The following is a 44,010-nucleotide window of genomic DNA, read 5'->3' on the forward strand; positions in this document are numbered from 1 at the left end:
TTGTTGACGTCGCCATGCTTGAATTCTGTATTCGTCAATCTTTAGAAAATACGGCAAGTCGTGGTATGGCGGTATTAAATCCTCTTAAAGTCACTTTAACCAACTTGCCAGAAGCGCTTGATTTGGTGCATGCACGTCATCCTAACGTGGATATGGGTGAACGTATCATTCCATTGACACAAGACATCTTTATTGATCGTAAAGACTTTGAAGAAATTGCACCCAAAGGCTTTAAACGTTTAATTCCGGGTGGTGAAGTGCGTTTACGTCATGCTTACGTGATTAAATGCGATGACGTGATTAAAGATGAAAATGGCGAAGTGGTTGAGCTAAAATGTTCAATTGACCCTGCAACTTTAGGTAAAAACCCTGAAGGTCGTAAGGTAAAAGGCGTGATTCATTGGGTATCTGCAAGCAAAGGTGTACCTGCTGAAGTGCGTATTTATGATCGTTTATTTAATGAAGCCGATCCAGAGGTCGGAGATGATTTCTTAGCGAACTTAAATCCAGATTCATTGCAAGTACTTCAAGCGATTGTAGAGCCTGCATTAGCACAAGCTCAACCAGAAGATCGTTTCCAATTTGAACGTGAAGGTTATTTCGTTGCAGATCAACATGATTACACTGCTGAAAAGCCCGTGTTTAACCGTATCTTAGATTTAAAAGACAGCTTTAAACCAAAGTGAGGATAAAACCAAGCATAGTTTTGTCCCAATGCAATTGCTCAAATGTCACTTGAGCAATCAGTTTAAAAGCTCAACTTTGGTTGGGCTTTTTTTTAAGGCTAGTGTTTATCTTTAACCATGAGTAGGTGAGGGCAATTGGTATCTTTTTACAGCTTATGAGTCTTGATGGAGCTTGAATCCAATCACTTTATCTACGTCCTATTTATCAATTGGCTTGCTGACCAAGGTTATTAAATCAAACATGTACGACTTTGGTCGCTAAATGAGCAATACAATTGACTTGAGGTTAAAAATCACGCATATTTTAGATGAAATATTATTGTAAGTTTCTCGTAACCCCACCACGGTGGGGCTTTTTTTTATTTTAGATGGTGTAATTGCTTGGCTTTATCACGTAATTTCTTCTTAATATAAAACACCAAAGCAAAACAAGTGGTGGTAATGGTCAGCAGCATCCCATTCATATAACTTAAAATAGAGCTGATATAACCAATCGTGGTTAAACGATGCATCATGGCAAAGACTTGCGGACTACTTTCAACTCCAGTAATGGCCCAAGTACATAAATGCTCGCAATTATTAACAATTAAATGGTAGTTATTTTCGTGCATACGCGAGCGCATACGACGTACCACTTTACGACCTTGGTATTTAGGCTGTAAGTACGTGTGTACATCAATGGTTTTACCACGGCTAAATTTTTGCAAGCTGGTAACTTCAATCGGATGCTTTTTGAAAAGATGCGCAAAACCTGAATAATGAATGACGCGACCGCGACCAGCATAAATACCATGGTGCGAATAGCCTAAGTGTTTGACCACTAAATGTGCACCTAGAGGAAAACGAATTTTAACGCGTTGCTGCATGCTCAACTAAAGAAAAAGCCAAATAACCCATTAAGTTTAAGCCAATGCTTAGAATTAAACGACACAAATTGTAAATATTGTGAAATCAGCCAAACCTGTGCTTGGCTGATGTTAATTACAAACAATTGGCAGGTTTTGGCACACCGGCTAAACGACTTAAATGACGTGCAACCAAACCTGTATTAAAACGTGCTTGTAACACAGCGTTATCAATATCTGCACTGACTGTTTTCATCAAAAATTTGATTAAAGGTCGCGTTGCAGGGGAGTGCCCAAATTGCTGGTAAAAAGCACGTACTGCATGTAATACTGCAAAGTGCCATTCGGTTAACTCAAGCTCAAGGCTTTGCGCCAATTGTTGGGCCACCTCTTCATTCCAAAGGGTATAGTCGACTAAATGACCATCTTGATCTAACGCTAAACTCATAATATCCTCTTTATTGCAACCGCATACAACGTGAATAGCTTAAAGTTAAATCGGCAAAATCTGCATAAGACAACACCTGTATGTGGCTTGGAACACTGACTAACATGCCTGTATCTGCGTCTAAGATCGCACAGCGATAATCCTGACAGTATAAATCTGCATGCAGCACCGCATCTCCCATCAACACGACACAATCACCATGTTGATACACTTGATTAATGTATTGCATCATGTGAGGGGTTGCGTGATAAGAAGATTGTACTAAATAAAGACAATTTGACATTTCCTATCCCTTTCCCTTACCAATATAAGACATGATTAAATTTAGATAAAAAATCAGAATTAAAATCAATCATTTCAATATCTTGATTGCTCTTTTCTACAAAAGCATGATGAGCATGCTTGCGTTCAATCAAAATCGGGGTGAGATCATAAAATTCAAAGCTATCGACCATATTTGATGCCACTTTAAAAGCATGTTTGAGCGTATCAAACGCTACATCACTTTGTAATAAACTTAACGCCGCATCTTGCAATAAAACCTTTACTTCACAACCAAAGGTGGCCAATACCATGGTGGCCGATAAGCTTTCATGGACTTGCAAGCTGCTTAAATTGGCATGGCTTAAAATAACCAATACAGATTTCACACAATTTACCTTTTTAAACGCAACAATGTTGCAAATATAACCACTTAGAATTGAATAATACGTACAGCTTCTTGAACAGCATCGGCAAGCTCACCTAAGCCCACCAGCTCAAATTGTGCTGCAAGATTGTGATGATCAAGTTGATGACGCTTGGCATTTTCAGCATCAGTAATGCCACGCGCTAAAGCTGCACTGACACATACCGGCAAACGAATGCCAAGCCTTTGCCATGCATGGCTTAAATTGCGTTGATCATCCGGTTGCCATTGTAGGCGATTGGCCACATAGACACCATCTTGATAAAAAAAGACGCGAAATGGCTGTTTTTTCGCCTGTAACGCTTCGGCAAGACCCAAAGCGTGCCAAGCATGAATGCTGCTTGGTGCGGAGGTAATCAGTAATAGAGTAGACATGGTATTTCATGGTCCTCAACAGGACCTTAGACTTCATAATGATAAGGGTAGTATACAATGATTCTCGTCACGGGTGGTTTAGGCTTTATTGGCTCTCACATTGCGTTAAGCCTCATGGCACAAGGCCAAGAAGTGGTCATTGTGGATAATCTTTCCAACGCCAATGTACAAATTTTACAACGCCTTGAGTATAGCTCAGGCATGTTTGTGCCTTTTGTAAAGTTAGATATTCGAAATACGCCGGCCTTAAATAAAGTTTTTGAACAGTACTCGATTGATGCTGTTGTGCATTGTGCAGGGTTTAAATCTATTCACGAATCGGCGCTCAAACCACTAGAATATTACAACGACAATATTAGTGGCATTATGAGTTTATTACGTTCTATGCAACGCACAGGTGTGCGTCATTTGGTGCATCTGTCGAGTCTTGCTGTATATGGTCTGTCAAGTTTAGAACTTAATGAACAACAAGCCATACAGTATAACTATCCAAACCCGTATATTAAATCACAGCAAATGATGGAACAGATCATTCAGGACACCTTTGCGACCGATAACGAATGGAAGATCGCGATCTTGCGGCTTGCCAACATTGGCGGTGCATTTGGTAATGGGATTTTAGGTGAGATGATAGCACCACTGCCAAAAAATATTTTGCCGCTTGCTTTACAGGTCGCAGCACAACAGCGTGATGTAGTGGAGTTGCGCCAAGATGCAGCAACGCCAGATCATACCGCACAGCGTAGTTTTTTACATGTGATGGATGCATCTCGTGCCGTGATTGCCAGTTTAACGTGGTTGTTTCAACAGCAGAATGTATGTGAGGCTTTTGATATTGCAGGTGAGGTGATTTCTATGCAGCAATTGGTGGCAAAAATTGCACAGGTCACCGAAAAACCCATTGCAACGCAAGCTGCCATCGCCATGGATACGCTAGAGCCTGCTCAATTGGGCAGTCAATCCAATAAAGCCCAACAAATGTTACATTGGCAGCCACAGCATGATCTAGACAAAATGATTTTAGACCAATGGTTGTTTTATCAAAATGTCCTACAGGGACAATAATGTAAATAGTTATCATTTACTTATTGCTACGAGTGAATTAAGCTACTGAGCTCCAGCCATAGCATGTCGATGTGTGCTAAAGCCAATAACTGTATAAAAATAGAGGTGAGACATGTCAACACGTATTGAACATGACACAATGGGTGAAGTGGCAGTACCAGGTGAAGCATTGTGGGGTGCACAGACCCAACGCAGTCTACAAAACTTTAAAATCGGTCATGAACGCTTACCTCGTGCCATGATTCGTGCCATGGGCTTGGTTAAAAAGGCAGCAGCAACAACCAATGCCAATTTGCAACAACTTCCTCAGCATTTGGCAAATTACATTGTCGAAGCAGCTGATGAAGTGATTGAGGGGCAATGGGACAGTCAATTTCCTTTGGTGGTGTGGCAAACAGGTTCTGGTACACAAAGCAATATGAATTGTAATGAAGTGATTGCCAATATTGCCAACCAAAAACTCGGGCATGCTTTAGGTGCTCAACAGCCGGTGCATCCGAATGACCATGTGAATCGTGCTCAATCTACCAATGATTCTTTTCCAACAGCAATTCATGTAGCAGCCAGTCTACAAATACATGAACTTTTGATTCCTGCCGTTAACGCACTACGTACAACTTTACATAGCAAAGCGCAACAGTTTAATCAGATTGTGAAAATTGGTCGTACCCATTTGCAAGATGCCACCCCATTAACTTTGGGGTAAGAATTTAGTGGTTATGTATCGCAACTTGATCATGCTTTAAAACGTTTGGATCATGCTTTAGAAGGTCTATATGAATTGCCATTGGGTGGAACTGCTGTAGGGACAGGCTTAAATGCCCATCCTGATTATGCCCATCAAGCAGCAACGCAATTGGCACAGTTAACTGGTTTGCCATTTGTGACTGCTGCAAACAAATTTGAAGCTTTAGCTGCGCGTGATGCTGCGGTGTTTGCCTCAGGTGCTTTAAAAACGCTAGCGGTAAGTTTAAATAAAATTGCCAATGATATTCGTTGGTTAGCAAGTGGGCCGCGCTGTGGTTTTGGGGAAATTTCGATTCCTGAAAATGAGCCGGGTTCAAGTATTATGCCGGGTAAAGTGAATCCTACGCAAAGTGAAGCCATGACTATGGTGGTGGCACAGGTACTGGGTAATGACACCACGATTAACGTGGCAGGTGCATCGGGTAATTTTGAACTCAATGTGTTTATGCCGGTCATTGCTTATAACCTTTTACAATCCATTCAGTTATTAGGTGATGCCTGTAATAGTTTTAATCAGCATTGCGCCGTGGGGATTGAACCCAATCGTGAAAAAATTGATTATTTCTTGCATAATTCATTAATGTTGGTCACTGCATTAAATCCAGTCATTGGTTATGAAAATGCTGCAAAAGTGGCAAAAACGGCTTATAAAGAGGGGAAAACCTTAAAACAAGTCGCAGTTGAGCTAAACTTGGTGACAGAAGCACAGTTTGATGCAGTGGTTAAACCTGAACAGATGATTGCACCTAAGGTTAAATAATGAAGTAAGTTTAAAAAAAAGCCTGTAAACATGTAGGCTTTTTTTATTGAATCTTGGGGTTGGGTTTAGATGTGCTAAACAAGGTTAAGAAAATTGCACTTAAACCAAAAACAGAGTATTAAATTGTGATTTTTTAAACCAATTGAAACTGCCTGAGTTAAAACGATTGAATAAGCTCTGATACTTGCTAAAATACCTGTTGATTTTTATGGCTGTGAACTTTCAACTTCAATATCTATATTAAGTTTATGAAAAACAGCATCTTACTTACAGGTTCTCTCAATGCTTTCTATTTATTTAACAGATGTTCGAAAACAGGTGCAATTTAAGGATTATCCGGGTGAACATCCTGTTAAATTTATTCTTAATTTTAAAAAAATATTTCCAAGCGTCATGGAATTGATTTTGCCTGTATTGCCAGAGAGTGAAGACTTAGAAGAAATGACTTGGGAATCTACAACGCAAGACTTTGAAATCTTTAAGTTATTACTGACGGGGTGGGGTGTGGTTGAATTACGTTTAAGTGCTATTGCACAGTTTAAAAATAAAAATTTTGCTGATCAATTGGTAAAAAACGCGCAACAACAACGTAAACAATGGTCACACAAAAATCAGAAGCTTTCGAACATGCAACTTGATTATTTATTGCTGCATCATATTCATACTTTGATTGATGCAGAGTTGGTTGAATTGGGTGAAAAATTCTATTTACCTACTTTACGTGATCTTTGGAAGAATTATCTGCCCCAACCAGTACTGAATGCCCAATTTTAAATCAAAAAAGATCCTCCCAAGTGGAGGATTTTTTAGCATAAAAATTGCATTGTTTGTCATTTAAAACCACAAAACTTTAACGGTTGAGCTTAACGATTTTGTTACAATTGAGCCTTAAAATACTTTATGCCCATCTATGTGAGGAAATTTAGATGTCAAATCAGTTTTTACAACTTATTGAAAAACGTCGTAGTATTTATGCCATTGGTAAAAATGTTGAGCAAACGCCAACTTATTTAACTGATTTGATTCAAAATGCCATTAAACAAAGTCCATCATCATTTAACTCGCAATCTTCACGTGCGGTGATTTTATTTAACGCAGAACATGAAAAATTTTGGGATTTGGTGAAAGCGCAGTTAAAAGCTTATGCCAAAGATGCTGAAAGTGCAGCAAAAACTGATGCCAAAATAGATAGTTTTGCAGCAGGTCTGGGCACGGTTTTATTTTTTGAAGATCAAGAGGTGGTGGCAGGTTTACAAGCCAATTTCCCATCTTATGCAGATAATTTTCCTATTTGGTCAGAGCACTCTACGGCAATTGCGCAATTTGCCACATGGACAGCACTATCGATTGAAGGTCTAGGTGCATCTTTACAGCATTATAATCCGATTGTCGACCAACAAGTTCATGCACAGTGGAATATCCCTGCCACATGGACACTGCGTGCTCAATTGGTCTTTGGTTCTGTTGAAGGCGAGCCTAAAGATAAAACCTATATGGACGACGCTGAGCGCTTTAAAGTATTTGGTGCTTAAGCTAAAAAGCCTCGCGATCGCGAGGCTTTTTTAATGAGTTAAAAGCCATAGCGATTTGGTTGAAATATAACTAGTACAATCATTGTATAAACAGGCATTTAAGTTAAAGAAATAAAATAAGATTAAAAATAAGACAATCAATTTGTAGGTTTATTGGTGAATAAAAAAGCAAAAAAAGCTTTTAAAATATGTTTTTATAATCTATATTAGGGTTATGTAAACTTTTGTATATTCGATATATCAAGAGTTTAGCAATCTTCTTATCCGTTTGTGGTGGGATGCAGAAATGCTAAGATGTGGTGGTTTACTCGTGGCGTTTGCCGCAGTGTTATTACAGTTAGCGGTACATTTACAACCGCTATTGCCAGAGCAGTATCGTGTTGCTCCGGCATGCCATGCTTTGACACATCGTCTGCTTACCCCAATCAACACGTATCCTCATACTGATCAATCTGATGAGTTTGATTTTCAGCAGCTTCTGGCTTATCACCATGAACATGTTCATGATCTCAATAATCATCATTGCCAATATTGTACGGTGCACGCAGATACAGTATTGCCGTTAGACTTAAATGTCGATGAAGTAATTGATCGGATTCAAGTTCGTTATTTGGCATTTATTCAAAATAACAAGCAGATCTATTTTGCGCTGCAACGTCTTTTCCTCATGCCACAAGGTCGTGCGCCCCCACTTGCTCTGTAACTTGAATTTTTTCTTTTAAGTTTTTACTGAGTAATTTACATGTCATTTTTTCAATTGTCCTGCATGTTGTGGGATGGGCAAAGCATTGCCAAAAATCAGCCAATGGGTGAGGTAGCAGCATGAATTTAGGTCTAACTGCATTAGAGTTGGCGCGTATTCAGTTTGCATTTACTGTGTCGTTCCATATTATTTTTCCAGCGATTTCGATTGGTTTAGCCAGTTTTTTGGCCGTATTGGAATACCGTTGGCTGAAAACCAAAGATCCGGTTTATCAAGATTTATTTAAATTCTGGGTCAAAATCTTTGCTGTGGCTTTTGGGATGGGCGTGGTATCCGGCGTGGTGATGAGTTACCAGTTTGGCACCAACTGGAGTGAATTTTCCCGTGTGGCAGGCAGCGTCACTGGTCCTTTACTGACCTATGAAGTGTTAAGTGCTTTCTTCTTAGAGGCTGGCTTTTTAGGCATTATGTTGTTTGGTTGGGGACGTGTTGGACCACGGGCACATTTTTTTGCCACACTGATGGTTGCCATTGGTACATGTATTTCTATGTTTTGGATTTTATCATCCAACAGTTGGATGCAAACACCGCAAGGCTTTAGTATTCAAAATGGTTTGATTGTGCCTGAGGATTGGTTTGCGATTGTATTTAATCCATCGTTTCCGTATCGCTTTTTACATATGGCAGCCGCTGCATTTTTAGTGTCTGCATTATTGGTTGCAGCCACCGCTGCTTGGCATTTATTAAAAGGTCGCCGTGACCGTTTAGTTAAAACCTCTTTTTCGATGGCACTTTGGTTAATTTTAATACTTGCACCGTTGCAAGCAGTGATTGGTGACTTTCATGGTTTAAATACCCTAAAACATCAACCTGCTAAATTAGCAGCCATTGAGGGACATTGGGAAACCAACCATGATCATGGTATGCCACTGTATTTATTTGGTATGCCAGATATGCAAGCGGAAGAAACCAAATATGCCATTGGTATTCCAAACTTGGGTAGCTTGATTATGACCCACACCTTAGACGGTAAAGTGACAGGCTTAAAAGAGTTTGCACCTGAAGATCGTCCAAATTCACTGGTGGTGTTTTGGAGTTTCCGTATTATGGTGGGCTTAGGTGTCTTGATGATTATATTGGCACTGTGGGGTTTATGGTCACGCCGTAAAGATGCTTTATACGAAAATAAGCACTTGCAACGCTTTGCTTTAATCATGGGTCCATCGGGTTTTATTGCTGTGCTTGCCGGTTGGTTTACCACAGAAGTGGGCCGTCAGCCTTGGGTAATTTATGGGGTTATGCGTACTAAAGATGCCTTATCTGCGGTATCCGCTGAGCAAGTCGGCTTTACCTTAATTTTATTTGTACTGGTGTACTGTGTGGTGTTTGGAATTGGGATTTATTATATGTTGCGTCTGCTGCATAAGGGGCCTGAATTTATCCATTCACAACCCGCCAACGAACAAGACGTTATCCTGGCATCTAAACGTCCATTGAGCAGCGTTAAAGAAGACTTAGCTGACGAGGAGCACAAACAATGATTGATTTATCTTTGATTTGGGTGGTCATCATCGCCATTGGGGTCTTTATTTATGTGATGCTAGATGGTTTTGATTTAGGGATTGGGATTTTATTTCCCTTTATTAAAGACAAACAAGAACGCGATGTGATGATGAATACCGTCGCGCCTGTTTGGGATGGTAATGAAACATGGATGGTGTTGGGCGGTGCAGCCTTGTTTGCCGCGTTTCCAGTGGTGTATGCCACAGTGCTGTCAGCTTTATATTTACCTATTACTTTTATGGTGATTGCACTGATCTTTCGTGGGGTGGCTTTTGAATTTCGCTTTAAATCACAGCGTTCACAACATTGGTGGGATCGCGCCTTTATTTGGGGCTCTGTTTTTGCAAGTTTCTGTCAAGGGGTGATTTTAGGAGCATATATTCAAGGTATTCCAACCAATGCTTTAGGGGTCTACACAGGTAATGGTTGGGACTGGTTGACGCCATTTTCGTTATTCACGGGTGTAGGGGTCGTGGTACTGTATGCCGCATTGGGTTGTGGTTGGTTAATTTTTAAAACTGTAGATCGTTTGCAAAAAGACATGTATGCCTTAATGCCAAAATTACTCATGGCGTTGTTTGTCATTTTTGCAGCGGTCAGTATTTACACGCCAATGGCACATCCTGATATTGCTGCACGTTGGTTTAATCCTGATTTAGTCATGTATTTAAGTCCTGTACCGCTGTTGGTGGTGTTATTTACCTTCTTGGCGATTCGTGCTTGTCATCATGGCTATGAGTTACGTCCATTTATCTATACTTTGGCCCTGATGTTTTTAGCCTATACAGGTTTTATTATTAGTTTATGGCCTTACATCATTCCGCCATCGCTTAGCATTTGGCAGGCAGCAGCACCTGAGAGTAGTCAGTTGTTTGCCTTAATTGGTGCTTTAGTCCTGATTCCAATCATCTTAATGTATACCATCGCGTCGTATTGGGTATTTCGTGACAAAGTACGTATAGGCGATGACGGTTATCACTAGGAGGTAACTATGAAACTATCGCAAACACAGTGGTTTATTGTGCTGTGGCTGGCTGGTTTTATTGCATTGGCGTTGATTGCAGGGGCATTTCGGATGTTGGTGCAATTGGCTTATTAAGTGAAATGTGTTCTAAAATGGCTCGTTAAACGAGCCATTTTTATGATAAAAAGTACAGAAAATCAGCAGATTTTTTGCTAAAATGTTGCGCTTTATTGGCGATCAGTTGAGTGCTATGTCCTTAGAATTGCAAAACCTCTTTCATGCCTTCGCGCTGAGTGAACAACAGCTTAAACATATTTTGCTGTATTTGGACTGTAAAGATGTAGAGACATTGCAACGAGGTTTAAACCAAGCTGCTGAAAAGCGTGCCTTACAATCTGTAACCCAGTTGTATGTACTGCAACAAAGTGAACAAACTCCCTCCATTAGCTACGCCATTGCGCCACTGTTGTGCAGTGTGTTAGATCACAGCACACATTATGTGGCGCAAGCTGAAGCTTGGTTAACTGACTTTTATCAGCATTATTTCCGTATTGATGCTTTAGCTTCAGCCAAAGCACAATCATTAAACAATATGCAGCTTTGTTTGGCGCTCAGCGAAACTCAGCTTAGTCCAACTGAGTTTTATGTGGCCAGTCTGTTACAAGCCTTACTGGATCCAAATGCCAAAAAAATTGTGACTTTAGGTCAGCAACAATTAATTGCTGAGCTTAAACAGCAATTGATGGCATATTACGCCGTAGAAATTCTTGAGATTTGTTCAAGCTTTAGTACGATTGAATTAACTGAAACACAAACCAAAAAACTATTTTGGAAACGTAAAGATGAAACTTTGGCACAGGTCAGTCAACAGATTGCCTATGACAATTCGCCTTTGATTGCCAAATTATGCGATTTATCCCGTACGGATGCAGAGCGCTTTATTGATGATTTGATGTATGGCGAACATGTATTTGAAAAAGTTTCGGTACTGGGTGAGTTTAGTGACACGGTATATAAGCATCAGCAGGAAATACTGCACAAAATGAGTGCCTAAACCTAACATCAGCAGCTTCGGCTGCTTTTTTTATTCAAAATCTAACGCTTATCAAAGATGCTATACCTGTGTATTTAAATCGCCTAAACTTTGCAGATTCGCTATAAACAATAACAAGGTCGTTGACGATGACAAAAATTTATTTGGTGCGCCACGGACAAGCGTCTTTTGGTGCAGCCAACTATGATCAGCTATCTGAACGTGGTCAGATGCAGGCCAAAGCTTTGGGGCGATACTTTAAACGCGTGCTTCAACAGCAACCTTATGTCGTAGCAGGTGCTTTACAGCGTCATCAGCACACTGCGCAATTGGCCTTAGCTGCCTCATTTGCGCAGGCCAATATTCATACCTCTACACTGTGGAATGAGTTTGACCACCAACATGTATTGGCGCAATATGATCCACGCTTTGCCGAGCCGCAGTGGTTACAACAACAATTAAAAGACCTAAAACAGCCGCGCGATTATTTAGCCCAACTGTTTTATCCTGCCATGCAGCGGTGGAGTGAGGCAAATGCTGAGCATCAGTATCAAGAAACATGGCTAGATTTTCAGCATCGGGTCAAACAAGCCTTAGATGCACTCTGCCATGAGATAGCAATCCATGCGCCACCTGTCGCTGTGGTGTTTAGCTCCGGTGGGGTGATTTCAGTGGCCGTGGCTCAAGTGCTGGGTTTATCTGCACAACAAACTTTTGCACTCAATTGGCAAATCAGCAATGCCAGTTTTACAACATTAACTTATGTAGATGGTCAGCTTCATTTATGTAGTTTAAATGAACATCATTATTTGCTTGAGCAACAGCCTGATTTACTCACTTGGCTTTAATGATGAAACAGCGGAATTCACATGAAAATCTACATAAATAGAATGATTCTTATTTTTAACTGTTTGTGTAAAATGCGCGAAAATGTACAGAAAATGGCATTAAAAAAGTAAAAATTGATCAAATTTTAATCAAACCCACTTAAAAAAGCACATTAGCCGATTCTTTTTTTGCAAATTTGATTTAATGTACAACTGTCCATAAATTAAAGGTTTTGCATATGTCAATTTCCTCAGAGATGACAGACCAACAACGGATTCAAAAGGTCCGAACTGTGGTTACTCAAGCAGGAGAGGAGCTACGTGAACGTCATCCCATTTTAAAGCATCAAGACTTTATTGGTGCGAGCATTTTGGTCTTTGCGTTATCAGGTATGCTTGGCTGTGCTGCATTGTACGCATATGGAGTTTTTCCTGCGTGGGCATGTATTCCGCTAATTGCGATCTTTGCATCTTTGACCCATGAATTAGAGCACGATCTGATTCATTATATGTATTTTAAAAAGAATAAAGTCGCGCATCATATCATGATGAGCTTGGTGTGGTTAGCGCGTCCGAACACCATTAGCCCATGGACACGTCGACGCATGCATTTGCATCACCATAAGTTTTCAGGCACAGAACATGACCTAGAAGAACGTGGTATTGGCAATGGTATGCCATGGGGTCTGCGCCGTATTTTAATCACTAGCGATCAGTTGATGACAGTATATTTACGTCCTATACAAATGTTGAAGATGCTGAAACTGTTTGTGTCAAAACAGCCTGAAAATGAGCGTCGTCGTACCGTGATTTCACAAATTCTGGGCTTTATTCCGTTGGGTTTAATGTACTACGGTTTATGGTACTGTTTTGTGATTTTCCACGTGGTCGATCATATGGCTGTTTGGTTTGGCTCAGCAGTAGAATGGTCAAGCAATACTTTAGCTGCGATGAAAGTAGTCAACTTCTTGGCTGTGGTCTGGGTGATTCCAAACTTTATTCGCTCATTTAGCTTACAGTTTATTAGCTCAAATATGCATTATTATGGCGATATTGACCCACGTGATGTGATTAAGCAAACCCAAGTGTTGACGCCGTGGTGGTTGTTACCGTTCCAAATTTTCTGCTGTAATTTTGGTTCAACCCATGCTATTCATCACTTTGTGGTAAAAGAACCGTTCTATATTCGTCAAATGACCTCAAAAACTGCACATAAGGTTATGCGTGAGGTGGGTGTGCGCTTTAATGATTATGGTACCTTTAAGCGTGTCAATCGTTGGAATAAAGCTTAATATTCAATTGGATCATCAAAAGCTAGACTGAGGTCTGGCTTTTTTTATGCCCAAATACTTGCCTGCAACAGGCTTTGTTTTTAAGCTAAAGTGACCATAAAAGCGAAATAATTTATGAAATTAAAAATTGCCACTTTGGGGTTATTGCCTATCCTTGCTATGCAAGCCAAATATGTGAAGAAAAATACCCCACGTTTAAGTGAGCCCAGTGGCGCTCGTCAAGGACAATGTGGGCAAGGAACATCCCTGTCAATTCTGATTGTTGGGGATTCTGCCGCAGCAGGGGTGGGGGTTGAGCAACAAAGTCAGGCTTTGCTTGGGCAATTGTTACAGCGCTTACAACATGATTATCAGGTTAACTATCACTTAGAAGCCAAAAGTGGGCGTACCACCGCACAATTAATACAAGCCATTCAAAAATTACCCATCCAACATTTTGATGTGGTGGTGACTTCAATTGGCGTGAATGATGTGACTTGCTTAATTTCACCTCAAGCATGGTTGGCACAGCAACAACGTTTATATTGCATAATCCAGCATAAATTTAATCCAAAATTGATTGTGGTGGCAAGTGTTCCCCCAATGCAGCTTTTTCCTGCTTTGCCACAGCCCATGGCATGGCTACTTGGGCAATATGCCAAAGAAATGAACCAATCTTTACAGCGTTATATGGCATCACAGCCTAACATGCTAGGCTTAGCGTATGATTTAGCAGAGTATCAAGCCATGAATCTGCAGATGGCCAGTGATGGTTTTCATCCAAGTGCTGAAATTTATGCGTTTTGGGCAGATAAAATGGCCAAGAAAATTAAACGCAGATTAATGAAGCACCCGTCTCAACAGTTATTTGAAGATTAAAGGCAATGACTATGCGCATCGAAACCCATCCTTTACCGCCTTTTTTACCCAATCATGCTAAATTGTTGATGTTAGGTTCATTTCCTCCGCAACAACATCGTTGGAAAATGCAGTTTTATTACCCTAATTATCAAAATGACATGTGGAAAATCTTTGGGCTGATCTTTTTTAAAGACGCTTATTATTTTTTAGATGTGGCAAATAAATGCTTTCATGAACAAAAAATACGTGATTTTTTAACTCAAATTGGCATCGCGATTTATGATACGGCTTATCAAGTGATTCGCTTAAACAACAATGCTGCAGATAAGTTTTTACAAATTTATACACCAACAGATTTAAATGTATTACTGGCTAAAATTCCACAGTGTCAGCATATAATCACCACAGGCGACAAAGCCACAGATACTTTGCTGGAGGCCATGTCCATAGGCACCATAAAGCCTAAAATAGGTGAAATGAGTGAAGCGTATTTTGCACAACGTGAATTAAAGCTCTACCGTTTGCCATCTTCCTCAAGAGCTTATCCCTTAGCCCTTGAGAAAAAAGCTGCTGCATATGCCGAAGTCTTTAAAAATATAGGTTTACTAAAATAGCCTAAGTTAATTAGACATCATATTCAACATAATCCCATAAATTTAAACGCGCTTTAATATCACGGCGTAAAGTCGGCAGCATAGGTAGCAAAGTACCGTCTAGCCATAAGCCAAGTGCTTCAGCTGAAATCACTTGTTGCTCGGCATCTACCACTTGAGCACCGCTGACCACTAAACGACTGGCACCAAAATCTTGGGTTTCAATACCTTTAAATAACACTTGCAGTTCATGACCAGTATCAAAAATCACCCAATCGAGTTCAATATGAATGGCTTGATCTGACTGTAGTACCACTTGACCATTTAAATGTGCGCTTTCATGCAGACAATCATGTTCAACACGTACTTTAGTTAATACCCAATCTTGACCGCCAAGTTGAGCAAGTGTCATGTGAGGTGTAAGCAGATCATTAAAATTAAATTGACGCTGAAGATCGAAAAATTGCATACAAGGAGATGGGATAAGAAAAAACCGCATCTTAAAACAAATCAGTAGGTGAGTAAATTTGTTGGCTACTTTAAGCCAAAACAACACTCAGCTCAGATATTTTTTATCTTATGTGCTTACATTAACCATTCAATCGGTAGAAATGACACGGCATAAATTGCCATCCGCTGAAACGCTGTGGTTTCAGGATCATGTGTATGTTGAATGACTGTGCCATCTGCTTGTTGTTCATACCATATAATTTGATCATGTTGATTAAGCTTAAGTTGATAGGCAATACGTGGTAAGTAGAGTTCTAAACTTTGCTTAATCTGCTGCTGTAATACAGCAGATTCTACCACTAAGCCGACTTCGCTATTTAAATGTGCTGAGCGTGGGTCAAAGTTAAACGAACCAATAAAGACTTTTCCATCCATATCAAAAAACTTAGCATGTAAACTCGAATGACTTTTACCCTTAGCAGGAATTAAATTGCCGGTAAGACGCTCATACCAAGTTCGATCTAAGCGTTTAATGTAGGGTTTAAATTCATACAGTTCTACACCACTTTTGAGCAGTGGATAGCGGTATTTTTGATAAAAGGCATGTACTAGTGCCACGTCGTTGGCCACCAATGAATTGGTCAGCACTCTAACCTTGATATTTTGTTTGCGCAACTGGCTTAAATAATGCGTGCCCCTTGACGTAGGTACAAAATAAGCCGAAACCAATTCAAGTTGTTGCTTGGGTTGTCCCATCAAATCTGTCATTTGTTTTGAAATTAGTTGATGATTTTTGGCTTGACCACGAATTTTATCAGGGTGATCGCCAACAAAATGTGCTTTCGCCCATTGAATCGAACGTTGTTTAAGTTGCAGTTGAATATCAACTTCGGCAGCTTGTATTCTTGGTTGCGTATTGGCTTGAGCAAAAATCTCACTTTGATAAGTACGACGTAACTGATTTAACGCATCTGGATCAGGATGAGGCAAAATCTGTTTGCTGCTATAACTTAAGTCATCATTCCAAAAATCTAAAAATAATGGGTTAGCCGCTTTTAGCGCCGTGCCATAAAACAAAATGTCTAAATCGGTAAACTGAAAATCATCACTGGCATCAAAGTACTCTCGACTAATATTGCGCCCACCGGTTACGGCAATACTGCCATCGGCAATAATTAATTTATTGTGCATGCGATGATTCACCTGTTGTAGGCGCAAGGTGTAATCTAAAACGCGAAAGTTGCGAAATTTATACGGGTTGAACAGTTTAATGGCAAAGTTGGGATGTTGGCTTAAAGCCTGTAATTGAGGGTCGAGTTGCGTACCATTTTGATCATCAAGTAAAAGACGAACTTTCACCCCACGATCTGCTGCTTTTAACAGTTCCGCCAACATCATGCGTCCAATTTCGTCATCATTCCATATGTAATACTGTAAATCCAGATGATGTTTGGCTTGGCGGATTAAATACAAACGTGAAGCAAGACTTAAAAATGCATCATCCAAAGCAAGATAAGCTGTTAAACCCTTTTCAAGCTGTTGAGCGCTATGTTGATCGTTTAGCCAATGTTGCGTAGGTGCTTGTAGCGCTGGATCAGCTTTGGCCAAATTGGGCGCAAGATCACAGCCCATCAGTACACTGGCTGTGAGGATTAAGGCGCTTATTTTTGTTATTTGCATATCTTTCATGCTGCTAGGCTACTGTTAGATGTTATTCAGATAATCAAATGATGTTAGCGCTTGAAACTCAGAATAAAAAGCGGTTACTGTTAGTAAACTGTTAAATCATCGCAATATTTAAGGAATCTCTTTGATGAAATCTCGTGCTGCGGTTGCGTTTGCGCCAGGTCAACCTTTACAGATTGTAGAAATTGACGTGGCACCACCTCAAAAAGGTGAAGTTTTAGTTAAAATTACCCATACTGGCGTTTGTCATACCGATGCTTTTACGTTATCGGGTGATGATCCTGAAGGGGTATTCCCCGCGGTGCTCGGGCATGAAGGTGCAGGGATTGTGGTTGAAGTGGGTGAAGGCGTCACCTCTGTACAGCCCGGTGATCATGTGATTCCGCTTTATACTGCCGAGTGTGGTGAATGCTTATTTTGTCAATCAGGCAAAACTAACCTGTGTACTGCAGTGCGTGCCACACAAGGTAAAGGTTTAATGCCAGATGGCACCACGCGTTTTTCATATAATGGCGAACCAATTTATCATTATATGGGCTGCTCAACCTTTTCTGAATATACCGTGGTGGCTGAAGTATCTTTGGCAAAAGTTAATCCAGATGCCAATCCTGAACATGTTTGCTTATTAGGTTGTGGTGTGACCACAGGTTTAGGTGCAGTCAAAAACACCGCCAAAGTACAACAAGGCGATACCGTAGCTGTGTTTGGCTTAGGCGGTATTGGTTTGGCAGTGGTACAGGGCGCTAAAAAAGCCCAAGCAGGTCGTATTATTGCTGTAGACACCAATCCTGAAAAATTTAAGTTGGCTGAAGAATTTGGTGCAACAGACTTTGTCAATCCAAAAGACTATGACAAACCTGTACAAGAAGTCATTGTAGAAATGACAGGTTGGGGCGTGGACCATTCGTTTGAATGTATTGGTAATGTCAACGTAATGCGTTCGGCTTTAGAATGTGCGCATCGTGGTTGGGGCCAATCTGTGATTATTGGTGTAGCAGGTTCAGGTCAAGAAATTTCAACACGCCCATTCCAATTGGTGACCGGTCGTACTTGGAAAGGTACAGCCTTTGGTGGTGTAAAAGGTCGTTCGGAATTACCAGGCATGGTTGAAGAAGCCATGAAAGGTGAGATTCAACTTGAACCATTTGTAACCCATACCATGGGCTTAGATAAAATCAATGACGCTTTTGATTTAATGCATGAAGGAAAATCGATCCGTTCTGTGGTCAATTTCCAAGATTAAGATAATATTTAAAAAAACGGGCATGGTGCCCGTTTTTTTATGCCATTTTACAATTACCATTTGCAGCAAAAATTATAAGATTTATTCACCCATTAAAATCTCATCGCAATAAAAATAAGTCTATGAACAAAAAATATTTTTAAAAAAACTATTGTCAAAGTGAAAAACAATGCGTATGTTAAAGCTCAGGTCAATATTTTATTAGACAGTCATTATGCTTTGGCAATCTGTATCCGTTCACGCTTATTTTTATTTTTGGCAATTTAGATAGTTGCCTGAAGGCGTTCGGGCACAAAAAGGTTGCCCACCAGTTTATACCTGAGCGGCAACCCGCTCAGGTTTTTTTATGTCAGTCATTTTTGGAGAAATTTCATGCGTACATTCAACAAGTCATATTTTAGCAATGTGTATTGGTTTTACTTAATGTTAGTACGCAATCATACGCTTAGACCCATAACGCTCAAATAAAAAGATAGGACGTCTGGTCCATAGGAACACCCATCATGAATGCTTTAAATACGGCTTTGCAACAATCGACTCAAGAAACAACTTTGCTACTGCCACAACAACTTAAACAAAAATTACCGCTGAATGACGCTTTAGCACGTCAAGTGGCACAGCAGCGTCAAACCATCCAACAGATATTAAATGGTCAAGATTCACGTTTGATGATTGTGACAGGTCCTTGTTCAATCCATGACGAAACTGCAGTGCTTGAATACGCTGAAAAATTACAAAAACTACAACAACAGGTTGATCAGCACATTGTATTTGTGATGCGTGCTTATATTGAAAAGCCAAGAACTACAGTCGGTTGGAAAGGATTTTTATATGATCCACAGTTAGATGGTTCTAACAATATGCAATTGGGTTTAGAAAAATCGCGTGCTTTGTATTTAAAAATTATTGAAATGGGTTTACCGATCGCATCTGAGATTTTAAGTCCAATCGCAACGGCATACTTTGATGATCTGTTGGCATGGGGTGCCATTGGAGCACGTACCAGTGAATCGCAAATTCACCGTGAAATTTCAAGTCACATGCCCTTTGCAGTAGGCTTTAAAAATGGAACAGATGGCTCGATTCAAATTGCTTTAGATGCGATTCAATCTGCGACTCAGCCACATCAATTTTTAGGTTTAGGGCAAAATGGTTTACCGTGTTTACTCAGTTCTCAAGGCAATCCTAAAGCACATTTAATTTTACGTGGCAGCAATACTGGCCCCAATTACAGCTTAGCCGAAATTGAGAAAATTAAGCTCAAATCTACTTATTTACCTGCTTTAGTGATTGATTGTAGTCATGGTAACAGTGCAAAGAATCCATTGTTACAACCTGATGTGTTAATGACCATTGTGGCTGAGCGTCCCCACACGGCGGTGCGTGGTGTCATGCTAGAGAGTCATTTACAAGATGGCGCACAAAAAATTTCCAGTGCCATGCAATATGGTCAATCCATTACCGATGGTTGTTTAGGTTGGGAGAAAACCGAACGCTTATTTTTACAAGTTGCAGATGCACTTGCAGCACAGCACCTAGCAAAAACTGCCTAAAACTTAGACACTTGAAAAAAGACGCGATATAAAGCGTCTTTTTTTATGCCTTAGCTAAAAAAAATGAAAAAAAATGGCGATTACTTGGCAAAGTGAAGATTTGTTTTTTAAAGGCGTCTTTGTCATGATGAGCATAAGCTTAATGATTTTAAGTTTATGTTTAATAAGAAATTCTTATTAAATTACTCAGGATTTAAAAAACAGGCACAATAGCATGTATAACGCAGAACTATTAGATGAAGCACAACGTTTTATGTTTCATATGTTGGGGAAAGTATTTGAATTTGGTGGTTCAGATTTATTCATCACTGCCGATTTTCCGCCGAGTATGAAGCATCAAGGCATGATGAAAAAACTCTCGCAGCAAGAACTGTCGGCAGAAAAAACCAAGCTATTTGCCTATAGTTTAATGAATGACAAACAACGCGCTGAGTTTGAAGAAAATCTAGAATGTAACTTTGCAATCTCTGTGCCCAATGTGTCACGCTTTCGCGTGAATATTTTTCAGCAGCAGCACCAAGTGGGTATGGTGATTCGTACCATCACCGCAGATATCCCGAATTTTGATAAGTTAAAATTACCACTCAAGCTTAAAGACGTGATGATGGAAAAACGCGGCTTAATTTTGGTGGTTGGGGCTACAGGTTCGGGTAAATCAACCTCTCTGGCGGCCATGATTGATCATCGCAATGAAAACTCAGCAGGGCATATTATTACCGTTGAAGATCCGGTTGAGTATGTACATAAACATAAGCAATCGATGATTACCCATCGTGAAGTGGGTGTAGACAGTCACTCTTGGCACAATGCCTTAAAAAACACCTTACGTCAGGCACCTGATGTGATTTTAATTGGTGAGATCCGCGATACCGAAACAATGGAGCATGCCTTAGCCTTTGCTGAAACAGGGCATTTGTGCTTGGGTACACTGCATGCTAACAATGCCAACCAAGCCTTAGATCGGATTATTAACTTTTTCCCTGAAGAACGTCGCAATCAAGTTTTAATGGATTTATCTTCCAATATGAAGGCGATTGTGTCGCAGCGCTTAATTCGCACACAAGATGGTACAGGGCGCCGTGCTGCGGTGGAGATTTTACTCAATACACCTTTGATTAGTGAAAATATCTTAAAAGGCAATTTCCATGTTTTAAAAGAAATTATGACTAAATCACGTGAATTGGGTATGCAAACCTTTGACCAAGCTTTATTTGACTTATATGATGATGGATCAATTGGTTATGACGAAGCGATTCGTAATGCCGACTCGATGAACGAATTGCGTTTACAAATTAAGCTCAAAAGTAGCCGTGTGGATCAAAATCGTCCTGTAGAAAATGGCTTACAAGGTCTAGGCCTAATTCAAGACGACGAGCCTGAACAAAGCAGCAGTATGGCAGAAATGAGTTAATTAAACGCATTAAAGCAAGGGAGCATACAGCTCCCTATGTTTTAAAGAATGCTTGAAACTTATAAACCAGCTTCGTAATCGGTACTTGAAAGTAAATGATCTACATCGCTTAAATGATCAGGCTTGATTTTATAAATCCAACCTTTGCTATAAGGTGCATCATTGACAAAATCAGGGTCATCTTCAAGATCAGGATTCACTTCAACCACTACACCTGACACAGGGGCATGAATATCTGAGGCAGTTTTGACCGACTCGACTACACCTGCTTGTTCGCCTGCTGTGACACGTTGTCCTACTTCCGGTGCTTCAACATAGACTAAATCGCCTAATGCATCTTGTGCATGGTCAGAAATACCGGTAACAACAAGATCACCTTCAACTTTAACCCATTCATGCGTACGTGCATATTTTAATTCTGAAGGGTGATTCATGGATAACTCCTTACAACTTACAACGTGCTTTTATGCTGTGTTATACATGCTTTTGCAGTAAAACAAAAGTCTAAACTCACAAGATTATGCAGCCTCGTCAGGTCGGGCAAATACCACAATATTGGTATCTGAAGTCATCAGCACATCCCCATGCTGATTTAAGGCTTGGGTGTGATAACTCACAATCGCTTGATTGGGTTTAGATTTTGAACGACGAATATGGGTAATTTCAACTTCAACATGCAATTCATCACCCGCCCGAGTGGGTTTGAGCCAACGTACATGCGAATCTGTACCGACTAAACCATTGGCAATGGGCATACATTCAGCCCAAAGACGCATACACACCGCTGACGTATGCCAACCACTTGCAGCTAAGCCTTGAAAAATGGGATGCTGTTCGGCGGCTTTTGCGTCGGTATGGAAACTTTGTGGGTCAAATTGAGCGGCAAATTGTAAAATTTCTTCTAATTGCATGGGATAGCTTTGACTGATAAAACGCTGTCCCACACTTAAATCATCTAAATACAACATAGTTTTCCTTATCATGCTTGTTCTTGGTCGGCGATAAATCCGCCAGTTTGTCGCTGCCATAACTTAGCATAAATTCCATTGAAAGCCAGTAAATCAGCATGACTGCCTTGTTCAGCAATTCGACCTTGATCAAGCACAATTAAGCGATCCATTTGGGCAATGGTGGATAAACGATGGGCAATCGCAATCACAGTTTTACCGTGCATCAGCTCATCTAAACTGCTTTGAATGGCAGCTTCAACTTCTGAATCTAAAGCAGAGGTGGCTTCATCTAAAATTAAAATCGGTGCATCTTTTAAAAATACCCGTGCAATGGCAATACGTTGGCGTTGTCCACCTGAGAGTTTCACGCCACGTTCACCGACATAAGCCTCATATCCTGTTTGACCATACAGATCGGTGAGTTCAGGAATAAAATCTTCTGCCTTGGCTTTTGCCACAGCAGCATACATTTCGGCATCGGTAGCATCGGGGCGACCATATTTAATGTTTTCTGCCACAGAGCGATGCAGCAATGAGGTATCTTGAGTCACAAGGGCAATGTTTTTTCTTAAGCTGTCTTGGGTGATATGTTGAATATCTTGTCCATCAATACAAATTTGACCCTGTTGTGGTTGGTAAAAGCGCAGTAATAATTGAATTAAAGTGGATTTACCCGCACCTGAGCGTCCAACAATACCAATTTTTTCACCAGCACGAATTTTTAAGTTTAACCCATCAAGTACAGGGCGTTCGTTGTAAGCAAAGCCTAAGTTTTTAAACTCAATTTCGCCGTGACTTAAATTTAAGGCTTGAGCATGCGGTTGGTCTTGAATGTGGATGGGTTTGCCTAAGGTTTTCATACCATCTTGAATGGTGCCGACATTTTCAAATAAAGCGGACGTTTGCCACATCATAAATTCAGCAATACTATTGAGCTTTAAAATCATGGCTGTGGTGGCTGCAATAATCCCCAATTCTGCACGACCATTGACCCATAACCAAATAGCAGTACCTAAAACGCCCACATACAGTACTAAGCTTAAGGCTTTAATACTCACCTCATAGCCGGTGCCTAAGCGCATTTGTTTATATACCGTCACCATAAAGGTCTGCATTGAGGCTTTGGCGTATTGGCTTTCACGTCCGGCATGGGCAAATAGTTTTACAGTTTGAATGTTGGTATAGGCATCGGTGACACGTCCAGTCATTACGGCGCGAGCGTCAGCTTGTTCATTGGAAATCCGGCTTAGACGAGGGATAAAATAGCAAGCTGCCAAAATAAACAACACAAGCCATACTAAAAGCGGCAACAGCAATAACGGTGAGATTGCCCCAAGCACCAAACTCACAGTCATAAAGTAGATGGTGACATAAGCCAACATGTCACCCAAAATCACCCAAAATTCACGCACCGCAAGCGCAGTTTGCATGACTTTTGCTGATAAACGTCCGGCAAAGTCATTGTGGAAAAAGTCTAAACTTTGTTGCAACAGTAAATTATGAAAGCGCCAGCGTAAACGCATGGGGAACGTGCTGTATAAAATTTGATGTTTAATGATGGATTGCATGCTAGCAAACAACACATTGGCCAATAAAATACAGCTTAACAGGGTGAGATTGGTTTGATGTTGCACCAAAAATGTATCGGGTTGGCTTTGGCTGAGCCATGTGACCAAATCCCCAATTTTAGAATAGAGCAATGCCTCAAAGCTGGCTGCCCCTGCGGTACACAGCACTAAAAATAATAAATAGGGACGTACGCCTTGAGAGGCTTGCCAAACAAAGGCAAAAAAGGTGGTGGGTAGTGGTTGGTTTAAATCCTCGCTCGGATAAGGATTTACGCGCTTTTCAAACCACTTTAACATAGACCAACCACTTAGCTTAAAAACAGTAATTATACTGTGATTGGCTGCAATTTAATGTGAAGTTATGACCATACTTGACATAAAAAAACCGCACAAGGCGGTTTTTTGACAACTTACCACATCAAGTCATCAGGAATCACATAGGCTGCATACGGATCTTCTTCATCCGTAGTATCGGCATCTTGCTGTGAATTGTTGACTAAAATAAAGCCTTCCATTTTAGCATCAATACGATCCGCCAAGGCTTTAGGCAATACCGCATAACCTTCTACATCTTTGGCAATCACCAAAGAACCTGCTACAAGTGCATTATAAATTTGTTGATTGATATAGATTTTCTTAATGGTGCCATCAATAAATTGGTAGCTTAGATCACCATCAGTTTGCCCAATTTTGTGCTGCTTAATCATTTGAATAATGGCGGCTTTAAGCTCTTTTTCTTGCAAAGCGGCTTTTTGGGCGGCAGCCAAAGCCAAGTCTTTTTCCAATTTGGCTTGTTGGTCTTGGGCAATTTTAGCTTTGATGGCAGCTTCATCGCTTTGACCAGTGCGTTGTTCATGTACAGCTTGTTTAGAGAGTTTTTTCGCTTTTTTATTATCGACTAAACCGGCTTTAAGCAACTGGGCTTGTAATGCATTTTTCATAACGTTTCCAAAATTAATCGTGTCGATAAGACCAGTAAACCACCCAATAGATTACGCTCATGAGCAGGCTTAAGCTGGCAGGGACTAAGAATGCGTTTAATTGTAATAAAGGATAAATCCATGTGGCAATGATTCCACCGACCAAGAAGCCAAATAAAATCAACAGATGTAAGATTACACGGCGCCGACCAGCAGTTAAGCCGCGCAAAAAATAGCCTAAGGCTAAACCCAAATCCGTCAGTACCCCAGATAAATGCGTGGTTCGAATAATTGCCCCTTGGTAATGACTGACCATGGCATTTTGTAAGCCCATAGCAACCGCCGCCCACAACAGCGCATAACGTGGCCAATAGGGTAAAAATATCCAACACAGCACAATAAAAAAAGCCACTAAACTCAAAGGAATACCATAACGGCGTCCTAAGCGAAAGTGACTATTGGCTAAAATTAGCCCACTATACATTGACCCTAAAACATAACTGACCACAATACACAAGGCATACAGCAAACTGTCAAGATTGCCATGCAGCAAATGAATAGCCAAGAGGCTGACATTGCCAGTCATATGTGAAATGGCTTGATGCAATACCGTCATCAAGCCAAGTACATTTATCATCCCCGCATTCACTGCAAGAAAGAATGCGCCTAGTTGCACCCAAGTGGGTAAATTTTGAAAAGGCATAATGTAAGAATCGATATACAAATCAGGCGTATATTAGCGCATTCCGCGATCAACTGCTGCGGTAAATAACACATCTGTAGATGAGTTTAAAGCAGTTTCGGTTGAATCTTGTAGCACACTAATGACCATGCCAATCGCAACCACTTGCATTGCGATATCAGATGAAATACCAAATAGACCACATGCCACGGGAATAAGAAGCAATGAACCACCCGCCACGCCAGAAGCACCACAGGCGGATACCGTTGCCACGACCGATAAAATCAGCATCGTGGTAAAGCTCACCGGAATATCAAGGGTATTCACTGCCGCTAAAGATAAGACGGTAATGGTCACCGAAGCACCGGCCATATTAATGGCAGCACCTAAAGGAATCGCCACACTTGCAGTAGATTCAGGAATCCCTAAACGCTTGGCTAAGTCTAAGTTCACCGGAATGTTAGCAGCAGAACTACGGGTAAAAAACGCCGTGATGCCACTTTCACGTAAGCATTGCAACACCAATGGGTAGGGGTTTTTATGGGTAACAAATGCCACCATAATCGGGTTAATCACCAAAGCCACAAAAACCATTGTGCCAAGCAATACTGCAAGTAATTGTGCATAGCTCATCAGGGTGCTGAGTCCGGCATCGGCAAATGTCACAGCCACCAAACCAAAAATACCAAAAGGTGCAAAGCTGATGACTAAGCGAATCACCGAATTAACTGCATTGGCTGCGTCATTGAGAACATTTTTTGTGGTCTCTGATGCATGACGGAACGCAAGCCCCAATGCCACCGACCATGCCAAAATGCCAATAAAGTTAGCTTCAGAAATGGCACTTACAGGATTGGCAATAAAACTTAAAACTAAGTTTTTAAAAATTTCGGATAGGCTGCCCGGTGGTGTTAAGGTACCATCGGCAGGTAAATCTAAAAACAGGGTGCTTGGAAACAGCATGCTTGCCGTCACCGCACTGAGTGCAGCTAAGAACATACCGGCAGCATACATCAACATAATCGGTTTAATCGCAGCATTACTACTGCCAACTTTAAAATTCGCAATAGATGACAAAACCAACACAAACACAAGAATAGGGGCAACGGATTTGAGGGCCTTAATAAAGAGATCACCAAGAATTGTTAAATAAGGCGTATATTGCGGTGCTATAACCGCTACAAGCACACCTAAAATAATGGCGATCACAATACGTGTGACCAAACTCAAACGCGTAAAAGCTGAAAACATAGCAAAAGGCCTTGTCAGAAATTACGGGGAGAAAAATATCAAATTGTTGCTTATTTTATACTGAAAAGCATTGAGGCTTAAAAGATATTTTGATATAAAACTTAAGCCTATGTTTTTCCACATTAAAAAATAAAAGATACTTGTAGAAAATTGAGCTTTTTAAGGCTGTTTAGTGTAATACTTTTTAAAAAGGTTAATTATATCAGCCGATTACTCGCGTAAATCATCTATCGCTTGGTAGTGAGTTAGATAAATTTGACCAGTTAAGTGTTGCATAAAGTCTGAGTGGCAAAGATTATCCATCACCGGCCCTTTAACTTCTGAAAAATGCAATTGAATATTGAGTTTAGCCAATTCACGATTTAAATCTTCTAGCATCTCAAGCGCACTATAATCAATGCTACTGATGCTTGAGCAATTTATAATCACATGTTTAAGTTCAGGCTGTTCACTGATGGCATTGACCATAAAGCCTTTGAAGCTATGTGCATTTAAAAAACTTAAATTTTCGTCAATCCGTATCGACAACAGATGCTTAAAGGTCATCACATCATGCCGCTGAACATTGCGAAAATGCTGTGTGCCTGCCACCAAACCAATTTGAGCAATATGTGGTCGGCTAATTCGCCACAGCATCAGCACAAAAGTCGACATAATCCCAATCATTAAACCGCGGCTGATATCAATACAAATCACGGCAAAAAAAGTAATCCACATGGCCAAACCGTCGGCTTTAGAATAACGCCATGTCTGTAAAAAAGGTTTAAAGTCAACTAATCTCCAAATGGAGACCATAATGGTGGCCGCTAAAATCGCCAGTGGTAAATCCCGAAAAAATCCCGTGAAATATAAACTGACCACCACAATAAATATAGAGGAAATTACGCCTGCCATTGGGGTTTTAGCGCCAGCATCAGCATTGACAACGGTACGTGATAAACTGCCTGTCACCGGAAAAGCGGAGCTTAAACCCGCGCTGATATTGGCTATACCGAGCGCAATTAACTCTTGATTGCTATTGAGTTGGCTACGTTGCTGTAAGGCTGTGGCTTGTGCAATAGATAAAGATTCCACAAAACTGACCATGGCAATCATGGCGGCCCCGGGTAACAGGCTTAACACCAAGGACATATTCCAATTAGGCAATTGAAGTGGTGGAAAACCCGAGGGAATTTCCCCCACTGTTTGAATACCAAACTGGTTTAAATCTAAAGCAAAAACCAAAACAATTGACAGTGCTACAACCAAAAGAGGCACTGCACGAATATAAAATGGATTAAATGCCAAACGCTTTAGCAAACTAGGCAAATAAATGAGTGCCAATATCGCCGTGATGCCTAAGCTTAGACTTGGCCAATGCAGTTGTGGAAAGTTATGCCAAAGGCTACTTAAAAACTCAACAATATTATTGGCTTTTAAGGGCAGAGCGAATAAAAACTTCACTTGTCCTAAAGTAATTAACAAGGCTGAGGCAATAATAAAGCTTTGGATTACCGGATGGCTAATCAGTTGAATTAAAAAGCCAAAGCGCAATATTCCTAAAAATAGCGAAATTAAACCCACCATCAGCGCCAATAAACAGGCTGCTTCAATATAGGCTACTGAACCTATGGCAAACAATGGATTTAAAGTGGCAAAGGTCATCATGGAGATGATCGCCACCGGACCAATCGACAGTGTGGGGCTGCTGCCAAGCATGGCATACAGTATCATGGGGATAATACTGGCATATAGACCCATGATCGGAGGGAGTCCTGCGAGCATCGCATATGCCATACCTTGCGGCACCAACATGGCAACCACAATCAAAGCGGCCAACAGATCTGCGCGAAACTGAGTGTGGTTATAGTGCTTTAACCATTGCCATGCAGGAAGCGAAAACATACCAATCATCTAAATCATAATTTTAGATATATTATGCATAATTTGTGCTAAAGAGTCACGGTGCTGAGATTAGTTGGGGCAATATAAAGCATGTAAGGTTTGCAAAACAGTGACTAATTTTTCATCTTTAATCGAGTAAAAGATTTGTTTGCCCTCACGACGTGTACTCACCACATTACTTTTACGCAACATCATCAGTTGTTGCGATAAGGTGGGTTGGTGAATTTGGGTGATCTGCTCAATTTGCGAAACATTTAATTCATGTTGAGCCAAATGGCACAAAATCATGAGGCGGTCAGTATTGGCAAGGGATTTTAAAACCGTGACCACGTGTTCAGAGGCATCACGCATGGCTTTAATCTCAAGCGCATTGTTCATGGAGCAGGTCTCATTGAGTACATATAAAAAAGACGCTTATTATAAAGCAGTTAGAGAATGAGAATTATTTAAAGACAATGGTTTTTAATGAAGATTGTTATTAGTTATTCTGATAAATATCAGGCACTCGTATGAGAGTGCCTGATAACTCGCTTATGCTTGTTGTAATTCAAAGTCTTTTAAGACTTTATCACTAAAATGTGTGGCTTCGGTTAAAGCTTGTTGCATGATGGGCTGCCGCGCTTGGAAAAAATCCAAGGCATTACTTTGGGCGAGCTGTATGCTACCACCTTGTACTTGTGCCAATTGGGTGAGCTTTAAGCCTTGGCTAAAGGTTTTGACTGTAGATTTATCAAAATAGAAACTATTGGCCAAATGACCGGACGCCAAGAGGTTTTTCAGTGCAATTTTGGTGAGCTTTTCTAGTTTACTTAAACCTAAACTATTGCTGTGTGCAAATTGTGATAAGATCTCTGCCATTAAGCGGAAGTTAGTGAGGCTAGATGCAATAATGTCAGCCAATGCTTGAACAGCAAGCGGTTGTTGAACATTAATGCTTGTATGCTCTAATCCAATCCAATCTAATTGGGCAAAAGCGTGCAGCAATTGTTCAACGACGTGTTCTAGCTCATCTGCTTGCCATTTTAAGAACAACTCTTCTTTAAAAAATGGATATAGCTTAGCCACATAATTTTGAATATCATTGCTATTTTGTTGACCATTGATTAACGCCGTGGCAACCAAAGCCGGTAAAACAAAGCTATGTAAAATGTTGTTGCTAAAGTAATTGAGTAAGCCTTTTTGTTTATCACTGACTTGAATAAAGCCAATACCATCAACTTGATGCTGATCAATTTGTTTAAGTTTTAAAGCATAATCAATAATGGCACTGCCTGATAATTCGGTCATCATCATACGTGCATCATAAGGGCTTAATTTTAAGATCTGACGATAATCATCGAGTTGTTGAATCAAAGTATCTTGTTCAATACGATGTTCAGGGGCTTTTAACAAAAGTAAAGACAACAATGCAATCGGATTAAGCACTGCAGCTTTATTAATGTTTTCTAAAATGGCTTGAGCAGTTTGATTGACGCTGGTGATGACTGATTTTGGTAAGTCATCATCAATACTTAACTGTAAGTCTTGTACCTCGTTTTGGCTTAAAATATCATTTAGATAAATGGGATCACCAAAATTGACATGCACTAAGCCAAAGACTTTTTCAATTTTACGTACTGAGCTCAGTAACCCCCAAACCGATTCAGCCTCTTTGGGCTTACCATTCAACTCATGGATGTATGAGCTGCCTTCAAACAGTTTTTCATAGCCAAAATAGGTTGGAATAAAAGCAATTGGTTTGCTTGAACCACGTAAGTAGCTATGTACTGTCATAGACAGCATGCCTTTTTTCGGAGGCAGCAATAGACCCGTACGAGAACGACCACCTTCAATAAAGTATTCAATCGGGCTATTACGTGACAATAGACTATGTACATACTCTTTAAACACCGCCGTGTAGAGCATATTGCCATTAAAACTACGACGAATAAAATAAGCGCCCGCACCTCGTAAAATATTACCCACGACCGGCAAATTTAAATTAATACCGGCAGCAATATGTGGCACCATTAAACCGCGATTAAAAATTACATAAGACAACAGTAAATAATCAATGTGGCTGCGGTGACATGGGGTATAGACAATTTCATAGTCTTTAGCCAGTTCACGTACGGTATCGAAATTATGCACTTCAATGCCATCGTAAAGCTGCGTCCATAATTTTTCTAAACTTAACGCGGCAAAACGTAAGGTTGAATAGGAAAAATCAGAGGTGATTTCATTTAAATAGCTTTTGGCACGATTTTCAGCTTCAAACATGCTGATTTTTTTATGAATACTTTCTTGCGTAACTGCCTTTTGAATGGCTTCACTGTGTAGCAATTGCTGAATCAAATTACGACGATCCGATAAATCAGGCCCCAAAATGGCTTCTTTAGATTTATTTAAATCATTCACCAAGTACGAGGCAATAAAATGTGCCGGTGAATAATTAGGTTGTTGCACCTTGGCTTCATTGAGTAAAGCGCGTAATGATAATGGCTTATGAAACTCAATATAGTTATCTTTGCCATATAAAGACACATTTAACATTTGTTTTAAGTGCGAAGGTTTAGCCCATGCATCAGAAAATAAGGCTTTTACCCATGAATCTTCATAATCGGGCGCACGTCCCCATAACACGGTAACAGGTACCAATTGTACATCAGCTTCGGGATCTTGCTCTAATACTTCAATGAAACGAATTAATTTTGAGGCATAGTGATAAGGCACATCTTGTGGATTTTTTTCATTTAAAATGAGTAAGGCATCACGTTCTTGATGTTGACCGATGTGAATGGGCTTGAGTGCCGACGGTAAATTTTGTTGTTGTGCTTGTTGATCGATTAACACATTGTTGCTGACATATTCATCTTCAACCACGTAACACACAGGAACATGCGGCTCAGCTTGTAGACGTTGGCTGAGTTCTGCGGTAGAGCCTAACAACTGTGGCGAGACCATCTTGGTTAAAATCGATTGGGTAAAATTGCGATACCAGCGGCTAGAGCGAGCGTTAGACATTACATTCCCTGAGTAGACGTGTCATATCGCGCTATTGTCGTTAATAATTTAAGCGATTACAAATCGGATTGTTGAGATTTCATGCAGTTATTTTAACTATTTAGTCTATTCACTCTAATTTTGCTACATAGTGTTTGCATAAAATCTATACAGATAAAGTGCTATTTTTAATATTTAACAAGATCATAAGCCCAATAGATGCCTAAATTGCCTTTCATAAAAATGAAACCCTATCCACCCATAGTGTTATGAATTTTTCTGATAATTGTGAGTGAAACTGCGATTCACTTTGGATTGAAGTCTAAAAAGCAATCATCGGAAAAACCGAATATAGAAAGTCTATCAGTGTTCAGATGGTGGAATATATACACGTATATATTTGTAATTATACGAATGAAAACTAAAATTTAATTGGTAAATTCGATTTTAAATCAATCCAAATACGCCATTTTTGGTGAATTTATAGACACTTTAATCGTAAATATAGATCTATGAAGTTTGTTTAAATAAATACAGCTTTGTTGGTTGTTTAGAGGCAAAATTGTTGAGAATTAACGTATGATAAATACGAAAATTTTAATAGCATGAAGGATCGACACATGACAGATGCTGCTTTTCCAACGCCAAATAATTTAGGCATTGCAGTTTATGAAAATAACGCTGAGGCAATTGGCAACACACCACTGGTACGTATTAACCGTGCAATTCAATCCCAAGCCACTGTATTGGCTAAAGTGGAAGCACGTAACCCTGCATTTTCGGTAAAATGTCGTGTAGGCGCAGCACTGATTAAAGATGCAGAACAGCGTGGTGTGCTCAAGTCAGGCATGCATATTGTAGAACCTACCAGTGGTAATACCGGTATTGCCTTGGCTTTTGTAGCAGCGGCAAAAGGTTATCCAATTACTCTCACCATGCCTGCGAGTATGAGTATCGAGCGTCGTAAAGTACTTAAAGCCTTAGGTGCACATTTAGTACTGACTGAACCTGCTAAGGGCATGAAAGGCGCCGTGGATGAAGCACTACGTTTAAGCCAAGAACAACCTGAACTGTACTATTTACCACAGCAGTTTGAAAACCCAGCCAATCCTCAAATTCATGCAACCACAACAGGTCCTGAAATTTGGCAAGCCACAGGCGGTCAAGTCGATATCTTGGTTGCAGGGGTGGGCACAGGCGGCACGATCTCAGGTATTTCACGCTATTTTGAGCAAGTCCAAAAGCAGCCTATTTATTCAGTTGCGGTAGAACCTGCAGAATCACCCATTATTAGCCAAGCTAAACGCGGGGAAGACTTAACTCCAGCACCACATAAAATTCAAGGGATTGGCGCTAACTTTATCCCGAAAAACTTGGATTTAGATTTAGTGGATGAAGTGATCACCATTACAAGCCAAGATGCGATTGACTGGGCGCGTAAAACAGCAACACATGAGGGGATTTTAGTTGGAATCTCAAGTGGTGCAGCGATGGCAGCCGCAGCGCAATTAGCAGCACGCCCTGAAAATGCCGGTAAAAACATTGTCGTGATTTTACCAGATGCAGGCGAACGTTATTTATCTTCAGTACTTTTTGAAGATATTTCTGTTGACTAAAATAGCCTAAGTATTAAATCAAATTTAAGAAGACTACCAAAACGTGGATCTTCTTAAATTTTAGGCTTTATATTCAAGTTTTTTAGGTAACAACTACAAATTTTGTTACTATGAAGCACCTTTCATAGCTGTTTACATGTTTGCATATGACTTCATCTTATCAACAACAACTCGATGCCAAAGTTGCTCGTATCACGGCGCAATTTGCACAATTTAATCCGCCTGCCTTAACGGTGTTCGCCTCACCAGAACAACATTATCGTATGCGTGCTGAATTTCGTGTTTGGCATACTGAAGATGACATGTTCTATGCCATGTTTGAACGTGATAGAGAAGGGCAGAAAAAAGTCATTCGCATTGACCAATTTGAAGTAGCCGATCAAAGTATTAATCAACTGATGCCAAAACTTTTGGCAGAAATGAAAGCTGATCCTATTTTGTCGCAGCGTTTATTTGAAGTGCATTTCTTGGCCACGCTCAGTGGTGAAGTGTTGGTGTCTTTAATCTACCATCGTAAATTAGAACAAGACTGGCTAACTGCAGCACAAGCTTTAGCTCAAAAGTTAAATGTGCAATTGGTTGGGCGTTGCCGCGGACAGAAATTTGTTTTAGACAATGAATTTGTGGTTGAAAAACTCAATGTGTTTGAACGTGAATATATTTACAAACAAATTGAAAGTAGTTTTACTCAGCCCAATGCTCAAGTGTGCCAAAAAATGTTGCAGTGGGCATGTGATGTAGCAGGTGAGTCTGAAAAAGACTTACTGGAACTATATTGCGGTAATGGTAACTTTACCTTACCACTTTCAACCCGTTTTCGTCGTGTGTTAGCCACAGAATTAGCCAAATCATCGGTATATGCAGCACAGTGGAATATTGAACAAAACCACATTAATAATATTCAAGTGGCACGTTTATCCGCTGAAGAGTTTACCCAAGCATATAATGGCGAGCGTGAATTCCGTCGTTTGCAAGAAGCCAATATTGATATTACAAGCTACGACTTTGATACAGTATTTGTTGATCCACCACGCGCTGGTATTGACGATGAAACCTTAAAACTACTACAACGCTTTAAACGCATTATTTATATTTCATGTAATCCAGATACCTTATATGAAAATTTACAAACATTAGGACAAACTCATCAAGTGACTCAATTTGCGTTGTTTGACCAATTCCCATATACCCATCATGTCGAGTCTGGTGTGTTGTTGGAGCAAAAATAAGCACGGCGCTATACAGGCTTAAAAAGGAGCTCTATTAAGAGCTCCTTTTATATTTATAAGTAAAATAAATAGTTATAAAAAAGCAAGTGCTATTATCTTAATTATATCGTTCACCTCTGCTATTTTCATCGAAAAAAGGCGATCACAAGTGCTGCTTTTATCACTCACAACCCCTTGCTTTATTTTAAATATTGGCTATATTTCGAACTATGTTAGGTTATCAATGAAGGCTCTATGAGTTTTTGGCAAAAACTGTTCGCTGATCAACAGCTGAACGTACATAAAAATCAGACTGCTTGTGTGGAAAATGATTGCGCATGTAAATCAAATGAGCAACTCATCCAAGCATTAACTCAGGCAACTGATGAAGATGTGATTCTTGGCATTAAGAAAGTTTTAGCATCTCGTGGCTATAGCCGTAAAGAGTTGAATGAGCTACAACATTTACCATTGCAGTAAAAAATAGATTCAGAAAAAGGGTATTGTGATTACAGACAATGCCCTTTTTTATTTACTAAATGATGACACATTGATTAGTTAAGTTATATAATGTATTTCATGTGTAACGATATTAAAGAAAAATGTGATATAAGTTATTGTTTTTTTGATTTATGTTGAGTAATTTAATTTTTTTAAAATTATTTATTTATAATAACTACACAGATTAAAATTCTAGCGGGTGAGACATTTTATGGAAATTAAGAAGTTTTTATTAAGTTTTAACAACTTATCTAGTTACTTATTTTTATCTATAGTTTGTTTAGTTTTTTTGGTTGTTTATTTTTATATCATTAATCCAAAATAAGTGTAAATTTAAAAAAAAGTTGTTTTTCTACAGCAAGATACTTATTTTCGACATATCATAGTTGCATTTGTAAGTTGTGATGACACGATGCAAATCCAAAATCGTTTAGCTGGTTTTTACTTCTTTTACTATGCGATAGTTGGCACGTTTATGCCATATTGGAGTTTGTATTTAGAGGATCAAGGTTTTAGTTATGCTGAAATTGGCTATCTAGCTTCCTTAGCGATTATTACTCGTTTCTTTGCGCCTTTTATTTGGGGTTGGATTGCTGATAAATCAGGTAAACGTATGCTGTTGGTACGTATTGCTACGTGGGTCGAAGCCTTTATTTGGTTAATTATTTTTATTATCCCCAATCATTTTCAATCTATTGCCTTGTTAATGCTGATTTTTAGCTTTTTCCAAAATGCAATTCTTGCCCAGTTTGAGGGTGTGACTTTATTTTGGTTAGGCGATCAACGTGCTGAGTTATATGGTAAGGTACGTCAGTGGGGGTCCATTGGCTTTATTGTGGCTGTATTTGGTATTGGAGCCTTGTTAGATTTTATTCACATTCAACATTTACCTATTTTATTACTGTGTATTGCCTTATTGGCATTTCTTTGGTCTTTTAGTATTCAAGAACCTGCACATGCACCGAGTGCACAAAAAAAACTTGAATCGATTTGGCCGATCTTAAAGCAGCCTGTCGTCAGTGCATTTTTCTTTATCGAATTAATTTTATTATTCTCACATGCACCTTTTTATAGCTTTTATAGCAATTATTTGCAAATACATGGTTTTAGCACCACGATTATTGGTGGTTTATGGTCAATTGGCGTAATTGCTGAGATTATGATGTTTGCTTGGGCACAATTTTTCTTTGGGCGTTGGGGAATGCATACCTTAGTCAGTTGCTGCTTAATCCTCACGGCGGCGCGTTGGATTGTGGTTGGTTTGCTTGCTGAGTCTTTGCTTGCACAAGCATTGGCACAATGTATTCATGCCTTTAGTTTTGGTTTATTTCATTTAATTGCCATGCGGATTATTTTTCATTATTTCTCACAACAACAACAGGGCAGAGCACAAGCGCTATATAGTACCATGTGGGGCATTGGTGTGGCTGTAGGCAGCATCTTGGCAGGCCAATATTGGCAACTACTCGGTGGTGAGATCATTTTTATAATGGCAGGATTTGCTACACTTTTAGGTTTATTATGGGTCCGTCGCTTACCTAACTACCTAACCGCACAATAAAGAAAGACTAGTTTAGCCAAATAATTGTGAGTATGATGTTGTATAAGAGAAATAAAGCTTAAAAATTTATGAAAATCAAAGTCCTTATCACTATTTTAAGTTTGTTTAGCTTAAACCTAGCTCACACAGCACCTATAAGCGAAAATACCGTTCAGATTAAAAATCGTAATGCTTTGGTGGGACTATGGGCAATGCAAATTCCTGAGAATCAAAAATGTCATGAATACTATAATTTTAAAAGCAATCAGTCAGTCTTGATTCAAAGCGCGAAGGAGTGGTCTTTTGGTCATTATACTTATCAACCGAGCTTTGATCAGGATGCTGTACCTGATTTAATGATGTTACATATCTTATATGATAACAACCAAACAGATTGTTCAGGTATACAAGAAGATGAAAGTGGTGAGATCTCACGTTTTGCCGTGACATGGAAAAACTCCAATCAAATCTCCTTTTGTGCAGAAGACCAATCCAAACAATGTTTTGCAAATTTAAAACGCATTTTGCCATAAAAAAAGCCGCTCAAATGAGCGGCTTTTTTTAGCACTTAAACCACTTTTTCAGCATAAGCTTCAAGTTTTTTGAGTAAATGTTTTTCAAGATAGTGAATATCCATCGCTTGTTTACAGAAGTTTTCATCTTCTAAAATCAACTCACGATGTAGTGGAATATTGGTTTTAATGCCACTTAAAATAGTTTCGTCTAGCGCTTGCTTCATACGGGCAATCGCTGTGTCACGATCCTTACCATGTGCAATGATTTTAGCAATCATTGAGTCATAATAAGGTGGAATGCTATAACCTTGGTAGATATGCGAATCTAAGCGAATACCTGCACCACCTGGGGCATAAAATTGTTCAATTTTACCCGGAGATGGAATAAAAGTGGTTGGGTCTTCAGCATTGATACGACATTCAATGGCATGACCTTTACAGATCACATCTTCTTGTTGAATATCAAGACCCAAACCTGCAGCAATACGTAACTGCTGTTCAATGATGTCAATACCTGTAACTTGTTCTGTCACAGGATGTTCAACTTGAACACGGGTATTCATTTCAATAAAGAAGAATTCACCATCTTCGAATAAAAATTCAAAGGTACCTGCACCACGATACTGCATTAACTGACAGGCATGTACACACGCTTCTAAAATTTGTGCACGTGCTTCTTCAGGCAGATTTGGGGCAGGGGCTTCTTCGAGTACTTTTTGATGACGACGTTGTAATGAACAGTCACGATCAAATAAGTGAATCGCATGACCTTGGCCATCCGCTAATACTTGCACTTCAACATGGCGCGGCTTTTGTAAGAAACGTTCCATATAGACCGTATCATCACCAAACCACATCTCAGCATCACGTTGCGCAGCTTGTACAGATTCAAGTAAGGTATCTACACGCTCCACAATACGCATACCACGACCACCACCACCAGAAGCTGCTTTTACAATCAATGGAAAACCAATCTTTTTAGCTTCTTCTAAGGCATTTTGTGTGGTCACTGCATGGGCAGAACCCGGTACAGTAGGTACACCTGATTTACGCATGGCAGTAATGGCAGAAACTTTATTACCCATTAAACGAATATGTTCAGGACGTGGGCCAATAAAGATAAAACCTGAGTTTTCTACAATTTCTGCAAACTCAGCATTTTCAGATAAAAAGCCATAGCCTGGATGAATCGCATCAGCACCTGTAATTTCTGCCGCTGTGATAATCGCAGGAATATTTAAATAGCTTTCACTACTTGCACCTGGACCAATACACACAGCTTCATCACAAAAGCGTAAGTGCATTAAATCTTTGTCAGCATCTGAATAAATACCAACCGTTTTAATGCCCAACGATTTACATGCACGGGTGATGCGAAGTGCAATCTCACCACGGTTTGCAATTAATACTTTTTGCAACATTATCGTTCCTCGTGGTGATGACTTAAGCGCGATAACGGAAAAGTGGTTGACCAAACTGAATCACTTCACCATTTTTGACTAAAATTTCTTCAACCACACCGCTTTGCGTTGCTTCAATCGGGTTCATGATTTTCATGGCTTCAATAATACCCAAAGTTTCACCCGCAGTAACAGTTTGACCCACTTTCACAAAAGGCGCTTCACCTGGGCTTGATGCTGCATAAAACACACCTACCATAGGTGAAGTCTCAACAGCACCGCGTGGTGCAGATTTTGCTGCTACAGGTGCAGCAGCGCCCGGCGTTGGCATTGCCGCAACTGGTGCTGCAACTACAGGCACGCGGCGTGTTAACGCGATTGATTGATCACCTTCTTTTACTTCAATCGCTTGGAGATCAGATTCAATCATCAGGTCGATGAGTTTTTTAATTTTACGAATATCCATGGTTCAAGTTCCTGAGTATTAATGAGATGGTTGAAGATGTTGAATAACATAATCGACAGCAGCAGCGTAGCCTTTGGCACCTAGGCCACAAATTACGCCCACTGCTTTGTCAGATAAATAAGAATGATGTCTAAAACTTTCGCGTGCATGTACGTTAGACAAGTGCACTTCAATAAATGGAAGATCCACGCCCAATAAGGCATCTCGTAATGCCACAGAGGTATGCGTCAAAGCTGCAGGGTTAATCACAATAAATGCAACCCCTTGCTGTTTTGCAGCATGAATCCGATCTACAATGGCGCCTTCCCAATTGCTTTGAAAAGTCTCTAATTCAATATGATGTTGTTGAGCTTGCTGAATAAGTTGCTGGTTAATATCTTCTAATGTTAAATAACCATAAACCTCTGGTTCACGTTGTCCAAGTAAGTTTAGATTTGGGCCGTGAATGACCAAAATGGTTGAACTCATTCAAATTACTCCAAGATTAAATCTGCAATATGTTTATGTAAGATCGCAACAAGATTTGCGCTATTATTGCATATTTTAAGACACCTAGTATTTAACTTGTCAATTTATAGGAAAATACTAAGTGTGTTTTTCAGGTCATATATTGTAAATTTTGCAAGTATTTCACAATGTTAAAAACTTCCATTTTTTAATTTTTTTCTGCCAGTTTTAGATATTTCTATTTCATTAAAATAGACAAAAGTGCTCATTTCATGGAGAGTAAAACCCTATATTTTATTTATACTGAGCTTAGTAATTGGGTGACATTTATAAACTTTTAACACTTTGAATACTATGGCAAGATATGTCATTATTTAAAAATTGCTTTAAAAATAGTCAATTGATTGAAAAATAACAGTAAAAAACACAAAGAAATATTTTAAAGATAAAATCCCAATAATTTACCTATGCATGTTATCGCTTATAAAATAAGGTAGGATTGACCAACATGTTCATTGCTTTACTTAAAAAGAACATCATCAAATCTGCCAAAGTAGGGTAGATCCAAAGTAATAAAATGCTTAAATAAATGTAGATGGGATATTTGAGGCTACTTGATTAAATTGATAAATCTAACCACTATATCTGCTGTTTTTTTCAGTTAATCAAAAATATGCAACTTCATTATCAATATCATACTCAAGAAGGTCAGACCGAGACTTTAGTTTTTCTCCATGGATTATTTGGTAGTTTAAGTAATTTAGGAATGTTGGCACGTGCTTTACAAGACCAATATGCTACTTTGCAAATTGATTTAAGAAATCATGGTTTATCAGCACATTCAGATCAGCATGATTATGATGCATTAGCGCAAGACGTTTTGGATACCTTGAATCACTTAAATGTTAAAAAATTTCATGTGATTGGTCATTCTATGGGGGGGAAGGTGGCCATGCGTTTGGCAGACATAGCAGCAGAGCGCTTAGATAAACTTGTGGTTTTAGACATTACACCAATTTCATCAAAAGATTATCATCATAGTGAAATTTTTAAAGCATTAATTGCAGTAGAGCAAGCAAATATTACAACGAGACAACAAGCCACAGAAATTATGCAGACATTTATTGATGAACCCATGGTGATTCAATTTCTATTAAAATCTTTTAACAAAGGGAAGTGGTTGTTTAATGTATTATCTTTGCAAAATAATTATGTCAATATTTTAGATTGGAAACGGCAAGCAGCATGGCATAAACCAGTATTGTTTTTGCGTGGTGAACGTTCAGACTATATTTCTAAGCCTGAGCATTTTATGGCAATTGAACAACAGTTTCCACAAGCTCAGATTTCTATGATTAAGAATGCAGGTCACTGGTTGCATGGTGAAAAGCCACAGCAGGTTTTAGATGAAATCCAAACTTACTTGGCAAAATAATAAAATTAGCTAAAATTTATTTTAAAGATCTGTAGGTTATATAAAAAAGCGCTGAAAAAATTTCAGCGCTTTTTGGTGAATAATCATTGTTATTCCCAAGTAGAAATGTCCTAGATGGACATTTCCAAGTCAAGCACAGGATTCAACTTTCGTTGTTTGATTACTGTTTTTTGTGCTCGTCTTCTTGGCATCTTTTGAGAACGATTACGTTTGTATTATTGTTCCAATTACTCATGCTGTTGTTGAATATGTGCCAACACAGAACCCAAACGTTTATTCTCAACGATCTCTCGCTGGTTGAGCTGACTTAATTTATTGAAGATGCTGTAATTGATTTTTCTGCCTTGATGTTCAATCGCTACCGTACCATCCGGGTAGTCTAGAAACTCAATATATTTACCCATTAGCCTCTGATTTTCTTCTGTATTCTCTAAGAGATATACGCACTTATCATAAGTAATCGTCAAGCTGTTCGTGACCCTGCGGGGTTCACGCCAAGTAAAAATATCATCTAATTCTTCGGCTGTTTCTGTGACAGTCCGATGCAGATCCTTGGGATTAAAAGCCATCTTGGCAAATTTACGATTAAATTGCTCAATAAAGCAGTGCAACCACTTATTGGCATCTGCAATCGAACTGATGCCTTCTAGACGCATCTCTTTGATCAGACGGTCCTGAAGCGTTCTATTGGCACGTTCTACACGGCCTTTGGCCTATGGTGAATTAGCGAAGATGATATCGATATTGAGAGTACTGAGCACGCGTCCAAACTGGGTAATCTTGGTGTGTTTCTTGCTGCTTTGATTCACCCTGAAGACTGAATGTTTATCACTGTAAAAGGCCAATGGCTTACCATGCTGTTCGACATATAAACGTGTCGAAATCATATAGTCAAATGTTGATTCCGACTCACAGAATCGTAAATGCTGCAATTTTCCTGTGGCATCATCGATGAATACCAGCAGACAGCATTTAGCAGCGCGTCCTTCGAACCAATCATGGTGTGAGCCATCAATTTGGATCAATTCACCATAACAATCTCGGTTATAACGAGGCTGATATGGGCGTTTCAGGCGCTTGCAGCGAGGAATCCATAAATCGGCTGCAATCATCCAGGAACGCAAGGTTTCTACTGAAAGATCGAATCCATGTACGGTGGTGAGCTTTTCATGCGTTAAAGTGGGTCCGAAACCATAAAGCTGTTCTGAAACAATATTGAGGCACTTGAGCCTGAGTTCTTCAGGAAGCCTAGAGTTACTGGTTTGGCCACGACCAGCATGAGCTAATGCCATTGGGCCTTGAGCTTTGTATTTCTGCAATAAACGTCTGATCTGACGCTCTGAAATATGAAGTAGTTGAGCAGCCTGGGATTGAGTTATGCGTTGATCACAGATTTCCTGCAAGACCGACAATCGTTTAAGTTCTTTATCTGACATAGACACCAACATATCAAACCGTCCGCTAAGGAAATTGCAAAAGTGCATATTCTAAAAGCGGACATTTCTATTTGGGGCTTATAAGTTGATTTCGTATAATGAATATTATGTTAAATAATATCCATAAGACAAATCAAGATACCCTTTGATGAATATAACAGCTAACAAAAAAGCATTATGAGAAAATAAAACCATTATCCTGATGGAAGAAAATTCAAAATCTATATTTAAAGTAAAATTTTTTAAGCACCAATAGATACGTGATTATACAGATCTCTTTTCTTGATGATGGTTATGTTTTTCAATTAATAAGCCACCAAGCTAAAGGCCGAAAACTTAAAAGCTACTTTCTTTTATTAAGTATAAGAACATGCAAATAATTTTAATATTTAAGTAGCATTGTTTTTGTATGATGCGTTATATACGCATCATACAAAAATTTAAAGTATTGAAATTAATCATTAATTTTTAAATTTAATAAAATAATTAACCACGAAAAACACCATAATAAATAATCATTTTTAATGAAAACCCAGATTGAAATACCCCCTTAATAACCAATACCGACTTAAATGAAGAATTATGCAATTTCAGCACAAAAAATGAAGTGAATTATGCATAGATTTAAACCACAATAAATCATGCAGTTTTTTATATCATTTTGGATCAGCCATGCGCTATTTTTCATGCAGTCAATGTCATCATCAAATCTTTTATGCAAAAACCCATTGTGATACATGTCATTGCCGAATTGGCTACTCTGCACAACACCAAGAGCTATTGTGTCTGGATGAAATTACCCATGAAGTTTGGCAGGTAAAACATCAAGATAGATTCTTTGCCCAACAAAAATTTAAGCCTTGTTATAACAATAAAAATTATCAAATTTGCAACTGGATTTTAGATATAGACAGTGAGCAAATTTACTGTGAATCTTGTCAATTGACTCATATTATCCCACCCTTAGATCAAGCTGAAAATATTGAGTATTGGCGTCAGCTTGAACAAGCTAAACAGCGCTTTTTATATCTCGCTCAACGCTTGAATATTATGCCCAAACCTAAAAAACACGATGATGATCTGATTGGATTACGTTTTAACTTTCTCGTACCATTGAATGGTCAACATGTAATGACAGGTCATAGTCATGGCACAATTACCTTGAATGCACAAGAAGCCAATGTGATTTACCGGGAAACCACGCGGGTAAATATGGGAGAAAATTACCGAACATTACTAGGACATTTTCGACATGAGAGCGGTCATTATTATCTGCATTTAGTTGAAATCTTACATCCAAAATTAATTGATGAATTTAGACAGATATTTGGTGATGAACGCCAAGATTATAGTGCAGCACTCAAACAACATTATGAAAATGGCCCACCTTTAAATTGGCAGCAAGATTATATTAGTACCTATGCTACAGCACACCCCTGGGAAGATTGGGCCGAAACTTGGGCACATTATTTACATATAATGGAAACTTTGGAAACTGCATTTTATGCCGGCATAGCAGTCAATGCATCGCAAGGTCGACTTTCTAATCTTACTATAGATGAGTGTCCAATTGGTGCACAAAATTTTGAGAAAATTTTACACAGTTGGACCACCCTCACCTTTAATCTCAATGCCTTAAATCGCAGTATGGGGCTAGAAGATGCCTACCCGTTTACACTTTCCAACACAGTAAAAAATAAGCTAGGTTTTATTCATCAACATATACTTAATTGGTCCTTTCAAACATGAAGATCTTTGATGTTCTAGGTCTAGGTCTACTGCTATAGATTTCGAGAGGATAGCTGCACGATTCTGATGCATATCAGTGTAGAAAGGTAGGCAAAAAATGATTTCATACAAATTTCAGGCATAAAAAAAGGCCCCCTGATCAATGATCAGGGGGGG

The 44,010-nt window shown here is 39.5% G+C and carries 43 protein-coding genes and 2 pseudogenes (1 of these 45 cut by a window edge); 25 read left to right on the forward strand and 20 right to left on the reverse strand.

The genetic code is table 11. The features are described from left to right. On the forward strand, window positions 1–686 hold the 3' portion of the coding sequence (locus Q0Z55_RS04780; RefSeq protein WP_297425032.1) for a glutamine--tRNA ligase/YqeY domain fusion protein. The gene continues 1,024 nt to the left of window position 1, outside the view; 686 of the gene's 1,710 nt are visible here — the last part of the coding sequence; its start codon lies beyond the left edge, outside the window; its stop codon occupies window positions 684–686. Window positions 687–1,045: 359 nt separating this feature from the next. Here Q0Z55_RS04780 and Q0Z55_RS04785 read toward each other — a convergent pair whose 3' ends face one another. The 5 genes from Q0Z55_RS04785 to tusD all read right to left on the reverse strand — a co-directional run bounded on the left by Q0Z55_RS04785 (window position 1,046) and on the right by tusD (window position 3,042). Then, window positions 1,046–1,552 (reverse strand): lecithin retinol acyltransferase family protein, encoded by a 507-nt coding sequence (locus Q0Z55_RS04785; RefSeq protein WP_297424908.1) that lies wholly within the window; start codon window positions 1,550–1,552, stop codon window positions 1,046–1,048. A gap of 115 nt (window positions 1,553–1,667) precedes the next feature. Next, complete coding sequence (locus Q0Z55_RS04790) at window positions 1,668–1,979, reverse strand: TusE/DsrC/DsvC family sulfur relay protein (RefSeq protein WP_297424911.1); 312 nt, start codon at window positions 1,977–1,979, stop codon at window positions 1,668–1,670. A 10-nt stretch (window positions 1,980–1,989) separates the two neighbouring features. After that, the gene (locus tag Q0Z55_RS04795) at window positions 1,990–2,262 is read right to left on the reverse strand and encodes a hypothetical protein (protein WP_297424914.1); all 273 of its coding nucleotides are present in this window, start codon (window positions 2,260–2,262) and stop codon (window positions 1,990–1,992) included. A 16-nt stretch (window positions 2,263–2,278) separates the two neighbouring features. Continuing rightward, window positions 2,279–2,629, reverse strand: a complete 351-nt coding sequence (locus tag Q0Z55_RS04800) for a hypothetical protein (protein ID WP_297424917.1) — start codon at window positions 2,627–2,629, stop codon at window positions 2,279–2,281. A 44-nt stretch (window positions 2,630–2,673) separates the two neighbouring features. Then, window positions 2,674–3,042, reverse strand: coding sequence for a sulfurtransferase complex subunit TusD (gene tusD / locus Q0Z55_RS04805; RefSeq protein ID WP_297424920.1), 369 nt, complete (start codon window positions 3,040–3,042; stop codon window positions 2,674–2,676). Window positions 3,043–3,099: 57 nt separating this feature from the next. On the opposite strand from tusD, the gene Q0Z55_RS04810 reads away from it, so the two are divergent. The 13 genes and pseudogenes from Q0Z55_RS04810 (at window position 3,100) to Q0Z55_RS04870 (ending at window position 14,982) form a co-directional block, all read left to right on the forward strand. Next, window positions 3,100–4,107, forward strand: a complete 1,008-nt coding sequence (locus Q0Z55_RS04810) for an SDR family NAD(P)-dependent oxidoreductase (protein WP_297424923.1) — start codon at window positions 3,100–3,102, stop codon at window positions 4,105–4,107. Window positions 4,108–4,219: 112 nt separating this feature from the next. After that, window positions 4,220–5,614, forward strand: a pseudogene (gene fumC, locus Q0Z55_RS04815) (class II fumarate hydratase). A gap of 282 nt (window positions 5,615–5,896) precedes the next feature. Next, window positions 5,897–6,388 (forward strand): hypothetical protein, encoded by a 492-nt coding sequence (locus Q0Z55_RS04820; protein ID WP_297424926.1) that lies wholly within the window; start codon window positions 5,897–5,899, stop codon window positions 6,386–6,388. 152 nt (window positions 6,389–6,540) lie between these two features. After that, complete coding sequence (locus Q0Z55_RS04825) at window positions 6,541–7,146, forward strand: nitroreductase family protein (RefSeq protein WP_297424929.1); 606 nt, start codon at window positions 6,541–6,543, stop codon at window positions 7,144–7,146. A gap of 286 nt (window positions 7,147–7,432) precedes the next feature. Continuing rightward, complete coding sequence (locus tag Q0Z55_RS04830) at window positions 7,433–7,849, forward strand: DUF2946 domain-containing protein (RefSeq protein ID WP_297424931.1); 417 nt, start codon at window positions 7,433–7,435, stop codon at window positions 7,847–7,849. A 119-nt stretch (window positions 7,850–7,968) separates the two neighbouring features. Then, a complete protein-coding gene (locus Q0Z55_RS04835) occupies window positions 7,969–9,390 on the forward strand; it encodes a cytochrome ubiquinol oxidase subunit I (RefSeq protein ID WP_297424934.1) in 1,422 nt (473 codons plus the stop codon). Beyond that, window positions 9,387–10,394 (forward strand): cytochrome d ubiquinol oxidase subunit II, encoded by a 1,008-nt coding sequence (gene cydB / locus Q0Z55_RS04840; protein WP_297424936.1) that lies wholly within the window; start codon window positions 9,387–9,389, stop codon window positions 10,392–10,394. Before Q0Z55_RS04835 ends, cydB begins: the two co-directional genes overlap by 4 nt. Window positions 10,395–10,403: 9 nt before the next feature. Continuing rightward, complete coding sequence (locus tag Q0Z55_RS04845; RefSeq protein ID WP_297424939.1) at window positions 10,404–10,511, forward strand: DUF2474 domain-containing protein; 108 nt, start codon at window positions 10,404–10,406, stop codon at window positions 10,509–10,511. A gap of 115 nt (window positions 10,512–10,626) precedes the next feature. Then, window positions 10,627–11,430, forward strand: a complete 804-nt coding sequence (locus Q0Z55_RS04850; protein WP_297424943.1) for a hypothetical protein — start codon at window positions 10,627–10,629, stop codon at window positions 11,428–11,430. 128 nt (window positions 11,431–11,558) lie between these two features. After that, window positions 11,559–12,257: a histidine phosphatase family protein gene (locus Q0Z55_RS04855; RefSeq protein ID WP_297424946.1), complete on the forward strand. Its 699-nt coding sequence runs from the start codon at window positions 11,559–11,561 to the stop codon at window positions 12,255–12,257. 218 nt (window positions 12,258–12,475) lie between these two features. Beyond that, entirely contained in the window at window positions 12,476–13,528 is a 1,053-nt protein-coding gene (locus Q0Z55_RS04860; RefSeq protein ID WP_297424949.1) for a fatty acid desaturase, read from the forward strand. A gap of 114 nt (window positions 13,529–13,642) precedes the next feature. Continuing rightward, the gene (locus Q0Z55_RS04865; RefSeq protein ID WP_297424952.1) at window positions 13,643–14,386 is read left to right on the forward strand and encodes an SGNH/GDSL hydrolase family protein; all 744 of its coding nucleotides are present in this window, start codon (window positions 13,643–13,645) and stop codon (window positions 14,384–14,386) included. Window positions 14,387–14,391: 5 nt separating this feature from the next. Further along, window positions 14,392–14,982, forward strand: coding sequence for a uracil-DNA glycosylase family protein (locus Q0Z55_RS04870; protein ID WP_297424955.1), 591 nt, complete (start codon window positions 14,392–14,394; stop codon window positions 14,980–14,982). A 10-nt stretch (window positions 14,983–14,992) separates the two neighbouring features. Here Q0Z55_RS04870 and Q0Z55_RS04875 read toward each other — a convergent pair whose 3' ends face one another. Both Q0Z55_RS04875 and Q0Z55_RS04880 read right to left on the reverse strand, forming a co-directional pair. After that, window positions 14,993–15,430, reverse strand: a complete 438-nt coding sequence (locus tag Q0Z55_RS04875) for a hypothetical protein (RefSeq protein ID WP_297424959.1) — start codon at window positions 15,428–15,430, stop codon at window positions 14,993–14,995. Window positions 15,431–15,546: 116 nt separating this feature from the next. Next, the gene (locus Q0Z55_RS04880; RefSeq protein ID WP_297425034.1) at window positions 15,547–17,043 is read right to left on the reverse strand and encodes a phospholipase D family protein; all 1,497 of its coding nucleotides are present in this window, start codon (window positions 17,041–17,043) and stop codon (window positions 15,547–15,549) included. A gap of 181 nt (window positions 17,044–17,224) precedes the next feature. Between Q0Z55_RS04880 and Q0Z55_RS04885 the strand changes: the two genes are divergently transcribed. From Q0Z55_RS04885 to Q0Z55_RS04895, 3 genes are all read left to right on the forward strand, one after another. Beyond that, entirely contained in the window at window positions 17,225–18,340 is a 1,116-nt protein-coding gene (locus tag Q0Z55_RS04885; protein ID WP_297424961.1) for an S-(hydroxymethyl)glutathione dehydrogenase/class III alcohol dehydrogenase, read from the forward strand. A gap of 503 nt (window positions 18,341–18,843) precedes the next feature. Then, window positions 18,844–19,893 (forward strand): 3-deoxy-7-phosphoheptulonate synthase, encoded by a 1,050-nt coding sequence (locus Q0Z55_RS04890; RefSeq protein ID WP_297424964.1) that lies wholly within the window; start codon window positions 18,844–18,846, stop codon window positions 19,891–19,893. A 214-nt stretch (window positions 19,894–20,107) separates the two neighbouring features. Then, a complete protein-coding gene (locus tag Q0Z55_RS04895) occupies window positions 20,108–21,304 on the forward strand; it encodes a PilT/PilU family type 4a pilus ATPase (RefSeq protein ID WP_297424967.1) in 1,197 nt (398 codons plus the stop codon). A gap of 59 nt (window positions 21,305–21,363) precedes the next feature. Here Q0Z55_RS04895 and gcvH read toward each other — a convergent pair whose 3' ends face one another. The 9 genes from gcvH to plsB all read right to left on the reverse strand — a co-directional run bounded on the left by gcvH (window position 21,364) and on the right by plsB (window position 31,562). Continuing rightward, window positions 21,364–21,738, reverse strand: a complete 375-nt coding sequence (gene gcvH, locus Q0Z55_RS04900; RefSeq protein WP_297424970.1) for a glycine cleavage system protein GcvH — start codon at window positions 21,736–21,738, stop codon at window positions 21,364–21,366. 84 nt (window positions 21,739–21,822) lie between these two features. Continuing rightward, window positions 21,823–22,272 carry a MaoC family dehydratase gene (locus tag Q0Z55_RS04905; protein ID WP_297424972.1) on the reverse strand — a complete coding sequence of 150 codons (450 nt, stop codon included), beginning with the start codon at window positions 22,270–22,272 and terminating at the stop codon, window positions 21,823–21,825. Window positions 22,273–22,283: 11 nt separating this feature from the next. Beyond that, on the reverse strand, window positions 22,284–24,119 hold the full coding sequence (locus Q0Z55_RS04910) for an ABC transporter ATP-binding protein (RefSeq protein ID WP_297424975.1): 1,836 nt from the start codon (window positions 24,117–24,119) through the stop codon (window positions 22,284–22,286). Window positions 24,120–24,232: 113 nt separating this feature from the next. Beyond that, on the reverse strand, window positions 24,233–24,763 hold the full coding sequence (locus Q0Z55_RS04915) for a DUF2058 domain-containing protein (protein WP_297424978.1): 531 nt from the start codon (window positions 24,761–24,763) through the stop codon (window positions 24,233–24,235). Window positions 24,764–24,776: 13 nt separating this feature from the next. After that, the gene (locus tag Q0Z55_RS04920; RefSeq protein ID WP_297424981.1) at window positions 24,777–25,445 is read right to left on the reverse strand and encodes a YoaK family protein; all 669 of its coding nucleotides are present in this window, start codon (window positions 25,443–25,445) and stop codon (window positions 24,777–24,779) included. A 33-nt stretch (window positions 25,446–25,478) separates the two neighbouring features. After that, entirely contained in the window at window positions 25,479–26,675 is a 1,197-nt protein-coding gene (sstT, locus tag Q0Z55_RS04925; protein WP_297424984.1) for a serine/threonine transporter SstT, read from the reverse strand. Window positions 26,676–26,885: 210 nt separating this feature from the next. After that, the gene (sulP, locus tag Q0Z55_RS04930) at window positions 26,886–28,559 is read right to left on the reverse strand and encodes a SulP family inorganic anion transporter (protein ID WP_297424987.1); all 1,674 of its coding nucleotides are present in this window, start codon (window positions 28,557–28,559) and stop codon (window positions 26,886–26,888) included. Between the two features lie 69 nt (window positions 28,560–28,628). Then, complete coding sequence (locus tag Q0Z55_RS04935; RefSeq protein WP_297424990.1) at window positions 28,629–28,937, reverse strand: metalloregulator ArsR/SmtB family transcription factor; 309 nt, start codon at window positions 28,935–28,937, stop codon at window positions 28,629–28,631. A gap of 153 nt (window positions 28,938–29,090) precedes the next feature. Continuing rightward, window positions 29,091–31,562: a glycerol-3-phosphate 1-O-acyltransferase PlsB gene (plsB, locus tag Q0Z55_RS04940; RefSeq protein ID WP_297424994.1), complete on the reverse strand. Its 2,472-nt coding sequence runs from the start codon at window positions 31,560–31,562 to the stop codon at window positions 29,091–29,093. Between the two features lie 599 nt (window positions 31,563–32,161). Here plsB and cysK point away from each other — a divergent pair. The 6 genes from cysK (at window position 32,162) to Q0Z55_RS04970 (ending at window position 36,939) form a co-directional block, all read left to right on the forward strand. Continuing rightward, complete coding sequence (gene cysK / locus Q0Z55_RS04945; RefSeq protein ID WP_297424997.1) at window positions 32,162–33,157, forward strand: cysteine synthase A; 996 nt, start codon at window positions 32,162–32,164, stop codon at window positions 33,155–33,157. A gap of 146 nt (window positions 33,158–33,303) precedes the next feature. Then, window positions 33,304–34,386: a tRNA (uridine(54)-C5)-methyltransferase TrmA gene (trmA, locus tag Q0Z55_RS04950; RefSeq protein WP_297425000.1), complete on the forward strand. Its 1,083-nt coding sequence runs from the start codon at window positions 33,304–33,306 to the stop codon at window positions 34,384–34,386. Between the two features lie 234 nt (window positions 34,387–34,620). Beyond that, on the forward strand, window positions 34,621–34,845 hold the full coding sequence (locus Q0Z55_RS04955; RefSeq protein WP_297425003.1) for a hypothetical protein: 225 nt from the start codon (window positions 34,621–34,623) through the stop codon (window positions 34,843–34,845). A 232-nt stretch (window positions 34,846–35,077) separates the two neighbouring features. Next, window positions 35,078–35,191 carry a hypothetical protein gene (locus Q0Z55_RS04960; RefSeq protein ID WP_297425005.1) on the forward strand — a complete coding sequence of 38 codons (114 nt, stop codon included), beginning with the start codon at window positions 35,078–35,080 and terminating at the stop codon, window positions 35,189–35,191. Between the two features lie 87 nt (window positions 35,192–35,278). Next, window positions 35,279–36,427: an MFS transporter gene (locus Q0Z55_RS04965; protein ID WP_297425008.1), complete on the forward strand. Its 1,149-nt coding sequence runs from the start codon at window positions 35,279–35,281 to the stop codon at window positions 36,425–36,427. Window positions 36,428–36,495: 68 nt separating this feature from the next. After that, on the forward strand, window positions 36,496–36,939 hold the full coding sequence (locus Q0Z55_RS04970; RefSeq protein ID WP_297425011.1) for a hypothetical protein: 444 nt from the start codon (window positions 36,496–36,498) through the stop codon (window positions 36,937–36,939). Window positions 36,940–36,974: 35 nt separating this feature from the next. On the opposite strand, the gene accC is transcribed toward Q0Z55_RS04970, so the two are convergent. Genes accC through aroQ form a run of 3 tightly spaced genes read right to left on the reverse strand, consistent with a single transcriptional unit; the run spans window position 36,975 to window position 39,255 of the window. Continuing rightward, the gene (gene accC, locus Q0Z55_RS04975; protein ID WP_297425014.1) at window positions 36,975–38,342 is read right to left on the reverse strand and encodes an acetyl-CoA carboxylase biotin carboxylase subunit; all 1,368 of its coding nucleotides are present in this window, start codon (window positions 38,340–38,342) and stop codon (window positions 36,975–36,977) included. A gap of 22 nt (window positions 38,343–38,364) precedes the next feature. Then, window positions 38,365–38,787, reverse strand: coding sequence for an acetyl-CoA carboxylase biotin carboxyl carrier protein (gene accB / locus Q0Z55_RS04980; RefSeq protein ID WP_297425017.1), 423 nt, complete (start codon window positions 38,785–38,787; stop codon window positions 38,365–38,367). Window positions 38,788–38,805: 18 nt separating this feature from the next. Then, a complete protein-coding gene (gene aroQ, locus Q0Z55_RS04985) occupies window positions 38,806–39,255 on the reverse strand; it encodes a type II 3-dehydroquinate dehydratase (protein WP_297425020.1) in 450 nt (149 codons plus the stop codon). 652 nt (window positions 39,256–39,907) lie between these two features. On the opposite strand from aroQ, the gene Q0Z55_RS04990 reads away from it, so the two are divergent. Then, window positions 39,908–40,669, forward strand: a complete 762-nt coding sequence (locus tag Q0Z55_RS04990; RefSeq protein WP_297425022.1) for an alpha/beta fold hydrolase — start codon at window positions 39,908–39,910, stop codon at window positions 40,667–40,669. Between the two features lie 110 nt (window positions 40,670–40,779). On the opposite strand, the pseudogene Q0Z55_RS04995 reads toward Q0Z55_RS04990, so the two are convergent. Then, a pseudogene (locus tag Q0Z55_RS04995) lies at window positions 40,780–42,105 on the reverse strand (ISNCY family transposase). Window positions 42,106–42,777: 672 nt separating this feature from the next. Here Q0Z55_RS04995 and Q0Z55_RS05000 point away from each other — a divergent pair. Beyond that, a complete protein-coding gene (locus Q0Z55_RS05000) occupies window positions 42,778–43,854 on the forward strand; it encodes a putative zinc-binding metallopeptidase (protein ID WP_297425024.1) in 1,077 nt (358 codons plus the stop codon). The last annotated feature ends 156 nt before the right edge of the window (window positions 43,855–44,010 follow it).

Origin of the sequence: uncultured Acinetobacter sp. (assembly GCF_947626835.1) — a bacterium.
Classification (GTDB): Bacteria; Pseudomonadota; Gammaproteobacteria; order Pseudomonadales; family Moraxellaceae; genus Acinetobacter.

Bases quoted from the DNA above. Each gene is read 5' to 3' on its own strand.
- Q0Z55_RS04785 (WP_297424908.1), bottom strand. From the start codon at position 1,552: ATGCAGCAACGCGTTAAAATTCGTTTTCCTCTAGGTGCACATTTAGTG.
- Q0Z55_RS04790 (WP_297424911.1), bottom strand. From the start codon at position 1,979: ATGAGTTTAGCGTTAGATCAAGATGGTCATTTAGTCGACTATACCCTT.
- Q0Z55_RS04795 (WP_297424914.1), bottom strand. From the start codon at position 2,262: ATGTCAAATTGTCTTTATTTAGTACAATCTTCTTATCACGCAACCCCT.
- tusD (WP_297424920.1), bottom strand. From the start codon at position 3,042: ATGTCTACTCTATTACTGATTACCTCCGCACCAAGCAGCATTCATGCT.
- Q0Z55_RS04810 (WP_297424923.1), top strand. From the start codon at position 3,100: ATGATTCTCGTCACGGGTGGTTTAGGCTTTATTGGCTCTCACATTGCG.
- Q0Z55_RS04820 (WP_297424926.1), top strand. From the start codon at position 5,897: ATGCTTTCTATTTATTTAACAGATGTTCGAAAACAGGTGCAATTTAAG.
- Q0Z55_RS04825 (WP_297424929.1), top strand. From the start codon at position 6,541: ATGTCAAATCAGTTTTTACAACTTATTGAAAAACGTCGTAGTATTTAT.
- Q0Z55_RS04830 (WP_297424931.1), top strand. From the start codon at position 7,433: ATGCTAAGATGTGGTGGTTTACTCGTGGCGTTTGCCGCAGTGTTATTA.
- Q0Z55_RS04835 (WP_297424934.1), top strand. From the start codon at position 7,969: ATGAATTTAGGTCTAACTGCATTAGAGTTGGCGCGTATTCAGTTTGCA.
- cydB (WP_297424936.1), top strand. From the start codon at position 9,387: ATGATTGATTTATCTTTGATTTGGGTGGTCATCATCGCCATTGGGGTC.
- Q0Z55_RS04845 (WP_297424939.1), top strand. From the start codon at position 10,404: ATGAAACTATCGCAAACACAGTGGTTTATTGTGCTGTGGCTGGCTGGT.
- Q0Z55_RS04850 (WP_297424943.1), top strand. From the start codon at position 10,627: ATGTCCTTAGAATTGCAAAACCTCTTTCATGCCTTCGCGCTGAGTGAA.
- Q0Z55_RS04855 (WP_297424946.1), top strand. From the start codon at position 11,559: ATGACAAAAATTTATTTGGTGCGCCACGGACAAGCGTCTTTTGGTGCA.
- Q0Z55_RS04860 (WP_297424949.1), top strand. From the start codon at position 12,476: ATGTCAATTTCCTCAGAGATGACAGACCAACAACGGATTCAAAAGGTC.
- Q0Z55_RS04865 (WP_297424952.1), top strand. From the start codon at position 13,643: ATGAAATTAAAAATTGCCACTTTGGGGTTATTGCCTATCCTTGCTATG.
- Q0Z55_RS04870 (WP_297424955.1), top strand. From the start codon at position 14,392: ATGACTATGCGCATCGAAACCCATCCTTTACCGCCTTTTTTACCCAAT.
- Q0Z55_RS04875 (WP_297424959.1), bottom strand. From the start codon at position 15,430: ATGCAATTTTTCGATCTTCAGCGTCAATTTAATTTTAATGATCTGCTT.
- Q0Z55_RS04880 (WP_297425034.1), bottom strand. From the start codon at position 17,043: ATGGGCTGTGATCTTGCGCCCAATTTGGCCAAAGCTGATCCAGCGCTA.
- Q0Z55_RS04885 (WP_297424961.1), top strand. From the start codon at position 17,225: ATGAAATCTCGTGCTGCGGTTGCGTTTGCGCCAGGTCAACCTTTACAG.
- Q0Z55_RS04890 (WP_297424964.1), top strand. From the start codon at position 18,844: ATGAATGCTTTAAATACGGCTTTGCAACAATCGACTCAAGAAACAACT.
- Q0Z55_RS04895 (WP_297424967.1), top strand. From the start codon at position 20,108: ATGTATAACGCAGAACTATTAGATGAAGCACAACGTTTTATGTTTCAT.
- gcvH (WP_297424970.1), bottom strand. From the start codon at position 21,738: ATGAATCACCCTTCAGAATTAAAATATGCACGTACGCATGAATGGGTT.
- Q0Z55_RS04905 (WP_297424972.1), bottom strand. From the start codon at position 22,272: ATGTTGTATTTAGATGATTTAAGTGTGGGACAGCGTTTTATCAGTCAA.
- Q0Z55_RS04910 (WP_297424975.1), bottom strand. From the start codon at position 24,119: ATGTTAAAGTGGTTTGAAAAGCGCGTAAATCCTTATCCGAGCGAGGAT.
- Q0Z55_RS04915 (WP_297424978.1), bottom strand. From the start codon at position 24,763: ATGAAAAATGCATTACAAGCCCAGTTGCTTAAAGCCGGTTTAGTCGAT.
- Q0Z55_RS04920 (WP_297424981.1), bottom strand. From the start codon at position 25,445: ATGCCTTTTCAAAATTTACCCACTTGGGTGCAACTAGGCGCATTCTTT.
- sstT (WP_297424984.1), bottom strand. From the start codon at position 26,675: ATGTTTTCAGCTTTTACGCGTTTGAGTTTGGTCACACGTATTGTGATC.
- sulP (WP_297424987.1), bottom strand. From the start codon at position 28,559: ATGTTTTCGCTTCCTGCATGGCAATGGTTAAAGCACTATAACCACACT.
- Q0Z55_RS04935 (WP_297424990.1), bottom strand. From the start codon at position 28,937: ATGAACAATGCGCTTGAGATTAAAGCCATGCGTGATGCCTCTGAACAC.
- plsB (WP_297424994.1), bottom strand. From the start codon at position 31,562: ATGTCTAACGCTCGCTCTAGCCGCTGGTATCGCAATTTTACCCAATCG.
- cysK (WP_297424997.1), top strand. From the start codon at position 32,162: ATGACAGATGCTGCTTTTCCAACGCCAAATAATTTAGGCATTGCAGTT.
- trmA (WP_297425000.1), top strand. From the start codon at position 33,304: ATGACTTCATCTTATCAACAACAACTCGATGCCAAAGTTGCTCGTATC.
- Q0Z55_RS04955 (WP_297425003.1), top strand. From the start codon at position 34,621: ATGAGTTTTTGGCAAAAACTGTTCGCTGATCAACAGCTGAACGTACAT.
- Q0Z55_RS04960 (WP_297425005.1), top strand. From the start codon at position 35,078: ATGGAAATTAAGAAGTTTTTATTAAGTTTTAACAACTTATCTAGTTAC.
- Q0Z55_RS04965 (WP_297425008.1), top strand. From the start codon at position 35,279: ATGCAAATCCAAAATCGTTTAGCTGGTTTTTACTTCTTTTACTATGCG.
- Q0Z55_RS04970 (WP_297425011.1), top strand. From the start codon at position 36,496: ATGAAAATCAAAGTCCTTATCACTATTTTAAGTTTGTTTAGCTTAAAC.
- accC (WP_297425014.1), bottom strand. From the start codon at position 38,342: ATGTTGCAAAAAGTATTAATTGCAAACCGTGGTGAGATTGCACTTCGC.
- accB (WP_297425017.1), bottom strand. From the start codon at position 38,787: ATGGATATTCGTAAAATTAAAAAACTCATCGACCTGATGATTGAATCT.
- aroQ (WP_297425020.1), bottom strand. From the start codon at position 39,255: ATGAGTTCAACCATTTTGGTCATTCACGGCCCAAATCTAAACTTACTT.
- Q0Z55_RS04990 (WP_297425022.1), top strand. From the start codon at position 39,908: ATGCAACTTCATTATCAATATCATACTCAAGAAGGTCAGACCGAGACT.
- Q0Z55_RS05000 (WP_297425024.1), top strand. From the start codon at position 42,778: ATGCGCTATTTTTCATGCAGTCAATGTCATCATCAAATCTTTTATGCA.